This window comes from Blastococcus carthaginiensis (genome assembly GCF_030731085.1).
Taxonomy (GTDB): Bacteria; Actinomycetota; Actinomycetes; order Mycobacteriales; family Geodermatophilaceae; genus Blastococcus; species Blastococcus carthaginiensis.
On the sequence record NZ_JASNFN010000003.1, the window covers coordinates 1 to 55,625 of the forward strand.

General features: G+C 72.8%; 55 protein-coding genes (1 of these 55 running past the window's edge). 14 read left to right on the forward strand and 41 right to left on the reverse strand.

The annotated features are described in order from the left end of the window. Positions 1-86 precede the first annotated feature (86 nt). Genes QOZ88_RS04515 through QOZ88_RS04525 form a run of 3 tightly spaced genes read right to left on the reverse strand, consistent with a single transcriptional unit; the run spans position 87 to position 2,383 of the window. Positions 87-860 carry an SDR family oxidoreductase gene (locus QOZ88_RS04515; RefSeq protein ID WP_305998598.1) on the reverse strand — a complete coding sequence of 258 codons (774 nt, stop codon included), beginning with the start codon at positions 858-860 and terminating at the stop codon, positions 87-89. A 28-nt stretch (positions 861-888) separates the two neighbouring features. Continuing rightward, positions 889-1,647, reverse strand: a complete 759-nt coding sequence (locus QOZ88_RS04520; protein ID WP_305998599.1) for an SDR family NAD(P)-dependent oxidoreductase — start codon at positions 1,645-1,647, stop codon at positions 889-891. A 43-nt stretch (positions 1,648-1,690) separates the two neighbouring features. Further along, entirely contained in the window at positions 1,691-2,383 is a 693-nt protein-coding gene (locus QOZ88_RS04525) for a TetR family transcriptional regulator (RefSeq protein WP_305998600.1), read from the reverse strand. Positions 2,384-2,515: 132 nt separating this feature from the next. Between QOZ88_RS04525 and QOZ88_RS04530 the strand changes: the two genes are divergently transcribed. After that, entirely contained in the window at positions 2,516-4,063 is a 1,548-nt protein-coding gene (locus QOZ88_RS04530; protein WP_305998601.1) for an FAD-dependent oxidoreductase, read from the forward strand. A gap of 61 nt (positions 4,064-4,124) precedes the next feature. Here the strand turns inward: QOZ88_RS04530 and hsaA are convergent, their stop codons facing one another. Next, positions 4,125-5,303, reverse strand: a complete 1,179-nt coding sequence (hsaA, locus tag QOZ88_RS04535) for a 3-hydroxy-9,10-secoandrosta-1,3,5(10)-triene-9,17-dione monooxygenase oxygenase subunit (protein ID WP_305998602.1) — start codon at positions 5,301-5,303, stop codon at positions 4,125-4,127. A 163-nt stretch (positions 5,304-5,466) separates the two neighbouring features. Here hsaA and QOZ88_RS04540 point away from each other — a divergent pair, with 163 nt between their 5' ends. From QOZ88_RS04540 to QOZ88_RS04550, 3 genes are all read left to right on the forward strand, one after another. After that, a complete protein-coding gene (locus QOZ88_RS04540) occupies positions 5,467-6,645 on the forward strand; it encodes a Rieske 2Fe-2S domain-containing protein (protein WP_305998603.1) in 1,179 nt (392 codons plus the stop codon). Next, the gene (locus QOZ88_RS04545) at positions 6,645-6,920 is read left to right on the forward strand and encodes a ferredoxin (protein ID WP_305998604.1); all 276 of its coding nucleotides are present in this window, start codon (positions 6,645-6,647) and stop codon (positions 6,918-6,920) included. Before QOZ88_RS04540 ends, QOZ88_RS04545 begins: the two co-directional genes overlap by 1 nt. A 98-nt stretch (positions 6,921-7,018) precedes the next feature. Continuing rightward, positions 7,019-7,807 carry an SDR family NAD(P)-dependent oxidoreductase gene (locus QOZ88_RS04550; RefSeq protein ID WP_305998605.1) on the forward strand — a complete coding sequence of 263 codons (789 nt, stop codon included), beginning with the start codon at positions 7,019-7,021 and terminating at the stop codon, positions 7,805-7,807. Between the two features lie 18 nt (positions 7,808-7,825). On the opposite strand, the gene QOZ88_RS04555 is transcribed toward QOZ88_RS04550, so the two are convergent. Then, entirely contained in the window at positions 7,826-8,746 is a 921-nt protein-coding gene (locus tag QOZ88_RS04555; RefSeq protein ID WP_305998606.1) for a LysR family transcriptional regulator, read from the reverse strand. Positions 8,747-8,817: 71 nt separating this feature from the next. On the opposite strand from QOZ88_RS04555, the gene QOZ88_RS04560 reads away from it, so the two are divergent. Then, positions 8,818-9,852 (forward strand): YeiH family protein, encoded by a 1,035-nt coding sequence (locus QOZ88_RS04560; RefSeq protein ID WP_305998607.1) that lies wholly within the window; start codon positions 8,818-8,820, stop codon positions 9,850-9,852. A 30-nt stretch (positions 9,853-9,882) separates the two neighbouring features. Here the strand turns inward: QOZ88_RS04560 and QOZ88_RS04565 are convergent, their stop codons facing one another. The 10 genes from QOZ88_RS04565 to QOZ88_RS04610 all read right to left on the reverse strand — a co-directional run bounded on the left by QOZ88_RS04565 (position 9,883) and on the right by QOZ88_RS04610 (position 21,004). Further along, positions 9,883-10,650, reverse strand: coding sequence for an SDR family NAD(P)-dependent oxidoreductase (locus QOZ88_RS04565; RefSeq protein WP_305998608.1), 768 nt, complete (start codon positions 10,648-10,650; stop codon positions 9,883-9,885). Further along, positions 10,647-12,128 carry an FAD-dependent oxidoreductase gene (locus QOZ88_RS04570; protein ID WP_305998609.1) on the reverse strand — a complete coding sequence of 494 codons (1,482 nt, stop codon included), beginning with the start codon at positions 12,126-12,128 and terminating at the stop codon, positions 10,647-10,649. Before QOZ88_RS04570 ends, QOZ88_RS04565 begins: the two co-directional genes overlap by 4 nt. Continuing rightward, positions 12,125-13,036 (reverse strand): VOC family protein, encoded by a 912-nt coding sequence (locus QOZ88_RS04575; protein WP_305998610.1) that lies wholly within the window; start codon positions 13,034-13,036, stop codon positions 12,125-12,127. Before QOZ88_RS04575 ends, QOZ88_RS04570 begins: the two co-directional genes overlap by 4 nt. Positions 13,037-13,064: 28 nt before the next feature. Continuing rightward, positions 13,065-14,249, reverse strand: coding sequence for an acyl-CoA dehydrogenase family protein (locus QOZ88_RS04580; protein ID WP_305998611.1), 1,185 nt, complete (start codon positions 14,247-14,249; stop codon positions 13,065-13,067). 11 nt (positions 14,250-14,260) lie between these two features. Next, positions 14,261-15,334: a 4-hydroxy-2-oxovalerate aldolase gene (dmpG, locus tag QOZ88_RS04585; RefSeq protein ID WP_305998612.1), complete on the reverse strand. Its 1,074-nt coding sequence runs from the start codon at positions 15,332-15,334 to the stop codon at positions 14,261-14,263. Between the two features lie 14 nt (positions 15,335-15,348). Continuing rightward, positions 15,349-16,272: an acetaldehyde dehydrogenase (acetylating) gene (locus tag QOZ88_RS04590; protein ID WP_305998613.1), complete on the reverse strand. Its 924-nt coding sequence runs from the start codon at positions 16,270-16,272 to the stop codon at positions 15,349-15,351. Next, positions 16,269-17,066 carry a 2-keto-4-pentenoate hydratase gene (locus QOZ88_RS04595; protein WP_305998614.1) on the reverse strand — a complete coding sequence of 266 codons (798 nt, stop codon included), beginning with the start codon at positions 17,064-17,066 and terminating at the stop codon, positions 16,269-16,271. The genes QOZ88_RS04590 and QOZ88_RS04595 overlap by 4 nt, the downstream gene beginning before the upstream one ends. Before the next feature lie 298 nt (positions 17,067-17,364). Continuing rightward, the gene (locus tag QOZ88_RS04600; protein ID WP_305998615.1) at positions 17,365-18,411 is read right to left on the reverse strand and encodes a ferredoxin--NADP reductase; all 1,047 of its coding nucleotides are present in this window, start codon (positions 18,409-18,411) and stop codon (positions 17,365-17,367) included. A gap of 17 nt (positions 18,412-18,428) precedes the next feature. Further along, entirely contained in the window at positions 18,429-20,141 is a 1,713-nt protein-coding gene (locus tag QOZ88_RS04605; protein ID WP_305998616.1) for an FAD-binding protein, read from the reverse strand. Continuing rightward, the gene (locus QOZ88_RS04610) at positions 20,138-21,004 is read right to left on the reverse strand and encodes an alpha/beta fold hydrolase (protein WP_305998617.1); all 867 of its coding nucleotides are present in this window, start codon (positions 21,002-21,004) and stop codon (positions 20,138-20,140) included. Before QOZ88_RS04610 ends, QOZ88_RS04605 begins: the two co-directional genes overlap by 4 nt. A 321-nt stretch (positions 21,005-21,325) precedes the next feature. Between QOZ88_RS04610 and QOZ88_RS04615 the strand changes: the two genes are divergently transcribed. Further along, positions 21,326-21,826, forward strand: a complete 501-nt coding sequence (locus tag QOZ88_RS04615; RefSeq protein WP_305998618.1) for a flavin reductase family protein — start codon at positions 21,326-21,328, stop codon at positions 21,824-21,826. A 47-nt stretch (positions 21,827-21,873) separates the two neighbouring features. On the opposite strand, the gene QOZ88_RS04620 is transcribed toward QOZ88_RS04615, so the two are convergent. The 6 genes from QOZ88_RS04620 to QOZ88_RS04645 all read right to left on the reverse strand — a co-directional run bounded on the left by QOZ88_RS04620 (position 21,874) and on the right by QOZ88_RS04645 (position 28,498). Continuing rightward, positions 21,874-22,776 (reverse strand): IclR family transcriptional regulator, encoded by a 903-nt coding sequence (locus QOZ88_RS04620; protein WP_305998619.1) that lies wholly within the window; start codon positions 22,774-22,776, stop codon positions 21,874-21,876. Positions 22,777-23,474: 698 nt separating this feature from the next. Continuing rightward, positions 23,475-25,121 carry a class I adenylate-forming enzyme family protein gene (locus QOZ88_RS04625; protein ID WP_305998620.1) on the reverse strand — a complete coding sequence of 549 codons (1,647 nt, stop codon included), beginning with the start codon at positions 25,119-25,121 and terminating at the stop codon, positions 23,475-23,477. A gap of 60 nt (positions 25,122-25,181) precedes the next feature. After that, on the reverse strand, positions 25,182-26,006 hold the full coding sequence (locus QOZ88_RS04630; protein ID WP_305998621.1) for an SDR family NAD(P)-dependent oxidoreductase: 825 nt from the start codon (positions 26,004-26,006) through the stop codon (positions 25,182-25,184). Then, on the reverse strand, positions 26,003-26,128 hold the full coding sequence (locus QOZ88_RS04635; protein WP_305998622.1) for a hypothetical protein: 126 nt from the start codon (positions 26,126-26,128) through the stop codon (positions 26,003-26,005). The genes QOZ88_RS04630 and QOZ88_RS04635 overlap by 4 nt, the downstream gene beginning before the upstream one ends. Before the next feature lie 4 nt (positions 26,129-26,132). Next, positions 26,133-27,269 (reverse strand): steroid 3-ketoacyl-CoA thiolase, encoded by a 1,137-nt coding sequence (locus QOZ88_RS04640; protein ID WP_305998623.1) that lies wholly within the window; start codon positions 27,267-27,269, stop codon positions 26,133-26,135. Positions 27,270-27,595: 326 nt separating this feature from the next. Continuing rightward, positions 27,596-28,498, reverse strand: coding sequence for an IclR family transcriptional regulator (locus QOZ88_RS04645; RefSeq protein ID WP_305998624.1), 903 nt, complete (start codon positions 28,496-28,498; stop codon positions 27,596-27,598). A gap of 199 nt (positions 28,499-28,697) precedes the next feature. Here QOZ88_RS04645 and QOZ88_RS04650 point away from each other — a divergent pair, with 199 nt between their 5' ends. The 3 genes from QOZ88_RS04650 to QOZ88_RS04660 are packed head-to-tail and all read left to right on the forward strand — an operon-like array spanning position 28,698 to position 30,474. Beyond that, positions 28,698-29,567: an LLM class F420-dependent oxidoreductase gene (locus QOZ88_RS04650; RefSeq protein ID WP_305998625.1), complete on the forward strand. Its 870-nt coding sequence runs from the start codon at positions 28,698-28,700 to the stop codon at positions 29,565-29,567. Next, a complete protein-coding gene (locus QOZ88_RS04655) occupies positions 29,564-30,073 on the forward strand; it encodes a nuclear transport factor 2 family protein (protein WP_305998626.1) in 510 nt (169 codons plus the stop codon). Before QOZ88_RS04650 ends, QOZ88_RS04655 begins: the two co-directional genes overlap by 4 nt. Further along, on the forward strand, positions 30,070-30,474 hold the full coding sequence (locus QOZ88_RS04660; protein ID WP_305998627.1) for a nuclear transport factor 2 family protein: 405 nt from the start codon (positions 30,070-30,072) through the stop codon (positions 30,472-30,474). Before QOZ88_RS04655 ends, QOZ88_RS04660 begins: the two co-directional genes overlap by 4 nt. Before the next feature lie 3 nt (positions 30,475-30,477). Here QOZ88_RS04660 and QOZ88_RS04665 read toward each other — a convergent pair whose 3' ends face one another. Both QOZ88_RS04665 and QOZ88_RS04670 read right to left on the reverse strand, forming a co-directional pair. After that, complete coding sequence (locus QOZ88_RS04665) at positions 30,478-31,236, reverse strand: SDR family NAD(P)-dependent oxidoreductase (RefSeq protein WP_305998628.1); 759 nt, start codon at positions 31,234-31,236, stop codon at positions 30,478-30,480. Positions 31,237-31,437: 201 nt separating this feature from the next. Beyond that, a complete protein-coding gene (locus QOZ88_RS04670) occupies positions 31,438-32,634 on the reverse strand; it encodes an acetyl-CoA C-acetyltransferase (protein WP_305998629.1) in 1,197 nt (398 codons plus the stop codon). A 177-nt stretch (positions 32,635-32,811) separates the two neighbouring features. Between QOZ88_RS04670 and QOZ88_RS04675 the strand changes: the two genes are divergently transcribed. From QOZ88_RS04675 to QOZ88_RS04690, 4 genes are all read left to right on the forward strand, one after another. Further along, positions 32,812-33,279 carry a VOC family protein gene (locus QOZ88_RS04675; protein WP_305998630.1) on the forward strand — a complete coding sequence of 156 codons (468 nt, stop codon included), beginning with the start codon at positions 32,812-32,814 and terminating at the stop codon, positions 33,277-33,279. Positions 33,280-33,361: 82 nt separating this feature from the next. After that, on the forward strand, positions 33,362-33,760 hold the full coding sequence (locus QOZ88_RS04680; protein ID WP_305998631.1) for a hypothetical protein: 399 nt from the start codon (positions 33,362-33,364) through the stop codon (positions 33,758-33,760). A gap of 42 nt (positions 33,761-33,802) precedes the next feature. Then, positions 33,803-34,966 (forward strand): acetyl-CoA C-acetyltransferase, encoded by a 1,164-nt coding sequence (locus QOZ88_RS04685; protein ID WP_454970368.1) that lies wholly within the window; start codon positions 33,803-33,805, stop codon positions 34,964-34,966. A gap of 39 nt (positions 34,967-35,005) precedes the next feature. Further along, positions 35,006-36,085, forward strand: a complete 1,080-nt coding sequence (locus tag QOZ88_RS04690; protein ID WP_305998632.1) for an LLM class flavin-dependent oxidoreductase — start codon at positions 35,006-35,008, stop codon at positions 36,083-36,085. A 27-nt stretch (positions 36,086-36,112) separates the two neighbouring features. On the opposite strand, the gene QOZ88_RS04695 is transcribed toward QOZ88_RS04690, so the two are convergent. From QOZ88_RS04695 to QOZ88_RS04745, 11 genes are read right to left on the reverse strand one after another with little or no spacing between them, the layout of a single operon-like run. Next, on the reverse strand, positions 36,113-37,198 hold the full coding sequence (locus QOZ88_RS04695; RefSeq protein WP_305998633.1) for an acyl-CoA dehydrogenase family protein: 1,086 nt from the start codon (positions 37,196-37,198) through the stop codon (positions 36,113-36,115). Positions 37,199-37,211: 13 nt separating this feature from the next. Continuing rightward, entirely contained in the window at positions 37,212-38,393 is a 1,182-nt protein-coding gene (locus QOZ88_RS04700) for an acyl-CoA dehydrogenase family protein (protein WP_305998634.1), read from the reverse strand. Beyond that, positions 38,390-39,253: an SDR family oxidoreductase gene (locus tag QOZ88_RS04705; RefSeq protein ID WP_305998635.1), complete on the reverse strand. Its 864-nt coding sequence runs from the start codon at positions 39,251-39,253 to the stop codon at positions 38,390-38,392. The genes QOZ88_RS04700 and QOZ88_RS04705 overlap by 4 nt, the downstream gene beginning before the upstream one ends. Further along, complete coding sequence (locus QOZ88_RS04710; RefSeq protein ID WP_305998636.1) at positions 39,250-40,119, reverse strand: enoyl-CoA hydratase; 870 nt, start codon at positions 40,117-40,119, stop codon at positions 39,250-39,252. Before QOZ88_RS04710 ends, QOZ88_RS04705 begins: the two co-directional genes overlap by 4 nt. Next, positions 40,116-41,150 carry an acyl-CoA dehydrogenase family protein gene (locus QOZ88_RS04715; protein WP_305998637.1) on the reverse strand — a complete coding sequence of 345 codons (1,035 nt, stop codon included), beginning with the start codon at positions 41,148-41,150 and terminating at the stop codon, positions 40,116-40,118. Before QOZ88_RS04715 ends, QOZ88_RS04710 begins: the two co-directional genes overlap by 4 nt. A 4-nt stretch (positions 41,151-41,154) precedes the next feature. Further along, positions 41,155-42,285 carry an acyl-CoA dehydrogenase family protein gene (locus tag QOZ88_RS04720; protein ID WP_305998638.1) on the reverse strand — a complete coding sequence of 377 codons (1,131 nt, stop codon included), beginning with the start codon at positions 42,283-42,285 and terminating at the stop codon, positions 41,155-41,157. Next, a complete protein-coding gene (locus QOZ88_RS04725; protein WP_305998639.1) occupies positions 42,285-43,085 on the reverse strand; it encodes an enoyl-CoA hydratase family protein in 801 nt (266 codons plus the stop codon). The genes QOZ88_RS04720 and QOZ88_RS04725 overlap by 1 nt, the downstream gene beginning before the upstream one ends. After that, the gene (locus tag QOZ88_RS04730; protein WP_305998640.1) at positions 43,082-43,879 is read right to left on the reverse strand and encodes an SDR family oxidoreductase; all 798 of its coding nucleotides are present in this window, start codon (positions 43,877-43,879) and stop codon (positions 43,082-43,084) included. The genes QOZ88_RS04725 and QOZ88_RS04730 overlap by 4 nt, the downstream gene beginning before the upstream one ends. Then, positions 43,872-44,954, reverse strand: a complete 1,083-nt coding sequence (locus QOZ88_RS04735) for an NAD(P)H-dependent flavin oxidoreductase (protein ID WP_305998641.1) — start codon at positions 44,952-44,954, stop codon at positions 43,872-43,874. Before QOZ88_RS04735 ends, QOZ88_RS04730 begins: the two co-directional genes overlap by 8 nt. Then, entirely contained in the window at positions 44,951-45,748 is a 798-nt protein-coding gene (locus QOZ88_RS04740; RefSeq protein WP_305998642.1) for a CoA-transferase subunit beta, read from the reverse strand. Before QOZ88_RS04740 ends, QOZ88_RS04735 begins: the two co-directional genes overlap by 4 nt. Then, positions 45,745-46,611 carry a CoA transferase subunit A gene (locus QOZ88_RS04745; protein WP_305998643.1) on the reverse strand — a complete coding sequence of 289 codons (867 nt, stop codon included), beginning with the start codon at positions 46,609-46,611 and terminating at the stop codon, positions 45,745-45,747. The genes QOZ88_RS04740 and QOZ88_RS04745 overlap by 4 nt, the downstream gene beginning before the upstream one ends. Before the next feature lie 209 nt (positions 46,612-46,820). On the opposite strand from QOZ88_RS04745, the gene QOZ88_RS04750 reads away from it, so the two are divergent. Further along, positions 46,821-48,422: a FadD3 family acyl-CoA ligase gene (locus tag QOZ88_RS04750; RefSeq protein WP_305998644.1), complete on the forward strand. Its 1,602-nt coding sequence runs from the start codon at positions 46,821-46,823 to the stop codon at positions 48,420-48,422. Between the two features lie 294 nt (positions 48,423-48,716). On the opposite strand, the gene QOZ88_RS04755 is transcribed toward QOZ88_RS04750, so the two are convergent. The 7 genes from QOZ88_RS04755 to QOZ88_RS04785 all read right to left on the reverse strand — a co-directional run. Then, the gene (locus QOZ88_RS04755; RefSeq protein ID WP_305998645.1) at positions 48,717-49,238 is read right to left on the reverse strand and encodes a hypothetical protein; all 522 of its coding nucleotides are present in this window, start codon (positions 49,236-49,238) and stop codon (positions 48,717-48,719) included. Positions 49,239-49,630: 392 nt separating this feature from the next. Further along, positions 49,631-50,917: a cytosine permease gene (locus tag QOZ88_RS04760; RefSeq protein WP_305998646.1), complete on the reverse strand. Its 1,287-nt coding sequence runs from the start codon at positions 50,915-50,917 to the stop codon at positions 49,631-49,633. Positions 50,918-50,920: 3 nt separating this feature from the next. Further along, the gene (locus QOZ88_RS04765; RefSeq protein WP_305998647.1) at positions 50,921-51,316 is read right to left on the reverse strand and encodes an allophanate hydrolase-related protein; all 396 of its coding nucleotides are present in this window, start codon (positions 51,314-51,316) and stop codon (positions 50,921-50,923) included. After that, positions 51,313-52,299 carry a carbamate kinase gene (locus tag QOZ88_RS04770; protein ID WP_305998648.1) on the reverse strand — a complete coding sequence of 329 codons (987 nt, stop codon included), beginning with the start codon at positions 52,297-52,299 and terminating at the stop codon, positions 51,313-51,315. Before QOZ88_RS04770 ends, QOZ88_RS04765 begins: the two co-directional genes overlap by 4 nt. After that, a complete protein-coding gene (locus QOZ88_RS04775; RefSeq protein ID WP_305998649.1) occupies positions 52,296-53,708 on the reverse strand; it encodes a YlbE family protein in 1,413 nt (470 codons plus the stop codon). The genes QOZ88_RS04770 and QOZ88_RS04775 overlap by 4 nt, the downstream gene beginning before the upstream one ends. A gap of 2 nt (positions 53,709-53,710) precedes the next feature. Further along, complete coding sequence (gene fdrA / locus QOZ88_RS04780; protein WP_305998650.1) at positions 53,711-55,315, reverse strand: acyl-CoA synthetase FdrA; 1,605 nt, start codon at positions 55,313-55,315, stop codon at positions 53,711-53,713. Further along, positions 55,312-55,625, reverse strand: partial view of a DUF2877 domain-containing protein gene (locus QOZ88_RS04785; protein ID WP_305998651.1) — the final stretch only. 601 nt of this gene lie beyond the right edge of the window; 314 of the gene's 915 nt are visible here — the last part of the coding sequence; the start codon falls outside the window, past its right edge; it ends in the stop codon at positions 55,312-55,314. Before QOZ88_RS04785 ends, fdrA begins: the two co-directional genes overlap by 4 nt.

The following is a 55,625-nucleotide window of genomic DNA, read 5'->3' on the forward strand; positions in this document are numbered from 1 at the left end:
CCTCCCCCCCCCCGCCCCGGCCCGGCCCCCGCGCGCGGGGGGCGCCGGGGCCCCTCTCCGCTGCTCGGAGCTGCCCGGCGAGCGGGTCAGAAGACGGCCGGACCCCGCAGGCTGACCTCGGCGCCGCCGTCGACGTAGAGCACCTGGCCCGTCATGTGCGTGTTCGACGGACCGATCAGCCAGCTCAGCGCCTCGGCGATCACCTCAGGGCCGGCGTATCCGTTCAACGGCATGGGCACGGCGCGGTCCATGACCTGCTTCATCCGCTCGTCGGCGAACAGCGCGGCGCTCATCGGGGTGCGCACCACCCCGGGTGCGACGACGTTCAGCGGGATGCCCGCGCCGGCCCACTGCGGGGTCACGCAGTCCCGCCGGACCCACTGGGCCAGGGCCGCCTTCGACGAGGGGTACAGCTTCTGCGGCCCCTCCCCCATCACCACCTCGGCCCGGGCGAGGGCGGCCGCCTCGTCGCCGGCCAGGCAGGCTGCGACGACCTCGTCATCGACCGGCTGGGTGCCCGAGATCGACCCGACCACGGCGGCGCGCGGCGCGGCCGCTGCGGCCAGCGCCGGCCGCAACCCCTCCGCCAACGCGGTGACGCCGAAGAAGTTGACGCTCACCAGGGCCGGCGAGGGAGTGTTGATGCCGGCGCAGGCGACCAGCCCGTCGAGCACTCCCCCGCACCGCTCGAGCACCGCCTCGACGGCCTGGGCCCGCCCGGTGGGCGTGCCGAGATCGGCGCAGACGTCGGCGTCCTTCAGGTCGATCCCGATGACGGTGTCGCCCGCCCCGATCAGCTGCTCGGCCAGGGCCTGGCCGATGCCGGAGGCGGATCCGGTGACGGCGATGTGGCGGGACATGGGTCTCCTGAAGTTCGTCGGCGGGCGATCAGATGTGGGACCCGCCGTCGACCCGCAGGTCCACGCCGGTGAGGTAGGAGGCGTCGCGCGACGCGGCGAAGGCGATCGTCGCGGCGATCTGCTCGGGCCGGCCGGTTCCCAAGGGCGAGACGATCCGGGAGTAGTAGCGCGCGTCCAGGCCCTCGAACTGCACGCCGGCGGTCAGCGGGGTGGCGGTCGAGCCCGGGGAGACGACCAGGACGCGGATGCCGCGGCCGATCACCTCCGAGGCCAGGCTCAGCGAGAACGCGAGCACCGCTCCCTTGGTCGCCGAGTACGCCGTCATGTACGGGTTGCCGTGGCTGGCCGACGACGATGCCGTGTTGACGATCACGCCGCCCGCCGGCAGGTGGCGCAGCGCCTCGCGGCAGAACAGCGCCGTGCCGACGACGTTGACGTCGAACAAGGCGCGCAGGTCCTCGACGGCCAGGGTCCCGATCGGCGTGGTCCGGTGGATGCCGGCCACGTTGACCAGCGCGTCCAGCTTCTCCAGCGCGGCGACAGCGCCACTCACGGCGGCCACAACGGCGGCCTCGTCGGAGACGTCGGCGACATGCGGGAGGATCCGCCCCGGCCCGGACGCCGCCGCGACGGTGGCCGCCAGGCCGCGCTCGCTCGCGTCGACCGCGAACACCTCGGCACCCTCGGCGACGAGTCGCAGCGCGGTCGCGCGGCCGATGCCCGAGCCGGCGCCGGTGAGCAGCACGGCGGTGCCGGTGAACCTGTCGCGGACGATCTCGTGCTCCATGGCTGCGCCTGTCTCCCTCTCGTCGCTCGGCGAGAGGCGGACGCTAACCGGCCAGCTCGACCCCGAGAGGTACGTTCCCGGTCAACGGGAGCTCGGCGTCCGCCCGCCCCGAGCCTCGCCCGGCGAGCAGCAGCCGGCAGGCGACCCGGAGGTCGGCCTCGGCGTCCGGGAGCGAGGTGCGGCCGTTGAGCGCGGAGGTGAGCAGGCCGTACCAGCACTGCATGACCAGCCAGACCGCGGTGACGTCCTGCGCCGTCGGCTCCGATGCCCCGAGCGCCCGCAGCAGCAGGTTCTGCGTCGTGCGGTCGCTGCGGGCCGCCTCCGGTACCCGGGCGGCGTGGGCGGAGTTCTGCGCCTGCAGCAGCGCCTGGGCCAGGGTCGGCCGGTGGAAGAGCTGACGGGTCGCGGTGACCAGCACGTCGTAGACCGCGTCCTCAGGGGCCTGTCCTGGACGCGGCGGCGCGATCCGGGCATCCAGGAGGTCGATCTGCTCGGCCATGACGGCGGAGAAGAGATAGGTCTTGGACGGGAAGTACCGGTAGAGGGTGCCGATGGCGACACCGGCCTCCTTGGCCACGTCGTGCATCTGCACTTCGTCCAGCCCCTTGGCGGCGGCGAGGTCCGCTGCCGCTCGGAGGATGCGTCGGTGCCGCGCCTTCTGGCTCGGTGAGGTCGGCTCGGCTGCCTCCCGGGCCTCGGCGATCCTGGGCACTGTTACCTCGCGATGTCGGGACACGGACGGTCGAATGATACTGACCGGCACCGCATCCCTCGCCAGCTGCCGTACCGCTGAACGGGATCGTGCGTCCGACGCGTGGCGTGCGCCGGTTGAGTGCCTCGGAGCAGGCGGCACGCGGAGGAGGCACGGGTGGACGGGCAGGATGCAGCGACCGGTGCGCAGGAGAGCGAGTACGACGTGGTCGTCGTGGGATCCGGGGCCGGGGCGCTGACCGGAGCGTTCGTGGCAGCTGCTGGAGGACGGTCCGTCGTCGTCCTCGAGGCCACGGACCGATTGGGCGGCACCTCGGCCTACTCCGGCGCTGCGTGCTGGCTGCCTGGCACGCAGGTGCAGGAGCGGGCCGGAATCGGCGACTCCACCGAGGCGGCACGAACCTACCTGCGGGCGCTGATCGGAGAGGGCACCGCCGCCCACCAGGACGCGTTCGTCGAGCACGCGCCGGCCCTGGTCGAGTTCCTCGAGCGCGACCCCGCGATCGCCTTCGAGTGGCGACCCTTCCCCGATTACTTCGCCGCTCCGGGCCGGATGGACGCCGGACGGGCCATCAACCCTCTCGACCTGCCCGCCGCGGAGCTGGGCGACCTCGCCGCGCTGGTCCGCCCGCCCGTGGACCGGGATCGGGCCGGTCGGGACCACGCGCGCTCGGCGCCCCTGAGCCAGGGACGGGCGCTGATCGGAAGGCTGCTGCTGGCCTACGTCCGTGCGGGAGGGGAGATCCGCACGGGAGCGCGCGTGACCGACCTGCTCACCGACGACGGCCGCGTGGTCGGCGTCGTGGCCATGACCGCCGACGGCCCGGTGGAGGTGCGCGCCCGGCACGGCGTGCTGCTGGCGGCCGGCGGCTTCGAGCGGAACACGGCCATGCGCGCCGCGCACGGGGTACCGGGCGCGGCCGAGTGGTCGATGGCCCCGGCGGAGGCCGCAGCCGGGGAGCCGATCGGCGCGGCGGTCGCCCTGGGCGCGGCCACCGACCTGCTCGACCAGGCGTGGTTCTGCCCCGGGATCCTGCACCCCGATGGCTCGGCTGCCTTCACGCTCGGTTTCCGCGGGGGGCTGATCGTCGACGGCCACGGCCACCGGTACGCCGACGAGTCCCTGCCGTACGACCGGATGGGGCGGCAGATGGCGGCCGCCGCGGATCGTGTGCCGTCCTGGCTGATTTTCGACTCCCGGACCGGCGGAGACCTGCCGGCCATCTCGCTGCCCCCGCTGCCGGCCGACGCGCACCTCGCCGCCGGCACCTGGGTGTGCGCCGGGACGCTCGAGGACCTGGCCCGGCAGATCGGTGTCCCGGCGGGGGCCCTGACCGCCACGGTCGACCGCTTCAACGGGTTCGCGGCCACCGGCGTCGACGAGGACTTCGCGCGCGGCGACGACCCCTACGACCGGTTCTTCGCTGCCGGCGACGGCCCCAACCCCTGCCTGGTCCCGGTGGACACCGCGCCGTACTACGCCGCCCGCCTGGTCCTGAGCGATCTCGGCACCAAGGGTGGGCTGCGCACCGATGCGCACGCCCGGGTGCTGCGCGCCGACGGCGACGCGATCCCCGGGCTCTACGCCGCCGGCAACACCAGCGCTTCCATGGCGGGGCCGGTCTACCCCGGCCCCGGCGTCCCGATCGGGACCGCCATGGTGTTCAGCTCCCTCGCCGTACGGGACATGACGGGGGCGCCCTGATCCCGATGCCGCTGTCGGACGGCGGGCCCCGGTTCCCAGGTGGAGCCGGGGCCGTTCGGTCTCAGATGAGGTTGTCCTCCACCGCCAGGCCGAAAGCGCCCTTGCCGTAGAGGGCGAGCGTGCGCTCGACGTCGTTGGCCACGTGCACGCTGCCGGCATGCACGTCGCGCCAGGCACGCTCGATCGGGTTCCCCCTCCGCAGCGAGTTGCCGCCGGCGGTCTTGAAGAGCAGGTCCGCGGCCGCGAGGGAGCGCTCGGTGGCCCGCACCTGGTCGCGGCGGGTGCGCAGTCGCAGCTCCATCGGGATGCCCTCCGCCGCGGCCGCCTGCCGGTGCAGCTCGCTCATGTTGCGGTCCATCTGCAACGTGGCCGCATCGATCTCCGAGGCCACCCGGGCGACGGCGACCTGGGCGAACGGGTCCTCGGCGAACCGGCCACCGCCCAGCGACAGGCGCACACGGTCGCGCATCGTGGCGACGTAGGAGTCGTAGCAACCCTGCACCGCGCCCAGGAGCGGAGAGGTGACCGCCGAGGCGAACACCGCACCGAAGGGCATCCGGTACAGCGGGCCGGGATTGGCGCGCTGCCCCGGGCCGCGCAGCTGGGAGTGCTCGAAGTTGCGCAGCACCCGGTGCTCCGGCACGAATGCGCCGGCCACCTCGACGTCGTTGCTGCCGGTCCCGCGCAGCCCCATCACGTCCCAGACGTCGTGCACCACGAAATCCGTGCGGGGCACCAGCACGGTGAGGAAGTCCAGCGGCCGGCCGTGGACGCCGACGACCAGGGCTCCGAGCAGGGCCCAGCCGGCGTGGTCGCAACCGGAGGAGAAGCTCCACCGCCCGGTCAGCTGGTAGCCACCGTCGACCTCGGTGAGGCGCCCGACCGGTGCGTAGCTGGATGCGACCAGGGTGTCCGGGTCGGGGCCCCAGACGTCGTCCTGGGCGCCTTCCGGGAAGAGCGCGAGCTGCCAGGGGTGGACCCCGACGACCGAGGTGACCCAGCCGGTGGAGCCGCATGCGCCCGCAACCGCCCGCACCACCCGGAAGAACTCGGTGGGGTCGCACTCCGCGCCGCCGTAGCGCTTGGGCTGCAGCATGCGGAAGACACCCGCGTCACCCAGTTCGGCCATCGTCTCGTCGGACACCCGGCAGGTCTCCTCCGCCGCCGCGGCACGATCGGCGATGCCGGGCAGCAGCGCGGCCACCCGGGCGTGCACCGTCGCCTCTCCGGTGTCGCTCATCCCGGTTCCTCCTCGCGCGTCGATGCGTGGCACGGACCCGATGGTGCGCCGCGGCGCGGCTCCGGCTCGCAGCCTTTCCGATGAGTGAGACGCGCCACCCCGTGCCGTGGCACCCGACCTACGTTGGCGCTCGAGCACCAGCACTCGAGGGGATGGTCGGGCAATGACCGCTGTGCAGGACATGGACGAGATCCGCCGCATCGAGGCCGAGGCGGCACCGACACGTTTCGCGCGTGGTTGGCACTGCCTCGGGCTGATCCGCGACTTCGCCGACGGCAAGCCGCACTCCATCCAGGCGTTCGGGCAGAAGCTCGTCGTCTTCCAGGGCGAGGACGGCTCCGTCAACGTCCTCGACGCCTACTGCCGGCACATGGGTGGTGACCTGTCGCAGGGGACCGTGAAGGGCAACGAGGTCGCCTGCCCGTTCCACGACTGGCGCTGGGGCGGCGATGGCAAGTGCAAGCAGATCCCCTACAGCCGGCGGGTGCCCCTGCGGGCGCGGACGGCTGCCTGGCCGACCCTGCAGCAGGACGGGATGCTCTTCGTCTGGAACGACCCGGAAGGCAACCCCCCGCCGGCCGACGTGACGATCCCGCGCATCGAGGGCGCCGAGAGCGACGAGTGGACCGACTGGCGCTGGTACTACACCGTGGTGAACACCAACTGCCGTGAGGTCATCGACAACATCGTCGACATGGCGCACTTCTTCTACGTGCACGGCTCGTTCCCGACCTACTTCAAGACGATCTTCGAGGGTCCGGTCGCCACGCAGATCCAGAACGGCGTCGGGCGGGAGGACGTTCGCCCGCCGGCCAAGGAGGGGCAGCCCAAGCTGATCGGCAACACGTCGGTGGCCGCTTACCACGGACCGTCGTTCATGATCGACGACCTGACCTACCACTACGACAACATGGACCTCGAGTCCGTGCTGATCAACTGCCACTACCCCATCGACGCCAACTCGTTCGTCCTGCAGTACGGCGTGATCGTCAAGCGTTCCGAGCACCTGCCCGGCGACGCCGCCGAGAAGCTGGCCATCGGGACGGGCGACTTCATCCGGCAGGGCTTCGAGCAGGACGTGGAGATCTGGAAGAACAAGACCCGGATCGACAATCCGCTGCTCTGCGAGGAGGACGGTCCGGTCTACCAGCTGCGACGCTGGTACGAGCAGTTCTACGTCGACGTCACCGACGTCACGCCGGAGATGGTCGAGCGGTTCGAGTACGAGATGGACACCACCAAGCCCAACGAGGCGTGGCGCCGGGAGGTCGAGGAGAACCTCGCCCGCCGCGCCGCCGCCGAGGACACGCCGGCTGCCTGGGCAGCGGGTCAGCCGGTCTGATGGCGGTGCGACCGGACAACCGGCTGCTCGACGCCCCGATGCGGCCGGTTCGGTGCCGCCGCTGCTCGGCGCCGGTGCAGGTGCGGAAGAGCAGCTGGCAGCAGACAAGTGTCCAGTGGAACGCCGACGCCGTCGCCGCGTGCGTGGAGCGGCGCTCAGCACAGCCCGGCTCGGGGCCCAACAGCAACTTCTTCGAGAACTGCTCGGAGCTGCGCGCCTCGATCCGGGGCGCCGCCGTCGAAGGCCTGCTCCCCGTTCCCGACGCCGAATCCTGAGCGCCACCTCAACTCCGTGACACGCCTCGCGCCGGTCAGTCCTCACGGATCGACCGACGCGACGCGCAGCACGGCCGATCCAGCTGAGAGGCGACATCGTGATCGACAACCAGACGTACGGCCCCTGGGCGGTCATCGCCGGCGGCTCCGAGGGCGTGGGAGCCTCGTTCGCACACCAGCTCGCGGACGCCGGGATCAACCTGCTGCTCATCGCCCGCAAGCCCGGGCCGCTCGCCGAGACCGCTGACGCGGTACGGGCGAAGGGCGTGACGGTACGCACCCTCGAGCTGGACCTGCTCGATCCGGGCGCGGTCAAGGCCATCCGGGAGGCCACCGACGACGTCGAGGTCGGGCTGCTGATCTTCAACGCCGGCGCCAACAGCTACGGGCACGAGTTCGTGACCGGTGAGCTCGACCGCATCCAGGGGGTCATCGACCTCAACATCACCGCCCAACTGGCCCTGACCCACCACTTCGGCGCGCTCATGCGCGAGCGCGGCCGGGGCGGCATCGTGCTCGTCGGTTCCCTGGCCGGCTACATGGGCACCGCGGACATGAGCATCTACTCGGCGGTCAAGGCGTTCAGCCGGGTGTTCGCCGAGGGGCTGTGGCTCGAGCTGCGCGAGCACGGCGTGCACGTGCTCGAGCTCGTCCTCGGGGTGACCCGGACACCGGCGATGGAGCGGGCCGGGCTGGACTTCTCCATCCCGGGCCTCAATGTCGCCGAACCGGAGGACGTCGCCCGGGAGGGCCTGGAGCAGCTGCCTCACGGGCCGGTGTGGATCGCGGGCGGCAACGAGGCGGCCGCCGCCAAGCGCAGCGGCATGGACCGCGCTGAGCTGGTCAGCCGGGCGCACGCCCACCACCAGCGCCTGATGGGTCGCTGATCCCACCGGCGCCACCGGTCAGCCCGGAGCCCTACCGGAGCTGCGCTCGGCGATCTGCACCAGATCGCCGGCCAGGCCGGTGAGCTGGCGCGGTCCGATCCACACCGCGGTCAGCCGCCGCTCCAGACCGACTCCCGCGACCGGCACCCGGTGCAGCTCGCCGGAGGCCAGCGCGGCGTCGACGGCCAGCGCGCTCAGCACGGCCGGCGGTCCGCCGGCCATGACACTCAGTCGCACGGCCGCGTTACTGGTCAGGGCGAGCGCCGGCGCCACCATGGCGCCGGCCCCGCCGAGTGCCGTCTCCAGCGCCGTCCGGGTGCCCGATCCCGCTTCCCGCACCACCAGCGGGGTCGCGGCGAGTTCCGCCGACGTGACCGGCTCGCGCCGCCGGGCCCACGGATGACCGGGATGGACGACCACGACGAGTTCGTCGTGTGCCACCTCGAGCCGGTGCAGGCCGCCGGGCAGCTCGGGTGACTCCAGGAAGCCGATGTCGTAGCTGCCGGCGGCCACCCCGGTCGCGACGTCGGCCGAGTTGTGCACACTCAGGGCCACTTGCACCTCGGGATGGCGGCGTCGGAGCTCGGTGAGCCACGCTGGTACGAGGTATTCGGCCACCGTCATGCTGGCGGCCACGCTCAGCCGCGGATCGGTGCCGGCCCGTAGCGCGTCGATCCCTGCGCCGAGCCGCTCGGCGGCATCCAGTACATCTCGCGCCCAGTCGACGACGAGCGCACCTTCCGCAGTGAGCGTCGATCCCCGCGGGGACCGCCGCAGCAGCCGTACGCCGCTTGCCCGCTCGAACCGGGCCACCGCGCGACTGGCATTGGGCTGGGCCATCCCGACGGCGCGAGCCCCGGCCCCCAGACTGCCGTGCTCGGACACACTGACGAGGAGTTCGAGCAGCGGCAGATCCGGCCAGTCCCGCGGCGCGCCCATATCAGCAGTATATGGCTAGATGTCCGATCAGCTCCTACCGGCGCCCGGCCCGCCGGCCGAGCATCGAGACCATGACACCGTCCCCGCCAGTCGGCCGCATCGTCGTCGGCGGCCGATCCGGCAGCCCGCGGCAGGAGACCGTGCTGCCCGGACTCGCGCTGTGCGCCCTCGCGGTGGCCACGTCCTCCGCGGTGCACCGCGGCGTGCCCTCGGTGAGCGTGCTGATGATCGCGATCGTGCTGGGCGTGGTCCTGACGAACGTCGTCCGGCTGCCTGCGATGGTGCAGCCGGGCCTCGCCTTCTCCGCGAAACGGCTGCTGCGGCTGGGCATCGTGCTCCTGGGCCTGCAGCTGCTGCTCGGCGACGTCCTCGGCCTGGGCGCCGGGATGCTGGGGGTGGTGGTGGTGATCGTGGCGGGAGGTATCGGTTCGACCTTGCTGGTGGGCCGCCTCCTGGGCATCGGCGCCACCCAGCGGCTGCTCATCGCCTGCGGCTTCTCGATCTGCGGCGCCGCCGCCGTCGCCGCGGTCGACGGCGTGGTCGATGCCGACGAGGAGGAGGTCGTCACCGCCGTCGCGCTGGTCGTGCTCTTCGGCACGCTGATGATCCCGCTGGTGCCGCTGGCCGCCGCCGGGCTGGACCTGTCCGAGCACGTCGGCGGGCTGTGGGCCGGAGGCGCGATCCACGAGGTGGCCCAGGTGGTCGCGGCCGGCGGGGCCATGGGCGGAACCGCGCTGACGGTGGCGGTGGTGGTCAAGCTCGCGCGGGTCCTGATGCTCGCCCCGGTGCTCGCGGTGGTGAGCTGGCAGCACCGCCGTCAGCCGGCCGGCGGGCCGGAGGGACGTCGTCCGCCGCTGGTGCCGCTGTTCGTCGTCGGCTTCCTGGCCATGGTGGTGGTCCGGTCCAGCGGGATCGTCCCCGAGGCGGTGCTGGACGTTGCCGGAGTCGTCCAGGTGGCCCTGCTGTCCGCCGCCATGTTCGCACTGGGCTGCGGGGTACGACTCAGCTCCCTCCGCCGGGTCGGGCCGCGTCCGCTGCTGCTCGCGCTGACTTCCACCATCGTGGTCGCGGGCGTCTCGCTGGGCGGTGTGCTCCTGGTTTCCTGATTCTCGGTCCGGCGCCCTCGGCATCGGGGGTCACACGTGCGAACCGCCGTCGAGCCGGAACTCCGTCCCGTTGAGGTAGGCGCCGTCGGCGGACCCGGCGAAAGCGATCGCCGCGGCCAGGTCCTCCGGCTCGCCGGGCTTCCCCCACAGCGGGTACGTGCGGGCGTACCAGGAGACGTCGATCCCGTCGAACCGTTCCTTGTCCATCGTCAGCGGCGTGGCCACCCCGCCCGGCGACACCGGCACGACGCGGATGCGACGCGGTGCCAGCTCGGCGGACAAGCTCACCGCGAACGACAGCAGCGCGCCCTTGGACGCCGCGTAACCGGTCATGCCCGGATGCGCCTTCGTGGCCGCGGTGGACGTGGTCAGGAGGATGACCCCGGTGCGGTCGGGCACGTGCGGCAGCAACTCCCGGCACAGCGTGACCGGCGCGAACAGGTTGATCGCGAACAGCCAGCGGTAGTCGCCGAGGTCCAGGCCGGTCATCGGCGTGGTGCGCAGTGCCCCGGCGACGTTGGCCAGCACGTCGACCTGACCCAGCTCCGCCACCCCCGCGCCGGCCGCGGCCACCGCGGCGTCCTCGGTGGCGAGATCGGCGGTGTGGCAGGTCAGCCGCGCCGGATCGTCGACCAGCTCCCGGGTGGTCGCCAGTCCCTCGGTGTCCCGGTCGACGGCGAAGACCGTCGCACCTTCGGCTACCAGCCGGACCGCGGTTGCCCGACCGATGCCCGAGCCTGCCCCCGTGAGGAACACCCGCTTGCCGTCGTAGCGGTTCATCGACTGCCTCTCCGTCATGGTTGCCGGTCCGCTCCGGTCGCCGCCGCCCGGCCGGCACGGCGGCCGAAGAAGGTGCCATCGCCCAGCGACGTCCCGCTGATGTAGCCCTCGCCGTGGATGCCGGCGCTGGCCCGCCCCGCGGCGAACAATCCCGGGATGGCCGAACCGGAGACGTCGAGCACCGCGCCGTCCACGGTCGTGTGCAGCCCGCCGAGGGTGAAACCGGCGGCACCCGTTCCCTGCGGTGTGGCATCGCGGCCGCTGGCGAATCCCAGCCGGGGGTCCAGCGCGGCGAACGGTGGCTCCAGCGGGCGGAGCCACTCCGCGCTCTTGTGGAACAGCGGGTCCTCGCCTGCGGCGGCGTGCCGGTTGTAGACCCCGACCGTCGCCTCGAGCGCCCCGGCCGGGATACCGAGCTCGGACTCCAGCTCGGCCAGGGTCGCCGCGGCGTACCGGGGACGGACCCCCCAGAGGTCGCCCGCCGGGATCGACTCCCACCCCGCCTCGTCGACGACCACCCACCACGGGCCGGGCTGGTGCTTCACGGCCGCCGAGCTGAACAGCCCCGGGTAGACGTCCTCGTTGATGAACCGCTGGCCGACCGCGTTGACCAGCACCCCGCGCACCGCCGCCGCCGGCAGCGCGGTCAGCGCCACCTGCACCGAGCCCATCCGGCGGGTCGCCGCGCCGAGCGCGACGGCCATGCGGATGCCGCTGCCGTCGTCGCCACCGTCGCTGACCTTGCCGTGGCCGAGCAGCACCGGAGCATGCGCGGCGAGCATCGCCTCGTCGTCGACGAAGCCCCCGGTCGTGAGGACGACGCCGCGCCGCGCCCGGTAGGCCTCGTCCGCGCCGAACCGGCGCGCGGTCGCGCCGACCACCCGCCCGTCCTCGACCACCAGAGCAGCGGCGCGGACGTCGGTCTCGATCCGGACCCCGGCTCCGCGCACGGCGCCGACCAGCCGCTCCATGAGCAGCCCACCGGCGAACCCCGGCGCGGTCGGGCGGTGACCGCGCGGGACCGGACGGGCCTGCTGGTCGTAGGGCCAGGCGTTCTCACCCAGCCACATGAGGCCGTCGGTGGTCAGCGGCATCCAGGTGGGCGCGTCGAACAGCGTCTCCTGGAACGGCACACCGAGAGCGCGGAACCACCCGAAGTGCTCGACGCTGCCCTCGCAGTACAGCCGCAGCTTCTCCTCGTCGGCGTGCGGACCGAGCGCTGCCCGCAGGTAGGCGAACATCGACTCGGCGTCGTCCTCGAAGCCGCAGGCCTCCTGCACCGAGGTGCCGCCCCCGAGATAGAGCTCGCCGCCCGACTGCGCCGAGGAGCCACCGGGCCCGGACGCGCGCTCCAGCACGAGCACCGACGCGCCGGCGGCGGCCGCCTCGAGGGCGGCCGCCGCACCGGCACAGCCGAGGCCCACGACGAGGATGTCGGCCTCGGCGTCGAACCGCTCGATCGCCGAGGCGGGAACCGGGGCGACCGAACGGCTCACGTCCGCGGGAGGAACGCGGCCAGGGGCTCCGAGCCCGACCAGTCGTGGCCCCAGTAGCTGTCGGCGGTGATCTCCTCGGCGGTGTAGGAGGCCTCGTCGACCAGCATGCCCTCGCAGCCGTACTCGATGTCCCACCCGCCGGGAGCGCGCACGTAGAACGACACCATCTTGTCGTTGGTGTGCCGACCCAGGGTCGACGACAGCGAGAAGCCGGCCCGGTTCACGTTGTCCAGTGCACGGCCCACGGCGTCCAGCGTGTCGACCTCGACCATCAGGTGCACCAGACCCGGCGGCTCACCGTGCGGTGCCGGCGCGATGGCCAGGCTGTGGTGACGCTGGTTGACCCCCATGAACCGGACCCGCCGCGGCGACTTCGGCCCGCCGAGCCGCATGGCACCGCGCGGCTTGAAGCCGAGCACCTCGCAGTAGAACGCCACGGTCTCGTCGGGGCAGGTGGTGGGCAGCACGACGTGCCCCATCCCCTGGCCCCCCGTCACGAACTGCTGGGCCTGGCCCGTGATCAGCGGCGAGTGGTCGAGGATCGGCGCGAAGAACACCTCGACGGGAGTGCCGGACGGGTCCTGGAAGGCGATCGCCTCCTCGACGCCGCGGTCGTCGCACTCGTCACGGGAGAGCTCCTTGACCGCGACCCCGGACGCCTCGACGGCACGGCCGACCGCGGCCAGCGCGAACTGGTCACGGACCTCCCAGCCGATCGCGCGCACGTGGTCGTGGTCACCGGGCACCACGATCAGCCGGGCGCGGCGCTCGTCCATCCGCAGGTACAACGCGTCCGGGTCGGGGCCGCTGCCTACTGCGAAGCCGAGGGCGCCGACGGTCAGCTCCCGCCAGCGATCGATGTCGGTGGTCTGGACCTCGAGGTATCCGAGGCCACGGATCTGGGTCATGTGCTGGTCTCCGTTCGAGAAGGGCGGATCAGATCATCGAGCGCATCGGTCCCGGCGGCGGCTCGATGCCGAGCTGGGACAGCGCGGCCACGTGGTTGATCGAGCCGGGCACGTGGATGGCGTGCGTCAGGCCCATGTGGGCGTCCCGCCAGAACCGTTGCAGCGGGTTGTCCATCCGCATGGCGTTCCCCCCCGAGCGCGCAACGATCTCGTCCACCGCCCGCACCGCCCGCCAGGCCGCCTGGGTCTGGTTGCGCCGACCCAGCGCCCGCTCCTCGAAGGAGAACTCGTGGCCGGCGGCGGCCAGGTCGTACATCCGGTTGGCGTTGTCGAGCAGCGCGGCCCGGGAGGCGGCGATCTCGCCGGCGGCCTCACCGATCGCGTAGAGCACGTACGGGTCGTCCTTCACCTTGGTCCCGGTGATCTGCACGCGGGTTCGCTGGTAGGCCAGGTGGTGAGCCAGCGCACCTTCGGCGATGCCGATGACCGCCGAGGTGATGCCGAGCGGGAACGCGCAGGAGAACGGCACGTGGTACAGCGGGTTGGTCAGCCCGGCGTCCTTGGGCTGCGTGCCGTCGACCAGCTTGGCGTTGTGGATGATCCGGTAGGACGGGATGAAGGCGTCCTTGACGACGATGTCCTTGCTGCCCGTGCCGCGCAGGCCGACGACGTCCCAGGTGTCATCGACGATCTCGTAGTCCGAGCGCGGCAGGATCACGTGGATGTTCTGCGGCGGCTTGGCCATGTCGCCGTTCTCGTCGCCCAGGAAGGCGCCGAGGAAGATCCAGTCGCAGTGGTCGGTACCCGAGGAGAACTGCCACCGGCCGTTGAAGACGTACCCGCCCTCGACCGGTCGCAGGATGCCCATGGGGGCGTACGGCGAGGCGATCCAGACGTCGTGATCGGCTCCCCACACCTCCTCCTGCACCTTGGGATCGGCCATGGCCATCTCCCACGGGTGGATGCCGACGATGCCCGCGACCCAGCCGGTGGAGCCGTCCAGGGCGGCGGTGGCCATCACGGTCTCGGCCCACTCGACCGGGTGTGCCTCGGCGCCACCGTAGGTCGCGGGCTGAAGCATCCGGATGACGCCGGCGTCGCGCAGCGTCTTCGCGGCGGTGTCGCTGAGCTTGCCGAGACGCTCGTTGACCACGCCCTGCGCGCGGATCTCGTCAGCGCGCTCGGTGATCGCGTCGAGGGCGGTGGTGGTCATGGTGGTGGACCTCAGTTCTTTCCGGCGAGCGTGGAGTTCTTCTCGGCGAGCGAGACAGCGATGTCGATGAGCTGGTCCTCCTGCCCGCCGACCAGCTTGCGCCGTCCGGCCTCGATGAGGATCTCGGCGCCGGAGACGCCGTAGCGCTGGGCCTGGCGGTCGGCGTGCTTGAGGAAGGACGAGTAGACGCCTGCGTAGCCCATGGTCAGGGAGAGCCTGTCGAGCAGGCACTCGCCGTCCATGACCGGGCGGACGACGTCCTCGGCGGCGTCGATGATCTTCAGCGTGTCGACGCCGGTGCGGATGCCGAGCTTCTCGGCGACCGCGACGAACGCCTCGACCGGGGTGTTCCCGGCCCCGGCGCCGAACCGACGGGTGGACCCGTCGATCTGCTGGGCACCGGCCCGGACGGCGAGCACGGAGTTCGCCACACCGAGGCCGAGGTTCTCGTGCCCGTGGAAGCCGACCTGCGCGTCGTTCCCGAGCTCGGCGACCAGCGCGGCGATCCGGTCGCTGGTCTGCTCCATGATCAGTGCCCCGGCGGAGTCGACGACGTAGACGCACTGGCAACCCGCGTCGGCCATGATCCGGGCCTGCTTGGCCAGCACCTCCGGGGGCTGGCTGTGGCTCATCATCAGGAAGCCGACGGTCTCCAGGCCCAGCTCCCGGGCCAACCCGAAGTGCTGGATCGAGATGTCGGCCTCGGTGCAGTGCGTGGCGATCCGGCAGATCGCCGCACCGTTCCCTGCCGCCTCGCGGATGTCGTCCTGGATGCCCAGGCCGGGGAGCATGAGGAAGGCGATCTTGGCGCGGGTGGCCGTCTTCACCGCCTCCTTGATCAGCTCCTGCTCCGGGGTGTGGCTGAAGCCGTAGTTGAAGGACGAGCCACCCAGCCCGTCGCCGTGCGTCACCTCGATGACCGGCACGCCGGCGTCGTCGAGCGCACCGACGATCGAGCGGACGTGCTGAGGGGTGAACTGGTGCCGCTTGGCGTGCGAGCCGTCGCGCAGCGACGAGTCGGTGATCCGGATGTCGAGGTCGGCACTGTAGGCCTTCGCGGCCGGGAAGGCGGAGAGAGCAGTCATGGGAGTCGTCGTCCTCAGCTCGCGGCGGGTGTGCGGTCGGCCAGGATGCGGGCGGCGAATCCCTCGCCGACCGCGGTCGCCGCGGCGGTCATGATGTCCAGGTTGCCGCTGTAGGGCGGCAGGAAGTCCCCCGCACCCTCGACCTCGATGAACACCGCCACGCGGGCCATGCCGCCGCTCATCGGGTTCGGGTCGTCGAACTGGGGTTCGGCGCGCAGCCGGTAGCCGGGCACGTAGCCGGCGACGTCGGCCGCCATCTTCGTGATCGAGGTCGCGATCGCGTCGCGGTCGGCGTCCTCGGGGATGGCGCAGAAGATGGTGTCCTGCATGAACATCGGCGGCTCGGCCGGGTTGAGGATGATGATCGCCTTGCCTCGCCGCGCGCCACCGATGACCTCGATCCCACGTGAGGTGGCACGGGTGAACTCGTCGATGTTGTTCCGGGTGCCCGGGCCGGCCGAGGGGGACGCGACGCTGGCCACGATCTCCGCGTAGGCCACCTCGGTCACCCGGGACACCGCGGCCACCATCGGGATGGTGGCCTGGCCGCCGCAGGTGATCAGGCTGACGTTGGGAGCCTCGCGGTGCTCGTCGAGGTTGACGGCGGGGACGACGGCGGGGCCGAGGGCAGCCGGGGTGAGATCGATGGCCTGGATCCCCCGCTCGGCGTAGCGCGGGGCGTTGGCGCGGTGCACGTAGGCCGAGGTGGCCTCGAAGACCAGGTCGGGCTGCTCGTCCTGGGCCAACAGCCAGTCGACACCTTCGGCCGAGGACTCCAGGCCGAGGGCGGTCGCCCGGGCCAGACCCTCGCTGGCGGGGTCGACCCCGATCATCCAGCGCGGCTCGATGCTGGCCGAACGCTGCAGCTTGTACAGCAGGTCGGTGCCGATGTTGCCCGAGCCGACGATGGCGGCGGTCGCCTTGCTGGTGGCGGTCACTGGTCTCCCCCGGTGAAGGTCAAAGCCACGGAGCCGAGTCCGACGAACTCGGCACGGAAGGTGGAGCCGGCCCGGACGTCGAACGCCCGGGTGCAGGAGCCCGGCAGGATCACGTGCCCGGCCTCCAGCTTCACGCCGAAGGAGGCGACCGTGCGGGCCAGCCAGGCGACGGCGGTGGTCGGGTTGCCGAGGACGGCGCTGGTGTTGCCGCGGGCCACCTCGACGTCGTCCTGGAACAGCACCGCGTCGATGTCGGCCGGGTCCAGGTCGCGCGGACTCATCCGTGCGGCGCCCAGGACGACGCCGGCCGAGGAGGCGTTGTCGGCGATCGTGTCGGCCAGACCGATCCGCCAGTCGACGATCCGGCTGTCGATCAGCTCGATGCTCGGAGCCAGGTACTCGGTGGCGGCGAGGACGTCGTCCTCGGTGCACCCCTCCCCCGGCAGCGTGTCGCCGAGGACGTAGGCGACCTCCACCTCGATCCGCGGGAAGCAGTACCGGGCAGCCGGCACGGGGCTGCCCTCGGAGAGCACCATGGTGTCGAGCAGGTGGCCGTAGTCGGGCTCGTCCACGCCCATCATCTGCTGCATCACCGGGGACGACAGCCCCACCTTGTGGCCGTGCACGGTGGCCCCGTCGGCCCGCTGACGGGCGATGTTCAGCAGCTGGATCTCGTACGCGTCGACGACGTCGATGCCGTCGAACGTCGCCGTCAGCGGCTCGATCGGCGCCCGGTCCCGCTGGGCGGCCCAGAGCCGGTCCGCAGCCAGCTGGCGGTGTGTCGGGCTGAGCATCCGAGGCCTTCCGTCGATGGTGCAGTGGCCGGGGAACCGTCGCACCGGACGACCGGCGCCGGGGGTGACCTCCCGCTCAGTGGGAGGCACGCGGCCGGTCGATCGACTCGGCCACGACCGCGCCTGGGGCACGGGTGGCGGTACCGGTGCGCCGCGGTGCGGACCAGCGGGGCTCCCGGCAACCGCGACACCGGCCGGAACAGGCTCGCGTGGTCCACCGGTCACCGGCCCGGCCGCGGTCGGACCGACGTCGGCAGCCTGCACGGCGCCGCCGATACCGGCGTCAGCGCGCCGGGGCTCAGGCCTCGTAGGTGACGCGGAAGCGCTCGCTGACCGGGAGCGCCTGGCAGGCGAGGACCAGCCCGTCGGCCAGGTCGGCGGCGTCGAGCACCTCGTTGCGCTCCATCGTCATCTCGCCCTCGAGGACGACGCAGGCGCAGGCGCTGCAGTTGCCCTCGCGGCACGAGAAGGGCGCATCCAGGCCGGCGTTGCGCAGGGCGTCGAGCAGCTTGGTGCGGCGCGGCCAGGCGACCGTGCTCGTCTCCCCGTCCAGCTCGACCTCGACCTCGGCCGCCGGGCCGGCGTCGTCGTCCTCCACCTCGATCTCCACGGGCGGCACGTCGGCGAACGGGTCGTTCGTGAGCGAGGTGAAGCGCTCGATGTGCAGCCGCTCCCCCGGCACGCCGGCGGCGGTGAGCGTGGCCTGGGCGAGGTCCATGAAAGGACCGGGGCCGCAGACGAACACCTGCCGGTCCGCGTACGGCTCGGTCAGTGCCCGCAGACCCGCGGCGCTCGGCAGCCCCTGCACCGATTCCAGCCAGTGCAGGACCACGAGCCGCTCGGGATGCTCCTCGGCGAGGGCGAGCAGCTCGTCACGGAAGATCACCGACTGCTCGTCGCGATTCGCGTAGACCAGGGTCACCGAACCGCTGCCGACCGACAGCGCCGACTTGAGGATCGACATGACCGGGGTGATGCCGCTGCCGGCGGCGAGCAGCAGGAAGTCGTCGTCCAGCGACCGGGGCGAGAAAGTACCCGAGGGGCGCAGCACCTCCAGCACGGCCCCTGCGGCGACGTTGTCGCACAGCCAGTTGGAGCCGTAACCACCCACCGTCCGCTTGACGGTGACCTTGAGCCGCTCCGGGCAGTGCGGGGAGCTGGACAGCGAGTAGCAGCGGGCAGCCCCCCCGTCCCGCTCCGATGGCACCCGGACGGTGAGGAACTGGCCGGGCCGGTACCCGGAGAAGTGCTCCGGCTCCTCGGGCTCGAGGACCAGCGAGTGGGCGTCCGACGTCTCGCGGACGACCTCGACGACCCGCACCCGCTGCGGGGCCTGCTGGGACATGCTTCCCTCCCTGCGGGTCAGACCGGTTGGGCGAGCGGCCCGCCCGCGGCCCGAGGACCCTCGGCAGTGGGCCGGGCGGATGCGGCAGCATCTTTCGCGGCGACGTAGCCGAAGACGATCGAGGGGCCGATGGTGGCGCCCGGGCCGGCGTACTCGTTGCCCATCACCGACGCCGACGTGTTGCCGGTGGCGTACAGGCCCGGGATGACGCCGCCGTCCGTACGCAGCACCCGGCTGCGCTCGTCGGTGACCAGGCCGCCCTTGGTGCCGAGGTCCCCGACCTCGATGCGGAACGCGTAGAACGGCCCCTTGTCGATGACGTCGAGGTTCGGGTTCTCCAGCGTCGGGTCGCCGTAGTAGCGGTCGTAGGCGGAGTCGCCGCGGGCGAAGTCGGCGTCGACTCCGGTCCGTGCGAACCCGTTGAACCGCTCGACGGTCGCGGTGAGCGCGTCCGCGGGGACCCCGATCTGCTCGGCCAGCCCAGCCAGGGTGTCGGCGCGGAACGCGATGCCGGCGTCGTAGAAATCCTTGGGGATGGGCATGCCAGGCAGAATCTGCGCGAACGGGTACCGCGCCCGCGCCTTGGCGTCCATCACGAACCAGGACGGCGCGTGGCCGCCGGCCAACTGGTCGTGCACGAAGTTGACGTAGGGCGCGGACTCGTTGGTGAACCGCTGTCCGGCGGCATCGACGATGACCGAGGGCGGGATGCACCGCTCGGACACCAGGGGAATCACCGCGCCGGCCGGGTGGCGCACCGAGGGCATCCACCAGGCGTCGTCCATCAGGTCCAGCGCCGCCCCGGCCTTCTGCCCCAGCAGGATGCCGTCGCCGACGATCTCCCGTGCACCGGCGCTGTAGTCCGGGTGCGCACCCTCGGGCAGGTACTGCTCACGCATCTGCTGGTTGTGGTCGAAGCCACCGGTGGCCAGCAGCACGCCGTGGCGGGCACCGATGCGCATCGCCCTGCCCTCGCGGTCGACCTCGATCCCGCGGACCGCGCCGGCGTCGTCGAGCACGAGGTCGGTCATCGGGGTGCGCAGCCACAGCGGGATGCCGGCGTCCTTGAGCGCCATGCGCATCCGGGCGGCCAGCGCGCGCCCGCCGGTGGCCATGTGCCGGCGCCGGACGACGTTGGACGACACCCGCCAGGCGGCGACGACCGACGCCCACCGACCACGCCAGGTCCGCTTGACCATGGCCAGGTCGTGGTAGTCCTTCGCGGTCACCCACAGACCCAGCGGGCCCTTCATGCTGTTGGGCCGCTGGAACTGCTCGTCCTCGCCGAGCTTGCGGGTGTCGAACGGCTTGGCCTCGATGGAGCGGCCCAGCGGGCGGCCACCCTCCAGCTCGGGGTGGTAGTCGGCGTAGCCCTTGGTCCAGTCGAACACCATCCACTTGCTGCGGCACAGCAGCTCCATGGCGGGCGGACCGTTGTCGACGTAGGCGTCCAGGCGCGCCGCGGGCACCCGCCCGTCGGTGAGCAGGTCCAGGTAGCGGCGGATGGACTCTCGGCTGTCGTCGTGGCCCTTGGCCCGCAGCGTCGGGTTGTTCGGGATCCAGATGCCGCCGCCGGAGATCGCGGTGCTGCCGCCGAACTTCTTGCCCTTCTCCACGACGAGCACGCTCAACCCCGCGTCGGCGGCGGTGAGCGCCGCGGCCATGCCGCCGCCCCCGGAGCCGACGACGACGAAGTCGTACTCCTCGTCCCAGTTCCCCGCTGCGGTCACGCCGCGTCCTTCCGGGTCAGGAAGGCCAGGACAGTGGCTTCCCAGGCCTCCTTGGCCTCGATCATCGCCCAGTGCCCGCAGTTGGGGAACACGTGCAGTTCGACCTCCGGGATCGTGCGCATCGGGATGAGGGCCATGTCCATGGGGCTGACCCGGTCGTCGCGACCCCAGGTGATGAGCGTGCGCGCCTTGATCTTGTGCAGCATGGCCCAGTACGGCGGCGCGTCGGAGTTCGCGGCCGCTGCGGTGCGGGACTCCATCGCCTTGCGGCCGTACATGCGGCGAGCACTGGCCAGGGTCTCCGGGTCGGTGGCCTGCGCCCACCGCTCCTCGATCAGCTCCTCGGTGACCATCGCCGGGTCGTACACCATGGAGTGGAGCCACTGGACCAGTCGCTCGCGAGTCGGCTCCTCGGTGAACTCGACGAGCAGCTTGATGCCCTCGCCGGGTGACGGGCTGAAGATGTTCCGGCCGATGCCGCCGATGGTCACCAGCCGGCGGATGCGGTCCGGGTGGGCGGCTGCCACCTGGGCCGCCACGATCCCGCCCATCGAGTTGCCCACGACGTCGACCTGGTGCAGCCCGAGACCATCGAGGAAGCGCAGCACCGAGGGGGGCGCGGCGACCATCGGGTGCTGGTCGGTCGGATCGCTCACCCCGAAGCCGGGGAACTCCAGCACCAGGCAGCGGAAGTGCTCGGCGAAGGCGGCCAGGTTGCCGCGGTAGTTCCGCCAGCCCGTGACCCCGGGGCCGGAGCCGTGCAGCAGCAGCAGCGGAGGGCCGTCGCCGGCCTCGTGGTAGCGCAGCACGCCCTGGTCTGTGGCCAGCTCCCGGAGCGTGGACTCGTAGGTCAGCGGGGTCATCGGCGGATCAGCTCCAGCGCACACGGGAACGGGTGGTCGGCGAGCGTGGGAACCGTAGGCGGACCCGGGGGGTGGTCGGCGGCATGCGTCCCGATCAACGGGACGGCCGGGCAGGATCGGGGCGGTGCAGCCCGTTCCCCGATCGGTCGCCGTCCGCTTCCGGTGACCGGGACGCGGCCGGGGACGACTGCGCGTGGCGTTCCTACCGTCCTCGGCATGCGGACGATCGAGCCGAACAGCACGTCGCCGTCGACAGGTCCCGCGGCAGGCGCTGCGGGCAGTGCCACGGCACCGGACCCGGCGCCTCCGACCCCGGCCGAGATGCGGCGCGCCATGGGCGCCTTCGCCAGCGGCGTCACCGTGGTGACCGGGCACGACGGCCAGGACGCCGTGGGCTTCGCCTGCCAGTCCTTCGCCTCGGTGTCCCTGGAGCCGCCGCTGATCCTGTTCTGCGCCGACCACCGGGGCCAGGCCTGGCCGCGCATCCGCACCTCCGGGAAGTTCTGCGTCAACGTGCTCGCCGAGGACCAGACCGACGTCTGCGGCCGGTTCGGCTCGGCGCGTGGGCAGAAGTACGAGGGCCTGGAGTGGGACCGATCGCGGTGGGGCGCCCCCGCCCTGCACGACGTCCTCCTCCGGGTGCACTGCGAGGTCTACGACGTGCACGTGGCCGGTGACCACGACGTCGTCATCGGCCGGGTGCTGCACGTGGAGACCGGCCCCGAGACACGACCGATGATCTTCTTCCGGGGCCGGTTCGGCGTGGACCCCGAGCCGGAGTTCGCACCGCCGGACTGGGGCTGGGGCGACCGCTGGGGATGAGCCCCGGCCGGGGCCGGCCCGCCTCGCGGAACCGGCCCCGCAGGCCGTTAGAGCCAGTCGCCGTTTTCCCCGGCGGCCAGCAGTCGGTCCAACGTCTGGGACGACCAGGTGGGGCCGGCGGCGCCCGGGATGGCACGCGGACGGCGATCGCTGTCGAGGTTGGGGTGCAAGGCCAAAGAGACCTGGCGGGCGGCGTCGACCACCAGCGGGGCCACCTTCTCCAACGGCGTCCTCGCGTCGCCGACCAGGGAGATGCTGGCCAGCGGCCCTTCCGGGCCCCGCACGGCGGCGGCCACGCAGGCGATTCCGGAGAAGCACTCCCCCCGCTCGAACGCCAGGCCGCGGCGCTGTCGGATCCGGTTGAGCTCCTGGTGCAGCGTGCTCAGATCGCCGATGGTGCGGCTGGTCAGCCGGCCGATCGCCTGGCCGATCTGGCAATCGACCTGCTCGGGCTCCAACCAGGCCAGCATCGCTTTGCCCAGCGCCGTGGAATGGGCCGGCGCGCGCCCGCCGACCCGGGAGGGAACGGCGCCGGCGAAACGGCCACCCACCTTGTCCAGGTAGTACACCGCCGCCCCCTCCAGGACCGCCAGGTGCACGACCATCCCTGTCTTGATCTGCAACTCGTGCAGCAACGGTGCAGCAGCGACCCGGATCTCCTCGAAACCGCCGTCGCACCCTCCCAGACCCAACGCCCGCTGGCCGAGCCGGTAGCCGAACGGCGTGTGCTCCAGCCAGCTCAGCCGAACAAGCTGGTCGAGGATCCGATGCGCGGTGGATCGGGGCAGATGCGTGCGCCGGGCAACGTCTTCCAGGGTCAGCCGCGTCGAGCGACCTTCGAACGCGTCGAGGATCAGCGTCATCCGCTCGACCATCGACGGAGGAAGCTCCGGCCGCCCGGCGGCGGGAGTGGCGGAATCGGCGGCGGGCTCGGCGGCGAGAACAGTCATCGGTGACTCCACGCTCCATAACTGGAATGAATTCCTGTTCCACCGACGGTACCAGCGAGCTGCGTCACACGGAACACCCACGGCCGCGTGTGCACAGCACCCGTCCCGCGACACCTGCCGGTCACCGGCGTCGCGCTGTTCCTGGCATCGCCGCTGTCGCGGTACGTGACCGGCACGACCTTGCACGTCGACGGCGGCAGCCGCGCCGCCGGCGGCTGGCTCCCCGCCCGAGCGGCGGCTGGACCAACCGCCCGCGCGACCCGTGAGCCCCTCCGGGGGAGCATGTGCAGCTGTCCCAGCCGGGTCGGCTCCCGGCGCGGCTCGATGCGGACCACCGTCTGCCGGCAGCCAGCGGATCCATCCTCGTCCCAGCGTCCGAGAGCAGGCCTGCGCCTCGGCGGGCGGATGATGGCCACCGTCACCATTCTCGACAACCGACGCCGCGGCACCGCTGTTCGATCACCACCGACCGCCGGTGCGCGGCACGGACCCGGCAGGGACGAGGACGCCGTCGTGGGCGAGCGAGGCGTCGGCGCCCTCTTCCTCTTCACCGCCCGTTGGGCCGAGGCCGTGACCGGGCGGTCGTACTCGTCGGCCCGCCTCGCGGATCCGCGCCAGCTTCTCCGGCCGCCCATCCCGCGCTGCCGCCCGCCGCTGCTCGAGTCCGGCCAGCAGCAGCGCACACTCCGCGGCGTGGCTCACCGCGGCCGGACCTGCGTGCGGTTCACCTTCCCGGTGGCGTTGCGGGGCAGCTCTTCGGTGGTCACCCGCCAGCGGGAGGGCACCTTGTACCGGGCGATGCGGCCCAGCAGGTACTCGCGCAGCTCTTCACCGGTGACCGTCGAGCCGGCGGCGACGACGACGACCGCCGTCACCTCCTCGCCGAGATCGCCGTGGGGGACGCCCAGCACGATGCACTCGCGCACGGCGGGGTGGGTGGCCAGCTGGTTCTCCACCTCCACCGGATAGACGTTCTCCCCGCCGCGCAGGATCAGGTCCGAGCGTCGGCTGGAGATGCGCAGCCGCCCGTCCACGAACGTGCCCAGGTCGCCGGTGCGGAACCAGCGGTGCGGAGCCGTGGAGGCCGCAGTGGCTTCCGGATTGCGCCAGTAGCCGAGCATCATCTGCGCACCCCGCAGGTACACCTCCCCCTCCGTCCCCTCGGGCACGGGTTCACCGGCGACGTCACGGATCTCCACCTGCACGGTGGGCACGGGCCGGCCCACCGAATCCGGATCGGCGAGGAGCTCGGCAGGGCCGGCGAGGGTCGCGGCGGTCGATGATTCGGTGAGCCCGTAGGTCGTACCCATGGAACGGCCGGCCACCGGCAGCACCTCGCGGATCCGGTCCTTGAGCCCTGCGGATGACGGCGCGGAGCCCAGGTTGAAGGTGCGCAGCGAGCTCAGGTCGTAGGCACCCAACCCGCCTTCGCGATCGGCGTGCTCGACGATCCGCACGGCCATCGTGGGCACCGCCCCCCAGTTGGTGACCCGCTCCCGCTCGACCAGCCGCAGCACCCGGTCGACGTCGAAACGGCCACGGTGGACGACCGCAGTGTCGCCCACCGCCAGCCGCACGACGGCCAGGTTGTGCAGGGCCGCGATGTGGAACAGCGGCGTGACCAGGAGGAAGCGGCGGTCGACGAGCGGGGTGCCGAGCGCGGCGGGGACCGCGTCGTTGAGCAGGTGGAACCAGCACGCCGCGACGACGTTGCGGTGCGAGTGGGTCGCACCCTTGGGCCGCCCGGTGGTGCCGCTGGTGTAGAGGACCACCGCGGGGTCGTCCTCCACCACGATGTCCGCGGGGAGCGGTGCGCCGGCGTACTTGGTCACCAGCGCCGGGACGTCGTCCTCGATCGACAGCACCGGGATCGCCGGCTGGCCGGCGAGAGCGCGGCGAGGCGCGTCGGCCACCAGCAGGACCGGTTCGGAGTGCGCCAGCCCGTAGGCGATCTCCGGGCCGGCCCACAGCGAGTTCATCCCGACCGCGACGGCCCCCAGCGCGGTGGCGGCCCAGAAGGTCAGGATCCACTCGGGGTTGTTGGCCGCGCAGATGGCGACCCGGTCGCCCTTGCGCACGCCGAACTCCTCGCGCAGCGCCGCGGCCAGTGCGGCCACGGCATCCAGGTGGTCGCGGAAGGTCAGCCGGCTCCCCTCGGTGACCAGGTACTCCCGATCGCCGAACCGGGCCGAGGCGCGCAGCAACTGCCCGAGGGACCGCTCCCGGTTGGCGAACACCTCCATCGGTTCCCCGAGCACGTCCTCGGTGCGGATCTCGAACCGTGACCCGGGGCCGGTCAGGCGGGCGAGGATCTCGTCGCGGCTGGGCGGGTAGCGGCCGGTCATGTCGGGGACTCCTCCGTGATCGGGGCAGCGGGCGGCTCGTCAGCTCGCCGTGCATGCATCTCAGCGGACGGTCAGCTGACCGCCGTCGACGTTCCACGACTGCCCGGTGATCCAGGCCGCCTGGTCGCTGGCCAGGAAGACGACGGTGGAGGCGACCTCCTGGGCGGTGCCGACGCGGCCCAGCGGCAGGTTCGCGGTGACATAGGCAGCCCAGGCGTCGGGCGACCAGTCGTCGAGGCGGCCGGTGGCGGTGACCCCCGGGCAGACGGCGTTGACCCGGATGCGATGGGAGCCCAGCTCCTTGGCCATGGAGGAGGTCAGCGACTGGACGCCGGCCTTCGAGGCGGAGTAGGCCGCGGTCCGCGGACCGCTCAGCTTCCCGCCGATGGAGGAGATGTTGATGATGCTGCCGCCCTCGCCCTGCTCGATCAGCCGGCGGCCGAAGGCCCGGCTCATGAGGAAGGTGCCGCGCAGGTTGACCGCGATCACGTGGTCCCAGACCTCGACGTCGAGCTCGGTGACCGGTACGCGGTCGGCCCCGCGGGAGGCGGCGGCGTTGTTGACCACGACGTCGACGCGGCCGAACTCGGCGAGAACGGCGGTCAGGAGCTCCTCGGCCCCCTCCGGGGTGGCGACGTCGCAGACCACGGGCAGCGCACGCCGGCCGAGGGCGCGGACCTCGTCGGCGACCGAGTCGACGTCCCGCCAGCCGGCGGCCTTCTCGTCGTCGGGATAGCGGTCGGGATGGCGCCCGGTGCCGGTCTGGACGACGTCGCAGCCGGCGCGGGCCAGCTCGACGGCGACCGCTCGCCCGATCGAGCGCATCCGTCCCGCACCGGTCACGACCGCGATCCGGTCCGTCAGTCCGGTCAGCTCCACGCTCATCCCGGCACCCGGACGAGCTCGACGGACTGCCCACGGGCCTCGACGGTGCGCCGGCCGGCGTCGCGGAGCGCGTCGGCGATCACCGCGTCGGGAACCCGTTCGGCCGTGGCCGGTCCGGGCACGGGCTCAGATCCTCTCGACGATGGCGCCGGTGGCCATGGCGCCGCCCGCGCACACCGCGACCATGCCGATCGCCCGGTCGGTGCGCTCGAGCTCGTCGAGCACCGTGGCGATGAGCCGGACGCCGGTGGAGCCCACCGGGTGGCCGAGGGCGATCGCCCCGCCGTTGACGTTGAGCAGGGCCGGATCGACCCCGTGCACCTGGGCGAAGGACATCGGAACCGCCGCGAACGCCTCGTTGACCTCGAACAGGTCGATGTCGCCGATCTTCATGCCGGTCCGCTCCAGGAGCCGCTCGGCGGCCTGCACCGGGCCGTCGAGCAAGTAGCGCGTCTCCGCGCCGATCAGGCACTGGGCGATGATCCGGGCGCGCGGCCGCAGCCCGAGCTCCCGGGCGCGCTGCTCGTCCATGAGGATCGCGGCGGTGGCGCCGTCGGAGATCTGCGAGGCGGTGCCCGCGGTGTGCAAGCCGCCCTCGAGGATCGGCTCGAGCGTCGCCAACGCCGCCATGCTGGTCTCCCGCAGGCCCTCGTCGCGGGTCACGACCTCGCTGTCCGGCCGGGTCACCGGGATGATCTGGCGGTCGAGCCGGCCCTCCTCCCAGGCGCGGCGACCACGCTGCTGCGACTGCAGCCCGAAGGCGTCGAGCTGCTCGCGGGTCAGGTTCCGGCGGCGGGCGATCCGGTCGGCGGCCTCGAACTGGGCCGGCAGGTCGACGTCCCAGTCGGCCGGCCTGGGGCGGCCGTAGTCACCGACCCCGATGTTGGCCAGCAGCGGAACACGCGACATCGCCTCCACGCCGCAGGCGATGCCGGCGTCGATGGTGCCCAGCGCGATCTGGCCGGCGATCAGGTGGACCGACTGCTGCGCGGAACCGCACTGGGCGTCGATGGTGGTCGCACCCGTGGTCTCCGGCAGGCCGGCGTGCAACCAGGCGGTGCGGACGACGTGACCGGACTGTTCACCGGCCTGGGTGACGCACCCGCCGATGACCTCGCCGATCAGCGCGGGATCGAGACCGACGCGGTCGAGGACGCCCTTCTGGGCGATCCCGAGCAGCTCGGCGGGGTGCAGGTCGGACAGCACGCCGCCGCGCCTTCCGTAGGGCGTCCGTGCTGCGTCGACGATGACGGGGGTGGGCATGGAGATCCTCCGGGACTCGGGCTGAGGCGGACGCTAACCGCGGCGCGGCGGCCGGCGACGGGCCGATCCCGCTGAGCGAGCCATCGGGTCGGCGGGTGGCAAGGAGGATCAGCGCCCGGCGGCGGCGATCACCGCGTGGACCTCGCGCGCTGCTCCAGCGGCCGGTTCCAGCTCGGCCCGGCCACCCAGGTCCGTGGCGACGTCACCCGGTCCGGCGTGGAGCCCGAGCCGGAGGCCGCCGCGCCGGACCGGGGCCGGGGCGACCGCTGGGGCCGACGCCCGGACGGAGGCCGGCCGCCGTCCCCGAGCGGCCACCCGCCGGGGGTTCAGAGCCAGTCGCCGTTCTCGCCGGCGACCAGCAGCCGGTCCAGGGCCTGCGGGGACCAGGTGGTACCGGCGACGGCGCGGACCGCACGGGGACGGCGGCCGGCTTGCAGGTTGGGGTGCAGCGCGAGCGACACCTGACGAGCCGCATCGACCACCAGGGGGGCGACCTTCTCCAACGGCATCCGCGCGTCACCGACCAGGGAGATGCTGGCCAGCGGCCCTTCAGGACCCCGGATCGCGGCGGCCACGCAGGAGATCTCGGGGAAGCACTCCCCCCGCTCGAACGCCAGCCCGCGACGCTGGCGGATCCGGTTGAGCTCCTGGTGCAGCGTGCTCAGATCGCCGATGGTGCGGCTGGTCAACCGGCCGATCGCCCGGCCCACCTGCACGTCGACCTGCTCCGGCTCGATCCAGGCCAGCATCGACTTGCCCAGCGCCGTCGAGTGAGCCGGAGCCCGACCACCGACCCGGGAGGGGACCGTCCCGGCGAAGCGCCCGCCGACCTTGTCCAGGTAGTAGACCTCGGCCCCTTCCAGCACGGCCAGGTGGACCACCATCCCGGTCTTGATCTGCAACTCGTGCAGCAACGGCGCGGCCGCGACCCGGATCTCCTCGAAACCACCGTCGCGGCCGCCCAACCCCAGCGCCCGCTGGCCCAGCCGGTACCCGAACGGGGTGTGCTCGAGCCAGCTCAGCCGGACCAGCTGATCGAGGATCCGGTGCGCCGTCGACCGCGGGAGGTGCGTGCTCCGGGCGACGTCCTCGAGCGTGAGTCGGGTGGAACGGCCATCGAAGGCATCCAGGATCAGCGTCATCCGCTCCACCATCGACGGAGGGAGCTCCGGCCGCCCGGCGGCAGGAGCGGCGGAGTCGGCGGCGGGCTCGGCGGCGAGGACAGTCATCGGTGACTCCACCCTCCAGAACTGGAATGAATTCCGTTTCGCTGAAGCTACCAGTGACGGGCGTGACGCGGAACTCTTGCGCGGCGAGTTCTTCCCTCCCTTCCCGGCCACCGGGAGGGCGCGCCGTGCGCCGCCCTGCCGGCGGTAGCAATGGAGCCGGACGCAGGCCGCCCGGCGCCTGCCCGTGGGAGGAGCGCGCATGCGGATCGGGATCGTCAGCCCGGTGGTGACCCTCGTACCGGGGGCCCACTCGCCGTGGGAACGGAACGCGGGCATCGAGGAGCTCAGCCTGATCGCGGAGGCGGCCGACCGGCTCGGTTTCGCCCACCTCACCTGCAGCGAGCACGTCGCCGTCCCGGTCGACGTCGCAGAAGCACGCGGCGCCACGTACTGGGACCCGCTCGCCACCTTCGGTCACCTGTCCGCCCGCACCCGGCGGATCCGCTTCGCCACCCAGGTGCTGGTGGTCGGCTACCACCACCCCCTCGAGATCGCCAAGCGCTACGGGACGCTGGACCGGGTCAGCGGGGGGCGGCTCACCCTCGGCCTGGGCGTCGGCAGCCTCGAGGAGGAGTTCGCGCTCCTCGGCGTCCCGTTCGCAGGGCGTGGCCCGCGGGCCGACGACGCGATCGCCGCGCTGCGCGCGGCGCTGTCCCGACGCGAGCCGAGCTACGCGGGCGAGTTCTACGACTTCTCCGGTTTCGTGGTGGAGCCGCACGCGCAGCAGGAGCGGGTGCCGCTGTGGATCGGCGGGCGGACGCTCAAGTCGCTGCGCCGGGCGGTCACCGCCGGCGACGGGTGGGTGCCCTTCGGGCTCTCCTTCGACGAGCTCGCCGACCTGCTGGGTTCCGTCGATGTCCCGTCCGGCTTCGAGGTCGTCCTCTCCGCGGGGCGGCCGCTGGACCCGGCGGGGGACCCCGATCGCACCCGCGAGGCGCTGGACCGGCCCCGGCGGGCCGGTGCCACGACGGTCAACGTCGCACTGGCCGCCGACTCCGCCGAGCACTACTGCGAGCAGCTCGAGGCCCTGGCCCGGCTGGCCGCCGCCGACGCGGTGCCCGCCCGATGAGCGCCGACCTCGCCGGGCGCCTGGCGCACCTGGAGCAGCGGGTGCAGCAGCTGGAGAACGAGCGCGCGGTGGCGCAGGTGGTCGCGGCCTACGGTCCGCTCGTCGACGGCGGTGACGACGCCCGGGTGGCCGCGCTGTGGGATCCCGACGGGGTCTACGACGTCGACGAGCTGCTCATGACCGGGCGTGCGGAGATCGCCGCCATGGTCCGTTCCCCCGCCCACCAGCGCTGGATCGCCGGGGGCTGCGCGCACGTGGTCGGCCCGCCGCACGTCACGGTGACCGGCGACGACGCGGTCGCGGTCTGCCACTCGCTGATGGTCGTGCACGACGACGGCCGGTTCGTGGTCCGCCGGGCCACCGCCAACCGCTGGCGGCTGCACCGCGGCGCCGACGGCTGGCAGGTGGTCGACCGCACCAACCGGGTGCTCGACGGCCGCGCGGAGGCGCCCCGCCTGCTGAGCGCAGGCATCTTCGGCGACGGCTCCCCGGGCGACGAGGCGTGAGCGAGCACGCCGCGATCGAGGCGACGCTGCACGCGGTCGCCTCGGCGCTGGACGAGCGGGACTGGGCCGCGCTCGGGGCGGCGTTCACCGAGGACGCGCACGGCTACGGGGCGGACGGCCGGGCGGCGATCGTCGCCCGTGTCCGGGAGCACCTGGGCGGCTGCGGACCCTCGCAGCACCTGCTGGGCAACGTGCGGGTGACGGTGGACGGGGACACCGCCCGGTCGCGGGCCTACGGCCGGGTGTTCCACGTCGGCGTCGACGACCCGCGCGCGTTCTACGAGTGCATGGGCGAGTACCACGACCGCTGGCTGCGGACGCCGGAAGGCTGGCGGCTGATCCGTCGCCGTTTCGTCATCAGCATCGAGCGTGGTGACCGCGGGGTCCTGCGCCCCGGCTGACGGTCAGTCGAAGTTGGCCTGCCCGCCGTCCAGCGGCACGGTGGCGCCGGTCAGGTACCGCATGGCCGGGCTGACGATCGCGGCGACAGCGCGGCCGATGTCCTCCTCGCAGTCGCCGATGTAGCCGAGGGGGATGGTCTTCTGGAACTCCGCCGCCTCCTCGGGATTGGCCTCCACCCAGGAGGCCAGTCCCGGGGAGAGCGCGTGCGGTGCGATCGCGTTGACCCGGATGCCGTCGGATCCCCACTCGTCGGCGGCCGCCTGGGTCAGCGAGCGCAGCGCCCACTTGGCGGAGGCGTAGGCACCGAAGGTCGACAGGTCCCAGCGCACGGTCACCGAGCTGACCACGTTGATGATGCTGCCCCGCCGTTCCTTGAGGTGCGGGTGTGCGGCCTTCATGAAGGCGAACGCGGCGAAGGGGCCGCTGACGAACCCGCGCTGGAACTTGCGGTCGTCCATCGACAGCAGCGGGCCGTACGCACCGAAGTAGGCGTTGTTCACCTGGATGTCCAGGCCGCCGAAGACGTCGACCACCTGCGCGACGGCGTCGGGGATCGCGGCGGTCTCGGTGACGTCGCACTGGATCGCCTCGGCCTTCACCCCGCGGGCGCGCAGCAGGTCCGCCGTCGTCTCCAGCTTGGACGACGTCCTGCCGAGGACGGCGACGTGGCACCCCTCGGCAGCCAGCGCGAGCGCGATGCCCTGCCCGACCCCCTGCCCCGCGCCGGTGATCATGGCGACCTTGCCGTCGAGGATGCCCATACCCGCCCTCTCGCTCCACCCGTCGTGTCGTCCGCCGGCCGGCGGCCGGGCCATCCTTCGCGACCGGGCGCCTCATCTCCGAGCGCCGATCCCGCTCATCGGGATCGGCGGGGGCGTCCCGCCGATGCTGCGGCGGACCGCTGTTCGGGCCGGTGACGCCGGTCCGGCGCGAGGGATGACCACCGCGCCGGACCGCAGCGGTCAACTGAGCCGCTCGAGCACCATCGCCATGCCCTGGCCACCGGCGGCGCACATCGTCTCCAGGCCGATCGACCCGTCCCGCGAGCGCAGCCCGTTGAGCAGGGTGACGGTCAACCGGGCGCCGGTCTGGCCGAACGGGTGGCCGACGGCGATGGCGCCACCGTGCGGGTTCACCTTCTCGACGTCCAGGCCGAGGTCGTCGATCGAGGGCAGGACCTGCGCGGCGAACGCCTCGTTGATCTCGCAGACGTCGATGTCGGCAGCGGTCATGCCGGCCAGGGCCAGCGCGCGGCGGGAGGCCTCGACCGGGCCCAGCCCCATGATCTCCGGCGAGAGCGCGCTGACCCCGGTGGAGACGATGCGGGCCACTGGGGTGATGCCGAGCTGGCGCGCACGGGTGTCGCTCATCAGCACCAGGGCGGCGGCACCGTCGTTGAGGGGGCAGCAGTTGCCGGCGGTGACGGTGCCGTCCTCGCGGAACACCGGCTTCAGCGAGGACAGCGCCTCCAGCGTGACGCCGGCGCGCGGGGTGTCGTCGGCACCGACGACCGTGCCGTCGGGCAGCGTGACCGGGGTGATCTCGCGGTCGTAGAACCCGTCGGCGATCGCCTTCTCCGCCCGGTTCTGGCTCAGCAGCGCGAACTCGTCCTGCGCCCGGCGGGTCACCCCGCGCAGCTGCGCAACGTTCTCCGCCGTCTGCCCCATGGCGATGTAGGGGTCGGGCAGCAGGCCGGCCAGCCGGGGGTCCGACCAGTCACCGGTCCGCTCCGCCGAGTCGGAGAACCGCGGGTTGCGGGTGCCGGGCATCCCGTCCGACTTGCCGAACGTGTACCTCGAGACCATCTCCACGCCGGCGGAGACGACGACCTGCGCCTCACCGGCGCGGATCGCGTGCACCGCCATGCGGGTGCTCTGCAACGACGAGGCGCAGTAGCGCTGCACCGTCGTCCCCGGCACGCCGTCCTGCCCGAGCAGCAGCGCGGTGATCCGGCCGAGGCCGTAGCCCTGCTCCCCCGCCGGCTGGCCGCAGCCCAGGACCAGGTCGTCGATCTGGGCCGGGTCGAGCGCGGGCACCTGGTCCAGCGCGGCCTGCACGATCGTCGCGGCGAGGTCGTCGGCGCGCAGTTCGCGCAGCGACCCCTTGAAGGCGCGGCCGATCGGCGACCGGGCCGCGGCGACGAGCACTGCTTCGGGCATGCGGAGTTCTCCTTCGTCGTCCCACCCATTCGGGCGGAGGCACCAGCAACTCGTCCGGGCCCGAAACTAGGCCGCCCCCGACCGACCGACGGATCGGGTCTCGGTGACCGGCACTGCCGGAGGAGCACCCGGCACACCCGGCACGCGGCGAGCCGCGCGGTGCGTGACAGTGGGTGGATGGCCGACCTCCCCGCCGCTCCCTGGCACCCGACCGCCCTGCACCACGTCCGGTTGACGGTCACCGACATCGCCCGCTCGAAGGCCTTCTACACGCATCTGCTCGGCGTCGGGCCGGCGATCGACTTCAGCGACCTGGCGCACGACCCGGCCGCGCGCCAGGACCCGCATCGGTTCTTCGGCGGTTGCACCTACGCCCTGGGCAGCCAGCTCCTGGGGCTGCGCCCGTCCGCGCCCCCGGGAGACCGGTTCGACCCGACGCGCACCGGGCTGGACCACGTCAGCCTGGCCGTCGACTCGCCCGACGCCCTCCACCAGGCCGCCGACCGGCTCGGCAGCGCTGGGGTCCGGCACGGCCAGGTGAGCGAGCTCGGGGAGCTCGGCATCGCCATCCTGTCCGTCCAGGATCCCGACGGCATCAACCTCGAACTGGTCGCGACGCTGCCGGCGGCCGGGGCCGGCAGCTGACGGCGAGGAAGCCGTCCCGCCACCCGGCGGGATCGACACGTCCCATGCCGGCCGCACCTCGAGCCGACGCAAGGAAGGCACGGTGCCCCGCTCCCGTGCGGACCGCGCGGTCGAGCCGGCCTCCAACCCGGCCGGTGCCGTGCAGGGCACCGTGCTGGCCGGCGCGCTGATCGCCGCGCAGAGCGCTCACGAGCCGGTCGACGCCTCCCGGCTGGTCGTGCTCGTGCTCCTGACGCAGCTCGTCCACTGGCCGGCGCGCGTGTACGCGGAGACGGCCGGCCACCGGGTGGACACGGGACGCCGTCCTGGGTGGCCGGAAGTCCAGCGCCTGGTCACCGAGGAGCGGTCACTCGTCGGCGCCTCGTCCGGCCCGCCGGCCCTGGTGGTCCTCGCCGGCGTCGCTGGCGCCCCGGTCCCACCCAGCGGGCATCTCCCGCGCTCCGCGTCCTCCACGGGCGATCCTGGGGGTCTCGGACGGTAGCGCGGCCGCGTCCCGGTGGCCGGCACGGCAGGAGGGTTTCCCATGGCTCGCACGATCGGCACCGCCTACCTCGTCGAGGCGGTGCGCACCCCGGTGGGGCGCCGTGGTGGCGGTCTCTCGGGCATCCACTCCGCCGACCTCGGTGCCCACGTCCTGCGCGAACTGGTGACCCGCGCCGACGTCGACCCCTCGGCGGTGGACGACGTCGTGTTCGGTTGCGTGGACACCATCGGCTCGCAGGCCGGCGACATCGCCCGCACCGCCTGGCTGGCCGCCGGGCTGCCCGAGGAGGTACCGGGCGTGACCGTCGACCGCCAGTGCGGCTCCTCGCAGCAGGCGGTGCACTTCGCCGCCCAGGCGGTGCTGTCGGGCACCGCCGACCTGGTCGTGGCCGGCGGCGTGCAGAACATGAGCGCGCTGCCGATCAGCAGCGCGATGACCGCGGGCCACGGGTACGGCTTCCCGGACCCGTTCTCCGGTTCCGCAGGCTGGGTCGCGCGCTACGGCGACCAGCCGATCGACCAGATCCGCTCGGCGGAGATGATCGCCGAGAAGTGGGGCATCAGCCGGGCCGACATGGAGGAGTTCTCCGTCGAGAGCCACGTGCGCGCTTTGCGGGCGCGCGCGGAGGGCCGGTTCGACCGGGAGATCGCACCGATCGCCGGCGTGACCCAGGACGAGGGCCCGCGCGAGCCGAACTGGGACAAGATCCGCTCGCTGCCGCCGGTGCGCGAGGGCGGCCGGGTGACCGCCGCGGTCTCCAGCCAGATCTCCGACGGCGCCGCGGCGCTGCTGGTCGCCAGCGAGGAGGCCGTCCGCGAGCACGGGCTCACCCCGCGTGCCCGGGTCGTGCACCTCTCCGTGCGCGGCGCGGACCCGGTCTGGATGCTCACCGCCCCCATCCCGGCGACGGCGCACGCGCTCGGCAAGGCCGGGCTCGCCCTCGACGACATCGACCTGGTCGAGATCAACGAGGCGTTCGCCTCCGTCGTGCTGGCCTGGCAGAAGGAGACCGGCGCCGATCTGGCGAAGGTGAACGTCAACGGCGGCGGCATCGCGCTGGGCCACCCGCTCGGCGCCACGGGCGCCCGGCTGATGACCACCCTGCTGCACGAGCTCGAGCGCACCGGCGGCCGCTACGGCTTGCAGACGATGTGCGAAGGCGGCGGTCAGGCGAACGTGACCATCGTCGAACGCCTGGGCTGAGCCGGCGCAGCGATGTCGGGACGACGGGGAGGCTGACACGTGCGGCTGGCCACCACCCTGCCGCCGGACACCGCCTTGAGCGACGTCCCCGCGGCGGTGCGCCGGGTGGAGCGGCTGGGTTTCGACACGGTGCACGTGCCCGAGACGGTGCACGACTCCCTGTCGGTGGCCCTGCTCGCCCTGGAGCACAGCTCGCGGGTCCGGGTCCGGGTCCGGATGACTCTGGCCTTCCCCCGGAGCCCGATGGTGGTCGCCTACGCCGCCTGGGACCTCGCCCGATTCTCCGGCGGGCGCTTCCAGCTCGGGCTGGCCACGCAGGTGCGGGGCAACATCGTCGGCCGGTTCTCGATGCCGTGGTCGAACCCTGCCGCGCAGCTGACCGACTACGTGCGCGCTCTGCGGGCCATCTTCGCGACGTTCTCCCGCGGGGGCCCGCTGCGGTACGAGGGCACCCACTACCGCTTCGACCGGCTGCAGCCCTACTTCAACCCCGGCCCGCTGGACGTGCCGGAACCGGAGATCTTCACCGGTGGGGTGAACCGGCTCATGTGCGAGCTCGCCGGCGCCGAGGCCGACGGCCTCGTGACGCACCCGACCAACTCCCACCCGCGTTTCCTGCGCGGATCGGTGCTGCCGTGGCTGGCCGCGGGGGTGGCCACGGCGCAGCGGGTGTCGCGCCCGGTGCTCGTCGTCGGCGCCAAGGCCATCAGCGCGCCGGACGCGCGGTCGCTGCGCGAGGCCCTCGCCGGGGCCCGGCGGGAGATGGCCTTCCTGTACTCCACGCCCGCCTACCGCCCCACGCTCGCCCTGCTCGGGCACGAGGATCTGGGCGAGCGGCTCACCCAGCTCATCCGCGATCAGCAGTGGGACGCGTTGCCGGCTGCCCTTCCCGACGACGTCCTCGCCGGCATCGTGCCCGTCGGTACCTACGACGAGTTCCCGGCGGTGATCGGCGACTGGTACGGCGGGTTGTGCGACGAGCTGTCCATCACCACCCCGGCCGACACCTCCGCCGACGACCGGTTCGCCTCGATGCTGGAGGTGGTCCGCGCCGTTCCGGCGGCTCCCGACGGGCTCGCCCTCGCCCAAGCCGCCTCGCCGGCCCCTCCGTCCGGCTGACCGCCGGCTCCGGCCCGCCCTCCGGAGCTAGAGTCCCGCGGCGGGGGCGAGCTGCCGGCGCAGCTGTTCCGGTGACCCGCCGGTGTGCGCGACGTGCGCGGCGCGCTTGAACCACAGGTGGGCGTCGTGCTCCCAGGTGATCGCGATGCCGCCGTGCAGCTGGATGGCCTCGCCGGCGACGGAGGTGAGCGCCTGTGCGCAGACCAGCTTCGCCAGCGGCGCCACCACGGGCAGCTGCTCCGACGCAGTCGCCACCACTTGCGCGGCGTAGCGGGCGGTCGATGCCGCCGCCTCGACGGCGGTGAACAGGTCCGCGGTCCGGTGCCGCAGCCCCTGGAACGATCCGAGCACCCGGCCGAACTGGACGCGGGTGCGCAGGTGCTCGACGGTGCAGTCCAGCGCCCGACGTGCCGTTCCCACCGCCTCGCAGGCCGCGGCGACCGCAGCCACGTCCCGCGCGAACGCCACGGCGTCGGGACCGCCCACCCGTTCAGCGGGCACGCGCTCGAGCCGCAGGTCCGCGGCCCGACGCGTCTGGTCCATCAACGGAAGGGCCGCCCGGCTCAACCCGGCGGCGTCCCCTGCGACAGCGAACAGCGCCTCCACCCCACCGTCCACCGCGGCCACCAGGAGAAGATCGGCGGCCCCGCCGTCGATCACCGCAGCTTGGACCCCGGTGAGCAACCAGCTGCAAGCATTTCTCGACGCCACGCAGCCGACGCGCGGCGGCCACGACCGGTCACCGGGCTCGCGCTGCGCCAGCGCACCCACAGCGCCGTCTCCCAACGCAGGCAGCAGATCGGTGCGGCCGAACCGCGTCAGCACCTCGGCGACGACGACGGTGGAGGCATAGGGCCCCGGCAGCAGCGCGGCCCCGGCCTCCTCCAGCACGACGGCGACCTCGGCGAAGGTCGCGCCCGCGCCGCCGAAGGCCTCGGGTACCGACAGCTCGGTCAGGCCCAGGTCCTCCGTCAACTGCCGCCAGAGAGCGTCGTCCCGGCCCGACGGCGATGCCATGGCCGCGCGCACGGCCTCGGAGCCGGACGCCTTGGCCAGCAGCGACCGGACGGCGTCGCGCAGGTCGCGTTGTTCCTCGGTGAGCGAGAGGTCCATCGGGTCGGCCTCCTCAGGCGCAATCGCGGGGCAGGCCGAGGGTGCGCTCGGCGAGGACGTTGCGCTGCACCTCGTTCGAGCCGCCGTAGATGGTGTCGGCCCGGCTGAACAGGAACAGCCGCTGCTCGTCGGTCAGCTCGTAGGGCAGGCCGCCGGTGACGACGGCGGCCGGACCCTCGACGGCCATGGCCAGCTCGCCCAGCCGCCGGTGCCAGTTGGCCCACAGCAGCTTCGACACCGACGCCGACCAGGCCGGCGGCTCGCCACCGGAGGTGTCCAGCGTGCGCAGCGCGGTGTACCGCATGACCTGCAGGTCCACCCATGCCGAGACGATCCGGTCGGCCAGCACCGGGTCGTCGGCGGCGCCGTTCGAGCGGGCGCGCTCGGTGATGGCGGCGAGCTCACGGGCGAAGCCGATCTGCTGGCCGAGGGTGGAGACGCCGCGCTCGAACCCGAGCAGGCTCATGGCCACCCGCCAGCCGTTGCCCGGCTCCCCCACCACGTCGCCGGCCGCCGCCACGGCACCGTCGAAGAACACCTCGTTGAACTCCGACGTCCCGGTGAGCTGCACGATGGGCCGCACGGTGACGTCCGGCTGGTCCATCGGGACGAGCAGGAACGACAGCCCGGCGTGTCGCTGCGATCCCGGCTCGGTGCGGGCGATGACGAAGCACCAGTCGGCGACGTGCGCCAGCGACGTCCAGATCTTCTGCCCGGTCACCACCCAGCGGTCGTCGTCGAGCACTGCCCGGGTGCCGACGTTGGCTAGGTCCGAACCCGCGTCGGGCTCGGAGTAGCCCTGGCACCAGAAGTCCTCACCGGCGGCGATCCCGGGCAGGAATCGCGTCTTCTGCTCCTCGGTACCGTGCGCCAGCACGGTGGGCGCCAGCAGCTGCTCGCCGATGTGCCCCAGCCGGCCGGGAGCCGCCGCCCGCGCGTACTCCTCGTGGAAGATCACTTGCTGGGTCAAGCTCAGCGCCCGACCGTAGCGAGGGTCGGGCCAGCCGATGCCGATCCACCCCGCGGCGCCGAGCCGGCGCTCCCAGGCGGCCCGCTCAGCCAGGTGCTCGTGCTCCCGGCCCGGCCCTCCACTCCCCCGCAGCTCCCGGAAGTCCCCGGAGAGCTCGGTCTCCAGCCAGTCGCGGACCTCTGCCCTGAACGCGGCGTCCGGCGGGAGGTCGGACGCCGCGTTCACGCGCCGTAGACGGGGGTCGGCGGCTCGGCCTCGGCCAGCAGGTCCTTGACGACCGGGCCCAGTTCGGAGGGAGACCACTGCCGTCCGGCCTCACGGCGGGGACCGAAGCGCCAGCCATCGCAGAGCCCGACGCGGTCGGCCTCCACCTCGAAGACCCGGCCGGTGACGAAGCCGGACTCCTCCCCCGCCAGCCAGACGACCAGCGGTGAGACGTTGGCCGGATCCATGGGGTCGAAGCCGCTCTCCGGCTTGGCCATCGTCTCGGCGAAGACGGCTTCGGTCATCGGCGTCCGGGCCGCCGGTGCGAGCGCGTTCACCGTGATGCCGTAGCGGGCGAGCTCCACCGCGGCGACCTGGGTCATCGCGACGACGCCGGCCTTGGCGGCGGCGTAGTTGCCCTGCCCGACGCTGCCCATGAGCCCGGCCCCGGAGCTGGTGTTCACGATCCGCGCCTCGACCTGCTCGCCGGTCTTGGACCGCTCGCGCCAGTACGCGGCGGCGTGCCGGAGCGGGCAGAAATGGCCCTTGAGGTCGACGCGAAGCACGTCGTCCCACTCGCGCTCGCTCATCCCGACCAGCATCCGGTCGCGCACGATGCCGGCGTTGTTCACCAGCGCGTCCAGCCGGCCGAAGGCGTCGACCGCAGCACCGATCAGCCCCTCGGCGGCGTCCCAGTCGGCGACGTCGCAGGCGTGCGCCACCGCGCTGCCGCCGGCGTCGCGGACCTCCTGGGCAACAACCTCGGCGGCCGCGCCCACGTCGTTGACGACGACGTCGAAGCCGGCGGCGCCGAGCGCCAGGGCGTGCGCCCGGCCCAGGCCCTGGCCGGCGCCGGTGACGATGACGGAGCGGGCGCTCACTTGCTCTCCTCGGTCTCGGTCGCACGGCGGGCGTCGCGCATCGAGCGGGCGTCGTGCCCGCCGAGGGAGTCCGCGCCGACCTCGGCGTTGTGGGCGTGGGCGACGTGGTGCAGCCCGAAGACGGAGTCCATCCCGGCGTGCTGGCCCATCAGGTCCTCGGCCTGGTTGATCGCCTTCTTGGTGAGCGCGAGCCCGAGCCGCGGCATGGTCGCGATCCGGCCGGCCAGGTCGGCGACCTCGGCGTCGAGCCGGTCCCGGGGCACGACCCGGTTCACCATCCCCCACTCCCGGGCTCGGGCGGCGTCGATCCGCTCGCCCAGGTAGAGGAACTCCTTGGCCTGGCGGGTGCCCATGGCCCAGGGGTGGGCGAAGTACTCGACGCCGGGAATGCCCATGCGCACCACCGGGTCGGCGAAGAAGGCGTCGTCGGAGGCGACGATGAAGTCGCAGACCCACGCGAGCATCAGCCCGCCGGCGATGCAGGCGCCCTGCACCTGCGCGATCACCGGCTTGGGCAGCTCCCGCCAGCGCCGGCACATGCCCAGGTAGACCTCGGACTCGCGGGCGTACCGCAGCTCCGCGCCGCTCTTGCCGACGTGGTCCCACCACAGCCCGGCCCTGCGGTCGAACGAGGTGTCGACGTCCCGGCCGGGAGTTCCGATGTCGTGGCCTGCGCTGAAGTGCTTGCCGGCCGCGCGGAGCACCACGACCTTGACCTCGTCGTCGGCCGCGGCGTCGTAGAACGCCCGGTCGAGCGCGTAGGTCATCGCCGAGTTCTGCGCGTTGCGGTACTCGGGCCGGTTGAGCGTCACGTAGGCGGTCGAGTCGACCACCTCGTACAGGACCGGCGGCTGCGGTTCGGTCATCGTGCGGCCTCCCAGGGCAGTGCGGACGGGTCGACGGCGGGCGGCAGGCCGAGCGAGTCGGCGACGACGGCGCGGTGGTGCGCGACGCTCCCCCAGGACGCGGCCAGCGCCCAGGAGCGCTTGACGTACAGGTGCAGGTCGTACTCGACCGTGTAGCCGATGGCGCCGTGCGCCTGGATGGTGCTGCGGGCGGCGCGCCCGGCCATGTCCGAGGTCATGGCCTTGGCCGCGGCGATGTGCGCCCGCGCCTCGGGGGCGCCCGCGGCCAGCGAGACGGCGGCCCGCTGGACCACCGGCACGCAGAAGCGCAGGTCCAGCAGGACGTTCGCGAGCAGGTGCTTGACCGCCTGCTGGCTGCCGACCGGGACGCCGAACTGCTTGCGCTCGCGGGTGTGGGCCACGGCGAGGTCGAGCTGGCGGTGGGCGAGGCCGACCAGCTGCGCGGCGGCGGCGAGTGCACCGCGGAGCCAGGCCCGCTCGGTCTCCGCGGGATCCGCGGTCAACGAGGTGCCGGCGACGGACGGGGTGCGGGCAGCTGCCCGGCTGCCGTCGACGGTGGCCACCTCCTCCAGGTCCACGCCGGTGAGGTCGGCGAGCCGCAGCTCCGCGCCCGAACGCACCAGCGCCCGGTCGCTGCAGCCGGCCCACGGCAGGATGCCGGAGCCGGCCAGCTCCGCGGTACCCACGAGGTCACCGGCCACGAGCCCGGCCAGGTCGGCCGACCCGACCCCGGCCAGCACGGGTGCGAGGACGGCGACGGTCTCGGCGACGGGCAGCGGCACCGCGGCGCGGCCGATCTCCACGAACAGCGGTACGAGGTCGACCTCGGTCAGCCCGAGCCCACCGTCGTCCTCGGGCACCATGGCGCCGAGCAGGCCGAGGTCCGCGAGCTGCCGCCAGAGCGCCGTCCGGCCCTTGTCCCCTTCCGGGCTCCAGGCGGCGCGCACCACCTCCGGCGGGCAGGCGTCGGTGAGCAGCTCGCGGACAGCGCCGGCGAGCTCGAGCTGGTCAGGGGTGGGAGCGAATCTCATCGGGTCACTTCCGGGGCAGCCCGAGCAGGCGCTCGGCGACGATGGAACGCTGGATCTCGTTGGTCCCGGCGTAGATCGGGCCCGAGAGGGAGAACATGTGCCCGCGGCTCCACGGGCCGTCGAGCTCGGCCTCGGGCCCGAGGAGCTGCAACGCTGTCTCGTGCAGGGCGATGTCGAGCTCGGACCAGTACAGCTTGTTGAGGCTGGACTCCGCGCCGGCCTTGCGTCCCTCGACCAGATCGGTCACCTGGGCCAGGGTGAACAGCTGGTAGGCCTCGGCGCGCAGGTGCGCGTCGACCACGCCGTCCCGCGCCGAGGCGGACAGCGAGCCGGCCCGCTCGACGGCCAGCGCCCGGAGCCGCTCGGCGGCGGCGAGGAAGCGGCCGGGTGACCGCAGCGTGAGGCCGCGCTCGGAGCCGGTGGTCGCCATGGCGACCGACCAGCCCTGGCCGACCCCACCGAGGACCGCGGAGTCGGGGACGATGACGTCGTCGAAGAACACCTCGGCGAAGCCTTCGTCACCGTCGAGCCGGCCGAAGCCACGGACGGTCACGCCGGGCGTGTCCAGCGGCACGAGGAGGTAGGTGAGCCCGGCGTGCCGGGAGGCCTCGGGGTCGGTGCGGAACAACCCGAACAGGTGCGTGCAGAAGGCGCCGCGGGTGGTCCAGGTCTTCTGCCCGTTGATCCGCCAGCCGCCGTCGACCTTGTCCGCCCGGCTGCTGATCGCGGCGAGGTCGCTGCCGGCGCCGGGCTCGGACCAGCCCTGACCCCACAGCTGCTCGGCCGCGGCCATCCTGGGCAGGATCTCGTCCTGCTGCTCGGGGGTGCCGAACTCGAACACGGTGGGGGCGAGCAGGAAGATCCCGTTCTGGGTGACCCGCTGCGGTGCCCCGGCCCGGTAGTACTCCTCCTCGAAGATCAGCCACTCCCAGAGCGAGGCGTCGCGCCCGCCGTAGCGCTCGGGCCAGGAGACGACGGCCCAGCGGTCGGCGAAGAGCTTCCTCTCCCACTCCAGGTGGGCGGCGAAACCCTCGCGGGTGTCGCCCGAGGGCAGCCCGGTGGGGACGTTGGCCTCGAGCCAGGCGCGGGCCTCGGCGCGGAACGCCTCCTCGGCCGGGGACCAGGTGAGGTCCATCAGCGGTCACCCCCGAAGCCCTCGCGCACCTGCGACGCAGTCCCCGAGAGGTTGAGCTCGAAGGTGAAGCCCTGCTCGTAGCGGTAGCTGCGCTTGACGTCCCACAGGTCGATGCCGTTGAGCGCCTCCTTGGCGGCGCGGATGACCGTGGGGTTCTTGGCCGCGATCTGCCCGGCCACCTCGAGAGCCTTGTCCCGCAGCTCCTCGCGCGGCACGACGGCCCACACCGAGCCGAAGGCGTGCAGCTGGGCGGCGGTCGCGGTGGCCGAGGTGTAGAACATCGCCCGCATGAGGTGCTGGGGCACCAGCCGGGACAGGTGCGTGGCCGCGCCGAGCGCGCCGCGGTCGACCTCGGGCAGGCCGAAGGTGGCGTCGTCGCTGGCGACGATGACGTCGGCGTTGCCGACCAGGCCGATGCCGCCGCCCAGGCAGAAGCCGTGGACGGCGGCGACCACCGGCACCGGGCAGTCGTAGACGGCGGCGAAGGCGGCGTAGCAGCCGCGGTTGGCGCCGATGATCGCCGAGTGGTCGGGGCTGGCCTGGACCTCCTTGATGTCCACCCCGGCGTTGAAGCCGCGGCCCTCGGCGCGCAGCACGACGGCGCGGGTCGCCGGATCGCGGCCGGCCTCGGTCAGCGCATCGGCGATGGCGTACCAGCCGGCGACGGTGAGCGCGTTGACCGGCGGCGCGTCCATGACGACTTCGGCGATGCCGTTCGCGTCGGCCCGCTCGAACCGGATCCCGGTGTCCATCGGTGCCTCTCTGCTGTGCTCGATGCGTGAGCTCGCGAGCTCGCTCACGGGTGCTGGCTGCTGACCGACACGACCTCGCCGGTCATGTACGTCGAGTAGTCGCTGGCCAGGAAGACGATGACGTTGGCGACCTCCCACGGCTCGGCCGCGCGGCCGAACGCCTCGGAGTCGCTGAGCCGGTCGAGCAGCTCGTCGCTGGTGACCTTGGCCAGGAACGGGTGCATCGCGATGCTCGGCGAGACCGCGTTGACCCTTACGCCCTGCCGGGCGACGTCCATGGCGGTGCAGCGGGTGAGCGCCATGACGCCGGCCTTGGCCGCGGCGTAGTGGGCCTGGCCCTGCTGGGCGCGCCAGCCGATGACCGACGCGTTGTTGACGATCGCGCCCGAGCCGCGCCCGACCATGTGCCGCAGCACCTCGCGGGTCATCCGGAAGGTGCCGGTGAGCGTGACGTCGAGAACCGACGCCCACTGCTCGTCGGTCATCTCCAGGATGCTCGCCGTGCCACCGAGGCCGGCGTTGTTGACCAGCACGTCGACGGCGCCGAGGCGCTCGATCGCGCCTTCGACCAGCGCGGTCACCTGCGCCTGGTCGGTGACGTCGCACGGGATCGCGACGACGTCGGTGTCGAACTCCTTGCCCAGCAACTCGGCGGTCTCGGCCAGCCGGCGCTCGTGCCGGTCGCTGATCGCGACGCGGGCGCCCTCCTCCAGGCACCGGCGCGCGGTGGCCGAGCCGATGCCGGTGCCGGCGGCGGCGGTGATCAGGACGGACTTCCCGGCCAGCAGGCCGTGACCGGCCGGCGGGGTGGGGACGGGAGCGGGCACGCGGGACTCAGACACCGGCTGCCTCCGGGGCGGGGACGGTCAGGCCGGTGAGCACCTCGGCGGCCTGGCCGACGATGCGGTCGATGAGCTCCGCGCAGCTGGGCAGGTCGTCGATCAGGCCGGCGACCTGGCCGCTGGCCAGGCTGCCGACGTCGACGCGGCCCTCGACCATGCCGGTGCGGATCATCATCGGGGTGTTCGCGGCCATGAGGACCTGGTCCCAGGAGAGCTCGCGGTTCCTCCGCATGGCCAGGCCCTCGCGGACGATGGCCGGCCACGAGCCGCCGGTCTCGCGCTTGAGCGCGACGGCGCTGCGCACCGACGCGGGCAGCCGGGAGAGCCGCCGGCCGGCGGTGAGCTGCTCGACCATCGGGGTGCGGAGGACGCGCTGCGGCACGCCGTCGATGGCATCGGTGACCACGGTGCCGTCGACGCCGGAGTCCAGGTAGGCCTGCTTGACCTGTGCCGGCACGGTGGAGTCCGAGGTGAGCAGGAAGCGGGTGCCCATCGCGATGCCCTCGGCGCCGTAGGCGAGCGCGGCGACCAGGCCGCGGCCGTCGAAGAACCCACCGGCGGCGATCACGGGGATGTCGACGGCGTCCACCACCTGCGGCAGCAGCAGCGAGGTGGCGACCTGGCCGGTGTGCCCGCCGCCCTCGCCGCCCTGCACGAGCACCGCGTCGGCGCCCATGGCCTGCACCTTCTCGGCGTGCCGGCGGGCACCGATCGAGGGGATGACGACGACGCCGGCGTCCTTGAGCACGCCGATGACGTCGGCCTTGGGGGCGAGGGCGAACGAGGCGACCCGCACGCCTTCGCGGATCAGCGTCCGCGCACGGTCCATCGCGTCGGGGGCGTCACCGCGGATGTTCACGCCGAACGGTGCGTCGGTGCGCTCCTTGACGGTGCGGATCGCGGCGAGCATGTCGTCGGCCGAGAGGGTGGCGCTGGCGATGATGCCCAGGCCGCCGGCGGCGGCGGTGGCGGCGGTGAGCTCGGGTCCGGAGACCCAGCCCATGCCGGTCTGGACGATCGGGTAGCGGACGCCGGTCAGCTCGGTGAACCGGGTGCGCAGGCGAGGGTGGGTCACGCCCGCACCTCCTTCTCCCGGAGGCCGCGCGGGTCGACGACCTCGCGGATGATCCGCAGCTCCTCGGCCGTGGGCAGCCGGCTCTCGGGCACCTCGGCGGGGACGTCGAGGGCGAAGCCGGTGGCTCCGACGACCTCGTCGACCGTCACGCCCGGGTGCACCGAGACCAGGCGGGCGGTGTGGTCGGGACCGCCGAAGTCGAGGACGGCGAGGTTGGTGACGACCCGGCGGATGTCCAGGTCGCGGGCGACGTCGCCGCCGACCGCCGCGGCGCGGTCGTAGCCGACACCGGCCACCATGTCGACCCGCTCGACGAAGACGCGGGCCGAGTGCCGGGGCACCCAGTAGCTGGTCGGGTGGTTCACGGTGTTGCCGGGGGCGCCCCGGACACCGAGCAGCTGCCGGGTGGGCTTGGCGAAGTCGCCCAGGGCGGAGATGTTGGCGTTGCCGAACCGGTCGATCTGGCTCGGGCTCATCATCACGTGCCGCTTGCCCGACCAGAGGATGTCGAAGATCCGGCGGAACGGGACGTAGCCCTCGATGTGGTCCGCCGGCGGCGTCTCCCCGATGGCCCAGGTGCCGGTGTAGAGCTTCGATTCGCCATCGGACAGCAGCAGGTCCGGTTCGAAGGTGGCCCGGGCGGTGCGGGCGGCGATGGTCGGCACCGTGAGCATCGGGCTGGCCAGGATCTCGCCGTCCCCGCGCCAGGCGTCGGCGCAGGCCGCGATGCAGATCTCGGCACGGCTCACGGTCGCGGCGTCCACCTCGGGACGTACGCCCTCCTGCACGCTCATCGAGCAGCCTCCAGAGTGCGGTCGGCGACGGCGGCCTGGTAGGCCGTCTCGTCACCGGAGAGGTAGCGGTCGGCGAACGCGGCCCACGACTCGTCGTTCGCGGCGGCCTGCGCGTACTCGCGCTGGAACGCCTCGTCGCGGCCGTAGTCCGGTTCGCAGGTGGTGAAATGGGCCCCCATCGGGGCCTCGACGACGCCGCGCACGTCCGACCGGCGCACCAGCAGCGACTGGACCGGCGCGGCTGCGGTCAGCTCCGCCGTCGGCACGATCCGCTCGCAGGACACGTAGGCCCGCTCGGCAGCACCGCAGAACAGGTCGTCGAAGTAGGCGTCCGGCCCCAGGTACTGGCCGTTGCCCGACGCGTCGGCACGGTTGAGGTGCACCAGCGCCGCGTCCAGGTTCAGCGCCGGGACGGCCAGGTACTCGGTGCCGTCGGCGTACGGCGAGGTGACCGTCTTGAGGTCGGGGTTGACCGCCGGGACGTCGGAGCCCAGGCCGCTGCGCAACGGGAGGAACGACAGCCGGGACACCGCGGCGTACAGGCCCCACTGGAGCATGCCTTCGTCCCACTCGCTGACGGTGACCGCGCCGGCCTCGCGGGCCGCGCGGAAGTGCGGCTCCAGCGGGATCGAGTCCAGCGAGACGAAGCCGTAGACCAGGTGCTTCACCTTGCCGGCGGCCAGGAGCAGGCCCACGTCCGGGCCACCGTAGGAGACGACGGTCAGGTCCTGCAGGTCCGAACGGCAGAGCGCGCGCACCAGCGACATCGGCTTGCGCCGCGACCCCCATCCGCCGATCCCGATGGTCATGCCCGAGCGCAGCTCGGCCACCACCTCGTCCTCGGTCATCCGCTTGTCGGTCACCGATCTCCTCCCACGGGCATGAACTCTGTCGGCGGGACCGTAGGAAGCCGGCGACGCCGGCTGGGCGGTCCGACCGGTGAGCGGTCGACGCAGGCATCATCAGCGCCCGGCGGCCGGGCCGAGCCGGTCCGGCCCACTGAGTGGGACCACCGCCGGGGCTCCGCCGCGCGCTCCCTACGTTGGGTTCCCCCGCCCCTCAGGAGGAGTCCATGGGCCCGCCGGTCAGCCTGCCGATCACCGGGAACACCGTTCCCGCACTCCTCCGGCGGACGGCGGCCGTGCAGGGCGACGCGGCGGCGGTGGTCTGCGGCGACGTGCGCTGGACCTATGCCGACCTCCTCGAGCAGGTGCGCACGGTCGCCGCCTCGCTGCTGTCCCGGGGGGTGCGTCCTGGTGACCGGGTGGCGGTCTGGGCGCCGAACTCCGAGCGGTGGGTCGCCGCGGCGCTCGCGCTGCAGTACGTCGGCGTCGCCGTCGTCCCGGTGAACACCCGGTACAAGGGCGAGGAGGCGCGCGACCTGCTGGAGCGCACCGGCGCGGTCGCCCTGCTCACCGAGTCCGGCTTCCTCGGCCTGGACTACGCGGCCATGCTCGGTGCCGACGGCAGCACCCCGGTGCCGGGCCTGCCGGCGCTGCGGCTGCTGGTGGAGCTGGGCGACGCTCCGTCACCGGGCGCAGTGGGCTGGACCGAGCTGACCTCGGCCGTCGACGACGCGCAGCGAGCCGCGGCCGACGCCGCCGCCGACGCGGTGACCCCCGAGGCGGTCGACGCGATCATCTTCACCTCGGGCACGACCGGACGACCCAAGGGCGCGATGCTCACCCAGGGGCAGCTGCTGCACGTGTTCGGGCTCTACGCCCGCGGGCTCGGCGTCGGCCCGGACGACCGGACGATCGCGGCCAACCCGTTCTTCCACAGCTTCGGCTACGCCGCGGGCATCCTGACCTGCCTGATCGCCGGCGCCACCCTGTGCCCGCTGGCGATCGCCGACCCGGCGCAGATGCTGGCGCTGGTCGAGCGGGAGCGGATCACCTGGCTCCCGGGCCCGCCGACGATCTACGCGATGCTCATGGACTCCCCTGCCCGGACCGGCACCGACACGAGCTCACTGCGGCTCGCGGTCACCGGCGCCTCCGTCGTCCCCGGAGAGCTGGTCCGCCGGATGCGCTCGGACCTGGGGTTCCGGCAGGTGCTCACCGCGTACGGGCTCACCGAGTCCAGCGGCACGGTGACGATGTGCTCGCTCGACGATCCCGACGAGGTGATCGAGCAGACCAGCGGCCGGCCGCTGCCCGGGGTCGAGGTGGAGATCCGCGACCCGTCCGGGGCGCTCTGCCCGGCCGGCGTGGCCGGGGAGATCTGCACCCGCGGGCCGAACGTCATGCTCGGCTACCTCGACGACTTCGAGGCGACCGCGGCGGCGATCGACGAAGACGGGTGGCTGCGCACCGGCGACGTCGGCTACCTCGACGAGGCCGGGCTGCTGCACATCACCGACCGGCTCAAGGACATGTTCATCGTCGGCGGCTTCAACGCCTACCCGGCGGAGATCGAGCGGCTGCTGACCCAGCACCCGGCGGTGTCCCAGGCCGCGGTCATCGGCATCCCCGACCCGCGGCTGGGCGAAGTCGGCCGGGCCTACGTGATCCCGCGGCGGGGCATGCAGCTCACCGCCGAGGAGCTGATCACCTGGTGCCGGGCGAACATGGCCAACTACAAGGTGCCGCGGTCGGTGGTCATCACCGACGACCTGCCCCGCAACGCGGCGGGCAAGATCTCGAAGCTCCACCTCCGCGGCACGGCGCAGTAGGCCAGACCGCCCCAGCCGTCGGAGCCGGTGTGCCGCGTCTCCCGGCGGCCCCGGCGAGCGCCGCCCGCGCGCTCAGGCCACCCGCGCCGAGATGGCGTTCAGCTACATGGACATCCAGGTAGCGCTGGACCTCATCACGGGCGCTGTCTCCGTGGTCACCCCACCGGCAGCGCAGCAGCGCCCTCGTAAACCCGACCCACCAGCGGCAGACCTCCGTATCCGTCCAGTCGTCGAGACCAGGTCGTCACCGATCGAGGCGACGGTGGATCGGGGTCGGGCGTCGGGCCCTCGGGGTCAGGACGGCCTGGTCGGATCGATGAAACGGTCGAAGACGGCACCGGTCGCCTGCGCCTGGACGTACTTGTCGACGATGTCGATCGCCCAGTCCTGAGCCGACCACTGCTTCGGCTGGTAGAGCCCGGATGCTGTGTTGAGCAGGACGTCACCGGTGTAGACGGTGACGAACACGGCATGGACCGCCTTCTGCCCACGGAGCCCGGCGGAGGCCGCGACCCCGTACGCAGCACCCCACATGCCGCCGAGAGCGAAGTGGACGAGGTAGTTCAGCCGCTTGCGCGATTGCGGGCTCGCGGTTCGGGTGGGGAGGAGGCTCTCGGCGGCCTCGGCCGGGGCATAGCTGTCCGCGCGGCCGGTCAGGGGCATCTCGACGACCTTCTGGAAGGCGGTCATCACGGCGGTACCCCCGATGCCGGCCAGTACCCCGCGGCCGATCGACCCGGCCGTGCTCATCCGCTTCTCGACCCGCACGATGATCTTCATCCCTTCCGGACCGCCGGGGCAGCCGGTCGACTCCACGGAGCGGAGCGCTCGTCACGGGGCGGTTGCCCTGCGCCGTTCCCACCTTCCCCGCCGGACGCTCCCTACTCCTGGGATCGCCGCCGGCGGCCGCCCGCCGGGCATGCCTGGTGGCTCCACACGGCGGGATGAGTCCTCTCGCGGTTCTGCGGACCGACCTGGCGGCGTCATCGCGGACCGGAGACGGACGAAAGCCGCTCGCGCGGTGCGGCACAGGCATGTCAGCCGTTTCCGGGCGGTCGCCGAGCGTGTGGACGTGCACCGGGTCGGCTCCGTCCCCCGTCGCGACCGGGCACGCCAGCTGGACCGCCAGGACCTCCGACGGCTACGGCTCCTGCCGTGTGGACGACCCGACGACGGGAGCCGTGGCCGTCGTCAGGCGCCGGCCGTCGTCAGGCGCCGGCCGCTGTCGGGTGTGCCCGTGCCGCGGTGCCGCGGCGGGTCAGCCTGCTGGCGAGCACGTACAGCAGCGCGCTGACGAGCATGGAGTCGATGGATGGGATGCCGGTAAGGGTCAGGACGTCGTAGGCGGTGAGCCCGCCGACGACGGACCCGACGAGCCAGGCGCCGAAGGTGAGGAGTCTGACCGCCGGCAGGGTCGCCAGCAGACCGCTGTCGTAGCCGGCCCGCCGGTGCAGGAAGAAGTCGGCGATGTAGATGCCGGCCACGGGCGGCGCGGCAATGCCGAGGAACAGCAGGAACGTCGGCAACCAGGCGGCGATGTCGAGGCTGCCGACGACGGCCGCCCCGATCCCGATGGCCACGGTGATCCGCCACTTCCGGACCGAGGTGAGCAGGGTGGACACCGCAAGCGTGCCCTGGAACATGTTCCCGGCATTGGCCGTGATGGAAGCGAAGATCAGCAACGCGATGGCGGGCAGAGCGGAGGCGATCACGGCCGTCGCGTCGATGAGCGAGCTCTCCCCCGTCAGCCCGCTGGGGAGCGCGCCGGCGATGTACAGGAGTGGGTAGGCGACGCCGAACGCCAGGACGGCGCCGAGGACCGCCTGCCGCCGGCTGCGTGCGAAGCTGCCGAAGTCCGCGGCGGTGACCACCAGGACGATGGCCGTGCCCACGACCGCGGAGACCGCGACCCCCCAGCGCAGCGGGTCGGCCGGATCCAGCATCGCCAGCCCGGAGCGCAGCGCCTGGAAGACGATGAATCCCAGGATGAGAGCGATCACCGGGACGGCGAACTGCGCGACCCTGCCCAGCACCTCGAAACCGAACGCGGTCGAGGCGACGAAGATGACGGTGCCCAGGACCACCAGCACGGGCAGCGGCACGTCGACGCCGGCGACCTCCTGCAGGAAGCTGCGGGCAGCGAGGCCGAAGCCGTTGGCGGTGACGGCGGTCCAGCCGAACAGGCTGACCGCGAGCAGCACGGTGATGGCCTTGGCGCCCTGGGCGCCGAAGGAGAAGCGGACGATCTCGTACGTCGGCTGGCGGGCGTGCTCACCGATCGACACCGTGGTGACGGCCAGCGCCAGCAGGATCGCCGAACCGACCAGGATCGCGGAGACGGCGAGCGGCAGGGTCAGCCCGCTGCCCAGCGTCGGCGAGGACAGCACGACCGGCGTGATCACGATGCCCAGCAGGATGAGGGCGATCCGGTAGCCCGGTGCTCCGGCGGCGACCGCCCCCCGCTCGCCGACGCTCTCAGTGCTCTCCTCGGGCATCCCTCAGCGCTCCTCGGCGGCGGCGGCGTAGGCCCGCCAGCCGGCGAACTCGGTGATCTCCCGCTGGCCCTCGACCAGGAAGGGCTCCCCCACCACGCCGAGGACCTCGCTCCCGTCGGCCAGGAGGACCTTGCCGATGGTCAGACCCGCCGGCTCCTTGGCCAGCACGGAGGCCAGGCCGACGAGCGGGATGTCCCAGACCTCGAGGTGCACCGACGTGCCGGTGCCGTCGGTGGTGCGGATCATCGCCGGATGCCGGTCGTCGATGGTCCACAGCCGGTAGACGGCCGCGGTGGTGTCCTCCCGGAGGAAGGTGGCGCCCACCTCGACCAGGTTGTCGTTGAGTTCCAGGCCGCGCATGAGCGTTCCGTTCACGGCCAGCTGCGTCGTCTCGGTCATCGCTGCGTCTCCTCCTGCGTGTCCCCGTTTCCGGGGGTGTTCTCGATCCACGTGCCGCTGCGGCGTTCGAGGGCCGCGGCGATGCACGCCGGTGCGGTGATCAGCCCGGCGGCGGTGGGCCGCGCCCGGAGGAAGTCCAGGACGGCCTCCACCTTGGGTTGCATGCTGCCCTCGCCGAAGTGGCCCTCGGCGGCGTAACGAGCGGCTGTCGCGGGGGTGAGTTCGCTCAGCCACTCCTGCTCCGGCGTCCCGAACCGGATGGCGACCCGCTCGACCCCGGTCGGGATGACCAGGAGGTCGGCATCGAGTGCCGCGGCCAGTAACCCGGACGCGCGGTCCTTGTCGATGACCGCCTCGACTCCGTCCAGCCGGCCGTCGGGCCGGCGGGCTACTGGGATCCCGCCGCCACCGCAGGCGACGACGAGGCTGCCCGCGTCCACGAGGCTCCGGATCGTCTCGAGCTCGATGATCTCCCGGGGCTTGGGGGAGGGGACGGTGCGCCGCCAGCCTCGTCCGCCGTCCGGTGCGATCGTCCAGCCCAGCTCCCGTTCGTAGCGGCGGGCGGTCGCCTCGTCCATGAACCCGCCCACCGGCTTGGTGGGGCGCTCGAATGCGGGATCCTCGGGGTCGACGACGGTCTGGGTGACCAGGCTGACGACCGGCCGGGACATGCCGCGGCGGGACAGCTCGTTGTGCAGGGCCTTGCTGAACATGTAGCCGATCGCGCCCTGGGTGTCGCCGACGGCGTAGTCCAGCGGCACCGGCGCGACCTCACCGAGTGCCAGCTCGGAGCGGCGCAGGATGTAGCCGACCTGCGGGCCGTTGCCGTGGGTGACCACGACGTTCCAGCCGCCCTCGATCATGTCGACGATGGCCGGCACGGTGTCGACCACGGTGTCGTACTGGTCGGGGATCGACTGGTGGGCGTCGTCGCGTACCAGCGCGTTGCCACCGAAGGCGATGACCGCCCGCCCGGCGCTCACGCGGACACCCCCAGGTCGGCGGCGAGGGCGCCGATGGCCTGGGTGAAGCACTCCGGCGGAGCGGCGGTGATCCCCGCGCCGATCTGCCCGACGCCGGCCTCCTTGTGCGCGATGCCGCTGTTGATGATCGGCAGCACGCCGGAGTCCACGACGGCACGGGCGTCGATGCCGGCCGCGGTTCCGCCGAAGTTGAGCGCCGGCAGGCTGAAGACCGGGTTGGTGCCCAGGGTGATGGCCCGCATCCGCCGGCTGTTCTCCGTCGCGTCTGCCGGCGTGCCGCCGACGAACTGGACGATCGCCGGCGAGGCCGCCATGGCGAAGCCGCCGAGTCCGGCCGTCTCGGTGATCGCGCTGTCGCCGAGGTCGGCAGCGGCGTCCTCGATCGTGTAACCGGGGAAGAACAAGCCGTCGACCGGGTTGGCGGGGGCCTGGAACCAGCGGTCCCCGGTGCCGGACAGGCGGATCCCGAAGTTGACGCCGTTGCGCGCCATGGCGGTCACCATCGAGCTGTGCCGGACGTCGGCGGCGGCGTCGAGCATGGCTTTGCTGGCCGCCATGGACAGGTTCAGGAAGAAGTGGTCGTTCCCGGCGATGAACTCCGCGCTGCGGCGCAGCGCCTCTCCGGGCACATCGACCGAGAGGAGGCTGGGCAGCAACCGCTTGAACAGCAGGCCGGTGGCCGCCGCGTTCCGGTTGTGCACCTCGTCGCCCATGTGCAGTGCCTGCGCGATGAGCGGCTTGAGCTCCAGGCCGTCGAGCTGCCGCACTCCGGCCCGCACCGTCTGGAACAGCTCCGTCCCCATCCAGCGCAGCCGGTCCAGCACTTCAGAGCTGTTGGCGCCGAACCGCAGCACCTTGCCCAGACCCTCGTTGAAGTTGCTGTACGCCCGGTTGGTGCCGGCGGCGTTCTCCACGACCCACAGCGGCATGGAGGGGCTGATGATGCCGGCCATCGGGCCGACGGCATCGTGGTGGTGGCACGGCGCGAAGGCGATGTCGCCACCGGCGGCCAGCGTCTCCGCCTCCTCCGGCGTCTGCGCCCAGCCCTCGTAGAGGATGGCTCCGACGATGCCGCCCTGCACCGGGCCGCACATGTCGGCCCAGGCGATCGGTGGGCCGGCGTGCAGGATCAGCCGCTGCTCGGCCATCGCGGGGATGGCGTCGCGGGCGATCTGCACGTCGACCAGCCGGGGCTGCGCCGCCTGGTACCGCTCGAAGGCGACGGCGTTGGCCTGGTCCACCTCCGGGTGCCCCACGAGGCGGGCGAGCTCCAGACCGCGGGCCGGGTCACCTCCGGCCGGCGGGCGCCAGTCCAAGGTGGTCACGGCCCCGCCGGCCCGGGCGACGTTCTCCCCGAAAGAGGCCAGCCCGACGTTGACCACGGTCAGTTCCTGGCTGAAGAGGTTCACGTTCACTTCTTTCCTGACTCGGCAAGGTGCGCTGCGGCGGCCTGGGTGGCGAGGAAGCCGGCCATCCGTGCGGCGTGGGCGTTGCTGTCCGCGACGAGCACGCCGGCCTCCTGCAGCGCGGCGACGACGGTGGGGCGGTGCTGCGGGTCCTCGTCGGTGCCGCAGACGTGGGCGATGACGGGAAGCACCCGGCCGGCCTCCTCGGCGGTGGACCGGCACCGATCGAGCACCTCGAGCAGGCCTGACACCGGGTCGGTGGCGGCGCCGTAGCCGAGGACGACGTCGAAGAGGAGGACCGCCGTCGCCGGGTCCTGCGCCTCGGCCAGCAGCCGCTCGTTGCGCAGCGTCGGGTCGATCATCGGGTGCGGCCGGCCGCGGGTGAACGCGTCGTCACCCATGTCGATGATGGTGTGCTCGCGGCTGGACCAGATGTCCTCGAGCACCGGGTTCCCGGCGATCGGCGTGTTGGAGTGCGCGCGGACGCCGTCGACCCGGCACAGCAGCTGGGCCTCGTAGCAGAAGGTGCCACCGGAGTAGACGCCGCGCACGTACCGCTGTCCGGCGACCAGCCGGCCGGCGGCGTCGCGGAGGCGGGCCTGGAGGTCCTCGGGTAGGGCGCCGTCGCCAGGCTGCGCCGGCGCGCTACCGAGCAGCCCGACGGCGACGTCTGACGCGTCGGCGAGGGTGGTGGCGGGGTGCAGCCCGTCGCCCGCGGGAACGGGGGTGTCGGCGCCGACGAAGACGACGACGACCGGCTTGGACAGACTGCGCGCCCGGTCGAGGACGGCCGTGGCGACCTCGGAGGCCGGCGGCTTGGAGACGAGGACGACGACGTCGGTGGCCTCGTCCTCGCCGAGGGCCTGCAGGGCGTGCAGCATGGAGATGCCGCCGACGTCGGCGGAGAGGTCGTGGCCTCCGGTACCCAGCGCCTGGGATACCCCCTGACCGTGCTGGTGGATCCGGCAGGTGATCTCCTGCATCCCGGTCCCGGAGGCACCGACGACGCCGATCCGACCGCGCCGCACGACGTTGGCGAAGCCCAGCGGGATGCCGTTGACCAGGGCGGTTCCGCAGTCGGGACCCATCACGAGGCGCTGGTGCGCCGCCGCGTAACGCTTGATCTCGATCTCGTGCTCGACCGGCACGTTGTCGCTGAAGAGCATGACGTCCAGGCCGAGCCGGAGCGCCTTGAGCGCCTCCGCAGCGGCATAGGGACCGGGTACCGACACGAGGGCGAGATTGGCCGACGGGGTGCGGGTGGCCGCCGCCTGCACGCTCGTGGGTGGCTGCTCCTGGACGGATCCGCCGCCGTCCGCCGCGGTGGGCTGTTCGGCCAGCAGGCGGTCGGCCAGGTCCAGCGCCTCCTCGCAGGCTGCCGCGTCCCCGCGGACCGCGACCAGGAGGTCGTTGGGTCCAGCGACGGCGTCGTCGGCCAGCCCGGCCGTACGCAGGTTTTCCCGGTTGCTGTCGGTGGCCATCACCACCGACGCGGCCGCGACGCCTGCCAGCTTCAGGAGCGCCGCGGAGATCGCCATCAGGGCGACCGAGTCCTTGTACAGGTTGGGATAGACGCGATGGTGATCGATCTGGTTCTGCTGGGCGGTCATGCCACCTTCTCGTGGGTCTGCGTGTGGGAGGGGAGTTCGAGGACGGCGCCCAGCCCGGTGAGCACACCGAGCAGCGCGTCCGAGCCGGAGCTGGCTCCGATGCCGAGCACGTCGCGGGCCCGGGCGTCCACGACCTCGGCATCCACGCCGGCGAGGACGGAGTCGACGAGGACGCTGAGCGGCTCACCGACGTGGCCACGCGCGGCCAACCGCAGGTAGTGCGCGCTGATGTCGGTGGTGCGGTGGACGTGGCGCGACACGATCGCGCCGATGCGGTCGAACGCCACCGCGGCGTGCGGGGAGCCGTTGC

Bases quoted from the DNA above. Each gene is read 5' to 3' on its own strand.
- QOZ88_RS04515 (WP_305998598.1), bottom strand. From the start codon at position 860: ATGTCCCGCCACATCGCCGTCACCGGATCCGCCTCCGGCATCGGCCAG.
- QOZ88_RS04520 (WP_305998599.1), bottom strand. From the start codon at position 1,647: ATGGAGCACGAGATCGTCCGCGACAGGTTCACCGGCACCGCCGTGCTG.
- hsaA (WP_305998602.1), bottom strand. From the start codon at position 5,303: ATGAGCGACACCGGAGAGGCGACGGTGCACGCCCGGGTGGCCGCGCTG.
- QOZ88_RS04540 (WP_305998603.1), top strand. From the start codon at position 5,467: ATGACCGCTGTGCAGGACATGGACGAGATCCGCCGCATCGAGGCCGAG.
- QOZ88_RS04545 (WP_305998604.1), top strand. From the start codon at position 6,645: ATGGCGGTGCGACCGGACAACCGGCTGCTCGACGCCCCGATGCGGCCG.
- QOZ88_RS04555 (WP_305998606.1), bottom strand. From the start codon at position 8,746: ATGGGCGCGCCGCGGGACTGGCCGGATCTGCCGCTGCTCGAACTCCTC.
- QOZ88_RS04560 (WP_305998607.1), top strand. From the start codon at position 8,818: ATGACACCGTCCCCGCCAGTCGGCCGCATCGTCGTCGGCGGCCGATCC.
- QOZ88_RS04565 (WP_305998608.1), bottom strand. From the start codon at position 10,650: ATGACGGAGAGGCAGTCGATGAACCGCTACGACGGCAAGCGGGTGTTC.
- QOZ88_RS04575 (WP_305998610.1), bottom strand. From the start codon at position 13,036: ATGACCCAGATCCGTGGCCTCGGATACCTCGAGGTCCAGACCACCGAC.
- QOZ88_RS04580 (WP_305998611.1), bottom strand. From the start codon at position 14,249: ATGACCACCACCGCCCTCGACGCGATCACCGAGCGCGCTGACGAGATC.
- dmpG (WP_305998612.1), bottom strand. From the start codon at position 15,334: ATGACTGCTCTCTCCGCCTTCCCGGCCGCGAAGGCCTACAGTGCCGAC.
- QOZ88_RS04595 (WP_305998614.1), bottom strand. From the start codon at position 17,066: ATGCTCAGCCCGACACACCGCCAGCTGGCTGCGGACCGGCTCTGGGCC.
- QOZ88_RS04600 (WP_305998615.1), bottom strand. From the start codon at position 18,411: ATGTCCCAGCAGGCCCCGCAGCGGGTGCGGGTCGTCGAGGTCGTCCGC.
- QOZ88_RS04610 (WP_305998617.1), bottom strand. From the start codon at position 21,004: ATGACCCCGCTGACCTACGAGTCCACGCTCCGGGAGCTGGCCACAGAC.
- QOZ88_RS04615 (WP_305998618.1), top strand. From the start codon at position 21,326: ATGCGGCGCGCCATGGGCGCCTTCGCCAGCGGCGTCACCGTGGTGACC.
- QOZ88_RS04620 (WP_305998619.1), bottom strand. From the start codon at position 22,776: ATGACTGTTCTCGCCGCCGAGCCCGCCGCCGATTCCGCCACTCCCGCC.
- QOZ88_RS04625 (WP_305998620.1), bottom strand. From the start codon at position 25,121: ATGACCGGCCGCTACCCGCCCAGCCGCGACGAGATCCTCGCCCGCCTG.
- QOZ88_RS04630 (WP_305998621.1), bottom strand. From the start codon at position 26,006: ATGAGCGTGGAGCTGACCGGACTGACGGACCGGATCGCGGTCGTGACC.
- QOZ88_RS04640 (WP_305998623.1), bottom strand. From the start codon at position 27,269: ATGCCCACCCCCGTCATCGTCGACGCAGCACGGACGCCCTACGGAAGG.
- QOZ88_RS04645 (WP_305998624.1), bottom strand. From the start codon at position 28,498: ATGACTGTCCTCGCCGCCGAGCCCGCCGCCGACTCCGCCGCTCCTGCC.
- QOZ88_RS04650 (WP_305998625.1), top strand. From the start codon at position 28,698: ATGCGGATCGGGATCGTCAGCCCGGTGGTGACCCTCGTACCGGGGGCC.
- QOZ88_RS04655 (WP_305998626.1), top strand. From the start codon at position 29,564: ATGAGCGCCGACCTCGCCGGGCGCCTGGCGCACCTGGAGCAGCGGGTG.
- QOZ88_RS04665 (WP_305998628.1), bottom strand. From the start codon at position 31,236: ATGGGCATCCTCGACGGCAAGGTCGCCATGATCACCGGCGCGGGGCAG.
- QOZ88_RS04670 (WP_305998629.1), bottom strand. From the start codon at position 32,634: ATGCCCGAAGCAGTGCTCGTCGCCGCGGCCCGGTCGCCGATCGGCCGC.
- QOZ88_RS04675 (WP_305998630.1), top strand. From the start codon at position 32,812: ATGGCCGACCTCCCCGCCGCTCCCTGGCACCCGACCGCCCTGCACCAC.
- QOZ88_RS04685 (WP_454970368.1), top strand. From the start codon at position 33,803: ATGGCTCGCACGATCGGCACCGCCTACCTCGTCGAGGCGGTGCGCACC.
- QOZ88_RS04695 (WP_305998633.1), bottom strand. From the start codon at position 37,198: ATGGACCTCTCGCTCACCGAGGAACAACGCGACCTGCGCGACGCCGTC.
- QOZ88_RS04710 (WP_305998636.1), bottom strand. From the start codon at position 40,119: ATGACCGAACCGCAGCCGCCGGTCCTGTACGAGGTGGTCGACTCGACC.
- QOZ88_RS04715 (WP_305998637.1), bottom strand. From the start codon at position 41,150: ATGAGATTCGCTCCCACCCCTGACCAGCTCGAGCTCGCCGGCGCTGTC.
- QOZ88_RS04720 (WP_305998638.1), bottom strand. From the start codon at position 42,285: ATGGACCTCACCTGGTCCCCGGCCGAGGAGGCGTTCCGCGCCGAGGCC.
- QOZ88_RS04740 (WP_305998642.1), bottom strand. From the start codon at position 45,748: ATGAGCGTGCAGGAGGGCGTACGTCCCGAGGTGGACGCCGCGACCGTG.
- QOZ88_RS04750 (WP_305998644.1), top strand. From the start codon at position 46,821: ATGGGCCCGCCGGTCAGCCTGCCGATCACCGGGAACACCGTTCCCGCA.
- QOZ88_RS04760 (WP_305998646.1), bottom strand. From the start codon at position 50,917: ATGCCCGAGGAGAGCACTGAGAGCGTCGGCGAGCGGGGGGCGGTCGCC.
- QOZ88_RS04765 (WP_305998647.1), bottom strand. From the start codon at position 51,316: ATGACCGAGACGACGCAGCTGGCCGTGAACGGAACGCTCATGCGCGGC.
- fdrA (WP_305998650.1), bottom strand. From the start codon at position 55,315: ATGACCGCCCAGCAGAACCAGATCGATCACCATCGCGTCTATCCCAAC.